We start from the raw sequence: 57,671 nt of genomic DNA, 5'->3' as shown, positions 1-57,671 counted from the left end.
TGTCAACGAAGACCTCTTTACCATCGACCTGATCAAAAGTATGCAGGCACGTGTCATAATTGCTGCCCGCAACTATCTTGGCAGTATCAACCACGCGATGCTTACCGCCAGGATGCTGCAACATGCCGGCATTCCCGTGGCTGGATGGGTATTTGGGGGCGACTGGCATAGTAATGAGGAAGACATCATCCGCTGGTCCGGCATACCCCGGATAGGCAGAATTGCAGAAGCCGGAACTGTCGGAAAGGCATTTATTTATGAACAGGCACAGTTGTTGACGCCTGCACTCAACCAACTGATCTGATGACAACGAAAAAGGATATACGAAAACAATTCCTGGAGCAAAGACTGAATCTGGACGAAAACACCGCCACCGCGCTGAACGCCGGTCTGTTGTCGAATATCCGGCAGCTCAACTTCTCCGGTATCCGTTATATCCACGTTTTTCTGCCCATACTTGAAAAGAAGGAAGCTGACACCTGGCCGATTATTGACTATATCAGGGCAGAATACCCTGCCATTCAATGGATCCTGTCGCGCTCCGACATGCAGAACGGTCAGATGACCCATTACCTTTGGACAGCAAATACCCACCTGGTTAAAAATAAATACGGTATTTCCGAACCGGAAAACGGAGAGCAGGTATCCCCGGAACTGGCTGACCTGGTTTTTGTGCCGATGCTGGCTTTCGACCAGAACGGCCAGCGGGTAGGTTATGGAAAGGGTATGTACGACGCCTTCCTGAAAGCCTGCCGCCCGGATGTAATCACAGTTGGACTGTCACTATTCGGACCCGTTCCGGCCATACCAGACACTGATCCCTGGGATATACCGCTACAAACCGTGGTAACACCGGATCAAATTTATCATCTGCAAAAAAATAAATAACGTGCTCAAATATTTTGCTGTTTTGCTCTATCCTTTTTCCCTGCTCTACGGACTTGTCATGTGGATACGGAACCGTTTCTATGATAAAGGCCTGCTGACAGCCGTGGAGTTTGACCTTCCTACTATTGCCTGTGGCAATCTGTCTGTAGGAGGCACGGGCAAAACACCGCATGTAGAATACCTGATCCGCCTCCTGAAGCAACACTTCCAGGTGGCTACCCTCAGCCGGGGCTATAACCGCCGCACCAGTGGCTATATCCTGGCAGATCAGCACAGTACTGCCGCTGATATCGGCGATGAACCGATGCAGTTTCATGATAAATATCCCGATATACACGTAGCCGTAGGAGAGGAAAGGATGCTGGCCATCCCGCAGCTGCTGATGGATGAACCGGGTACCCAGGTGATATTGCTGGACGATGCCTTCCAGCACCGCTCCATTAAACCCGGGATGAATATTATGATCACAGAATACAACCGGAGATTTACGAAAGATCATGTGGTGCCGTTCGGGCGACTGAGAGAAGGGCGTGCCGGTTATGCCCGGGCAAATTGTATCATTGTGTCCAAGTGCCCGCCAGATATGTCAGTGGCAGAAAAGACCGCGATAGAAAAAGAAATTAACCCTTTGCCGCATCAGCAGGTCTTTTTTACTACCTTGCAGTACGGGACCATGTATGACCTGACCACCCACGAACCTGTAAATACGGCCGCTACCACCACAGTTTTGCTGGCATGTGGTATAGCCAGGCCGGAACCATTGCTGCAGAAACTAAGGAATTCCTTTAAAGAAGTGTTCCTGCTCCCTTTCCCGGACCATTACTACTATTCCGGAAAAGATATTGAGAAAATCAAAAAAGAGCTGGGTGATTTACCAGGTGAAAACAAAATAGTAGTAACCACCGAAAAAGATGCTGTCAGATTACATCTTCTTAAAAAAGAACTGGCAGAACAAAACCTGCAGATGGCTGTTATGCCTGTTGAAATTGCATTTCTCTTCGGTGGAACAGAAACATTTAATAATTATATTTTTGATTACGTAGGCAGGTATTTTCCTGTACAACCAATCAATGAAGAACTACCCTAAAACATGAGTAAAAAGAAGAAAGATAAAAGAAACAGTAGCCAGAAGAAAACATTCAAAGGAGTGGTAGAAGTAACCCGCTCAGGAATGGCTTTCGTTATCGTACCAGGGCTTTCCCGCGATATTATGGTGAAACAGAAGAACCTGAATTCTGCCCTCGATAGTGATGAAGTACTGGTGGATGTTATCAAGCCAGCCCGCAATGAAGGACGACAGGAAGGCGTCATAACGGAAATCCTTAAACGAAATAAAACAGAATTTACCGGTACCCTCCAGGTAAGCAAGAACTTCGGCTTCCTCATCCCTGAAAAAGGGTTGTTTATGCCGGACATATACATCCCGGCTAACTCCCTCGGCGAAGCCAAATCAGGCGATAAAGCTGTAGTGAAGATCGTGGCCTGGGGCGAAAAATCACGTAAACCTGTCGGTGAGATCCTCGAAATCCTCGATGCCAGCAATACCAATGACCTGGCCATGAAGGAAATCCTCATCGAAGCCGGCTTCCCGCTCAGCTTCCCCAAAGAAGTTATGGAAGAGCTGGCACTGATCCAGGAAGATATCACGGAAACGGAGATACGAAAACGTAAAGACTGCCGTGATATCCTCACCTTTACCATCGACCCGGTGGATGCCAAAGACTTTGATGACGCCATCTCCATACGCTCCCTGAAAAATGGTTTGTATGAGGTAGGCGTGCACATTGCAGATGTCAGCCACTACGTTAAACCAGGAACGGCACTGGACAAAGAAGCGGAAAGACGCGCCACCTCTGTTTACCTGCCCGACCGCGTACTGCCGATGCTCCCGGAGAAAATCTCCAATGAGCTCTGCTCCCTGCGCCCGCATGAAGAAAAATGTACTTTCTCGGCCATCTTCCAGATGAACGAAAAAGGCGAAGTAAAGCAGCACTGGATTGGCCGTACCGTGATTTATTCGGATCACAGGTTTACCTATGAAGATGTGCAGGAAATTATTGAATCCGGCGAAGGACAGTATAAAAACGAGATCCTGCTGCTCAATAAAATGGCGCAAACCCTCCGTGCAGAACGTTTTTCAAAAGGTGCGATCAATTTCTCCTCACAGGAAGTAAGATTCAAACTGGACGAAACAGGAAAACCAATCGGTATTGTGATCAAGGAAAGCAAGCAGGCACACCAGCTGATTGAAGAGCTGATGCTGCTGGCCAACCGTACCGTGGCTACCTATGTGTCTAAAATAAAAGTTAACAAACAACCTGTTCCTTTCCCTTACAGGGTGCACGATACACCAGATCCTGAAAAGCTGAAGGTATTTGCAGGCTTCGCCTACAAATTCGGCTACCGCTTCGATCTGGGTACACCGGACAGCATTGCACGTTCCTTCAATAAAATGCTGGAAATGGTGCAGGGCAAGCCGGAGCAGCATGTACTGGAAACCCTGGGTATCCGTACCATGGCCAAAGCAGTGTATACCGTTGATAATATCGGTCACTACGGGCTTGGCTTTGAGGACTATTGCCACTTTACTTCTCCGATTCGCCGCTATCCGGATGTACTGGTACACAGAGTGGTGGCTGAATGCCTGGCCAATGATGTACATCCTGACAAGCAGATGGAGAAGGAATGCCGCCACTGTTCAGAAATGGAACGTAAAGCAATGGAAGCAGAGCGCGCAGCTAATAAATACAAACAGGTCGAATATATGCAGCAGTACATTGGCGGTACCTTTAAAGGTGTCATCAGTGGTGTTGCACATTTTGGGTTCTGGGTAGAAACCGTAGATACCAAATGTGAAGGGCTCGTAAGTATCCATAACCTCAGTAAGAAGGAAGAATACGTCTTCAACGAAAATGAATATGCGTTGATCGGTACTTCCAGCGGACGCAGGTTCAGAATAGGGGAAGAAGTAGAGATCAGAGTGGTATCTGCCAACCTGGCCAAACGCCAGCTGGATTATGAGCTGGAAGAAGAACTGCAGAGCGGAATTCCTGGCCGCAGACAGCAGCAGCCTTTTGGAAGAGAACAGCAGCAACAGCAGCAACGTTTCCAGCAGCATGGTCAGCAACAGCACCCTAAAAAGAAGAAGAAAAAAGAGAAGAAACAATATATCCCGCAGGCTGCACCAAAAGTGCAGAATGAAGCGCAGGCGCCTGACGTGCCACCTATCGATCTGCCGGTAATTTCCGAAAGCGTTATTACACCACCGGAAGTACCAGCAGTATTGCAACCGGTGATGCATGTGGAAGATATCCAGCAGGCACCTGTTTTGGAAAAAGCACCGGAACAGGCCCCACAGGAAGTCTTTATGCCAGAACCTACAGCAGATATACCTGCTCCGGCAAAGAAAACCAGGGCGAAAAAAGAGAAAGCCACACCGGTTGTTGTGGAAGAAGTGCCTGCACCAGCTCCTGTAAAAGCTGTCAAAGCGAAGAAGGAACCGGTACCCGCAGCACCTGCCGCCAAAAAAGCAAAAACTGCCAGGGAAACGCCTAAGCCGGCAGCACCTAAAAAAGCAGCTGCCAGCAAAGAGAAGGCCAAAGCTCCTGCTAAGAAAGCGGCCCCTAAAGCTGCTGCTCCTAAAAAAGTAACGAAAGCAGCGCAGCAACCTGTTGTAGCAAAGAAGGTAACGAAGGCAGCACCCGCTAAAAAAGCACCCGCTAAAAAGACCAGTGAGAAGCCCGTGAAGAAAGCAGTAGTTGCACCAAAGAAAGCAGCAGCGAAAAAAGCAGCAGCGCCTGTGGTGAAACCTAAAAAAGCAGCAGTAAAATCAGTGCCAGCTAAGAAAGCCGCTACTGCAAAAGCTGCAACTGCTAAGCCAGTGGCAAAGAAAGCAACGCCTAAAAAAGCAGCAGTAAAACCGGTAGCACCCAAAAAAGCTGCCGCCAAAAAAGCCGCTGTAACCAAAGCTGCGCCTAAGAAAGCGACTCCTAAGAAAGCAGCCCCTAAAGCAGCAGCTCCTAAAAAGGCCGCCGCAAAAAAGGTTGCTCCTAAAAAGGTGGCTAAGCCGGTAAAAAAAACAGACACAAAAAAAGCAGGTAAGAAGAAAAAATAATTTCAACTGAATAATAGCAATGCAATCGTTCCAAGAGTTAATAGCGCAGTTTACCAAGTACTTTGATCAACTACAGTTTCCGGCAGAACCCAGCAGCCTCTATAAGGCAGCCGGCCATATCCTGGAAATGGGAGGAAAGAGGATCCGTCCTGTTTTGTGCCTGATGGGCAATGAGCTGTTCGATACACTTCACCCGGACGCATTCCAGGCTGGTAGCGCCATTGAGCTCTTTCATAACTTTACCCTTATCCACGATGATATCATGGACAAGGCGCCGTTACGCAGAGGAAAACCTACCGTACATACCGTTTATGGCGACACCGCCGCGATCCTTTCCGGTGATGTGATGCTGATAAATGTATACGAGCGATTGAATAAAGTGAATACCAATTACCAGAAAAAGCTGACCACCGTTTTCAATAAAGCGGCCATAGAAGTATGTGAAGGACAGCAACTGGATATGGACTTCGAACACCTGGACCCGGAAGCAGTAGATTACCATTCATACGTAAATATGATCGGTCTGAAAACTTCCGTGCTACTGGCTGCCAGTCTGCAGATGGGGGCCATCATCGGCGGGGCCAGTGAAGGCAACCAGGAACACCTGTATGCGTTTGGTAAAAATATCGGTATCGCCTTCCAGATCCAGGACGACTTCCTGGACGCTTTCGGTGATCCGGAAAAATTTGGTAAACAACAGGGTGGCGACATCCTGGCCAATAAAAAGACCTTCCTGCTGCTGAAAGCTTTTGAGCGTAGTAATGACGCGCAGAAAGCCGAATTAAGGGAATTGCTGGATTCAGCACCTGCTGATAAGGTAGAACGGGTACTCGCTATCTTCCGCGATTGTAAATTAGATGAGTGGGCAGAGGTGGAGAAAGAGCGTTTCACAGCGCTGGCTTTTGAAAACCTGGAAAAAATTGCCGTACTCAGCAATCGTAAGGAGCCGCTGAAGGAACTCGCCAATTATCTGCTCAACAGACAGCAATAATATATTGATAATAAACAAAAAAGGGGATCTCTAACCGGTAGAGATCCCCTTTTTTATGACTGTATTGCCCGTCGCGGAATTTTTTATTACTTTTTCCCATATATTCGCGCCTTTAATATTTAATAAAAGCATAACTGTAATATCCTTGCCGATGTCCAATTCGCTGTTTCGAAAAAAATCGCTTAATACCATATTGAAAGATGCTAATGAAGGTTTGGGGGACGGACACGAAACAGGTGGACTTCATAAGGTGCTGGGTGTAAAAGACCTGACCGCAATGGGTATTGCTGCCGTTATCGGCGCCGGTATTTTCTCCACAATCGGAAAGGCCTCCTTTGAAGGCGGTCCGGCCGTATCCCTTCTTTTTGTTATCACTGCCATTACCTGTGGCTTTTCTGCATTATGCTATGCAGAATTTGCATCAAGAGTACCTGTTTCCGGTAGTGCCTATACTTATTCTTACGTAACATTTGGTGAGCTGGCAGCCTGGGTGATAGGCTGGGCGCTGATCCTGGAATATGCGATCGGTAATATCGCCGTGGCCATTTCCTGGAGCGGCTATTTTAATAACCTCCTGCATGGCTTCGGGATAGCTTTCCCGGATTGGCTGGTCAATAACTATGACGGCGCTTCTCCGGAAGTTTTTGCACATGCACCACGGATTGCGGGTCTGCCGCTGATACTGAACCTGCCTGCCTTCCTGGTGGTGGTGATCATTACTTACCTGGCCTATGTAGGTATCCGGGAAAGTAAACGTAGCGCCAATGCTATGGTGGCACTGAAAATTCTGGTGATCCTTTTTGTTATCGCTGTCGGATTTTTTTATGTAGATAAAGGCAACTGGACGCCTTTTATGCCGAATGGTTTTTCTGGTGTATTAAAAGGGGTGTCTGCCGTATTCTTTGCTTATATCGGGTTTGATGCGGTTAGTACAACGGCCGAAGAATGTGCGAACCCGCAGCGGGACTTACCGAAAGGAATGATCTATTCCCTGATCATCTGTACGGTATTATATATCCTGGTTGCTTTTGTACTTACCGGAATGGTGCCGTACAGTAAACTGGATGTATCTGATCCGCTGGCTTTCGTATTCGATAGTGTACACCTTCCGTGGATCAGTTACCTGATCAGTGCCAGTGCTGTGGTGGCTACTGCCAGCGTATTGCTGGTATTCCAGATCGGACAGCCACGCATCTGGATGAGCATGAGCCGCGATGGCCTGCTGCCTAAAAAGTTTGCAAAGATCCATCCGAAGTTTAAAACACCTTCCTTCGCTACTATTATCACGGGTATCATTGTTGGTATTCCCGCATTATTCCTTAACCTGACCATCGTAACAGACCTGACCAGTATTGGTACCCTGTTCGCCTTTATCCTGGTTTGTGGTGGCGTACTGATGCTGCCGCCGCAGGAAAAAACCAGCGAAAAACGCTTCAGGATGCCATATATCAGCAGCCGCTATATTGTACCGGCACTGATTGTTGTACTGATAGTGCTTTTCCATGAAGCAATCGGCGAAAGAGTGTCACTGGCCGGTGGCTGGAATGTGTGGAAGCATAATATCCCGTTCTTCCTCTTTATCATTGTTACCTGCATCACAGTTGCGCTTTCTGTTATTAAAAAACTCTCGCTGATCCCGGTGCTGGGTATGCTGAGCTGCTTTTACCTGATGACAGAGATCGAGCTGAAAAACTGGATCGTTTTCTCGATCTGGCTGATAATAGGTTTAACAATTTATTTCGGTTACAGCTACTTCCACAGTAAGCTCCGGAAGCAATAATCTTCGTAACTTCAGTGTAGCTCTTTGAACCATAAAATTCAATTTTATGAGCACACTACAACAACTCGAGAAATGGGGCAATACACATCACCCCAAATGGCTTGATTTTGTCCGTATTGCATTAGGTTGTTTCCTGATGTACGTGGGTGTCATCTTTGTGCAAAACAGGGACGCCCTGAGTGCTGTAATTAAATACAGTCCTACACTGGCAGTCTTTTCATTTTTTATTGCGCATTACATTGTATTTGCGCATACTGTAGGTGGTTTGTTCCTCGCTATGGGGCTTTACACCCGTTTATCGGCATGGTTAAATGTACCGATCTTATTAGGGGCGGTACTGTTTGTACATTCACGTACAGACCTGTTCCAGGTTTATCCTGTGCTGGGCCTTTCTCTCCTCGTACTGGTATTGTTGCTGGTATTTGCAGTAATGGGCGGCGGCCGGATTTCTGCGGATGATTATATGCGCCGGCATCCGGAACCTAAGCACAGCCGGCACTACTCAGGCGGTGTCAGGGATTAACCTGTAACGCGCTAAAAATCAGGGTGTTTGTTAACCCTTACTACCACAGGCAGGCGCCTGCGTTAAATTTTTTTTCCTCTTATCAATCCTACTCTTTCAGTCTTTTGCGTCTCTGCGCAAAAAAAATTAGCTTTGCGTCAAGAATGCATTTATGAAATACGAAATAGGAGACAAGGTCCTGCTGTTAAGTTCCAAAGAGGAAGGTACAGTGGTAGACATTGTGAATGATAACATGGTAATGATTGATGTAAAAGGAACTGCTTTTCCGGTATACCTGGACCAGATAGATTTTCCTTACTTCCATCGTTTTACCAAAGAGAAGCTGGTGAAACCCAAGCCCAAATTGATTCCAGGCGATGAAATCAAAGTAGACCGCCGTAAATACGAAGACCTGAAAACGGATAAAGGCATGTTCCTGTCTGTATTACCCGTTTATCAGCATGATGGCTTTGATGAAACAGTGAAGCTCATGAAGTTTCACCTGTTTAATGATTCGCCGCATGCCATGCGCTTTTACTTCCAGGTATGGCTGGGCAATCAGATGGACCTCGAAATCAAGAATGAAATCCATCCTTACAATCACTTCTACCTGACAGACCTGATGTTTGAATCGCTGAACGATAATCCGCGTTTCGAGTTTACTTTCGTGCTGAAGGATCCACAGCCCAATCTGGCTACCAGCGTGAAGAAAACATGGAAGATCAAGCCTAAGCAGATGTTTGTACAGTTGGAAGAACTGCGTACCAAAGCAGAAGCAACGCTGACCATTCCATTGTTCGAAAAGTATCCTGACAAGGAACCGGAGCCGGCACCGGCGCCAATTCCGGCAGCTACAGAAACAGCGAAAGGTAAAAAGGCGAACATCAAACCTGTCGGTTCTGGCAGTATGGCCAGCCTGCTCAGTAAAATACAACTGCAGCCGGAAACCACACTGGAGCCTAAGCATGAGGTAGATCTTCATATCGAGAAACTGGAAAAGAACTGGAAAGGCCTGAGCAACATAGCGATCCTGGCCATTCAGCTGAATGCCTTCCAGCGTTATCTCGACCTGGCTATCTCCCATAAACTACACCATATGATCGTAATACATGGGGTAGGTACAGGTAAGCTGAGAGATGAAATACACGGTGTTCTCCGACAGACGCCGGAAGTAGCAAACTTTGTAAATCAGTACCATGGCCGATATGGTTATGGTGCTACTGAGATAAATTTTCGCTAGCTGATAACAGCCATGGTAAAGGGATTGAGAAGGTAATTCTTTTCAATCCCTTTTCTGTTGCAGGTTTCCGAAATATTTTACGTAATTTTGTCAACTAACTACAAACCGTGCTATCGTCTTTCCGACATGAGCGGAAAGAAGGAAAGTCTGGACAGCGCAGAGCAACGCACCACCTAACGGGTGGGGCTATTTCTTTGAAATAGAACAGCAAGTGCCACAGAAAATTTCCGCCTCTACTTGTAGAGGTAAGGGTGAAAATGTGGGGTAAGAGCCCACGGTGCAGGCAGGTAACTGTTTGTGCGGGTAAACCTTGCGTGCTGAAATGCCATGTATACGGTCTATTAAGGGTTGCTCGCCCGATGACCGAGGGTAGGCAGATACAGGCGTTGTGTGAACATCGTCGTAGATAAATGGTAGCAGGTCTCCGGCAACGGGGATTACAGAATCCGGCTTACAGGTTTGTAGTTTTTTTTCTTCTCTACTGCTTTGGAATTACAGAAAAACCTCATAACTTCTCCCTAATTTAATCTCCCTATTATGAACGAAAAAGATGAACGCACCTGGGCTTCCCTGATGCATGTTGCTGGTCCGGTGGGTTACCTGTTTGGTGGCTGGGCTACCAATCTGGTACTGGTACTGGTTCTATGGCTTGTCAAGCGCAACGACTCCAAATTTGTGGACGAACAAGGCAAGGAAGCGTTGAATTTTCAGCTGACGCTTAGTATCCTTTCTTTTTGCCTGATGATTATTCTTGGTATTATTACAGGTATCTGGGCTTTTGGAAATGCTATTATTTTCGGTGACGGGTTCCATATTTTTACCTTTGGATTAGGTATGGGTGGTGTTTATTCCCTGCTGAAACTCATCAATATCATCTTCTCTGTTTTAGCGGCGGTGGAAGCCAATAAAGGTGTTCATTACCGCTATCCGATCTCCATGAGATTTGTAAAATAAAATAATCATCCAGCTAAAATAAAACCGGGGCTAAACAGGATATTCCTGATTAGCCCCGGTTCGTTTATAGAAGTACTGCTTAGTTCTTGCTTATAGCCTTCATTTTGGCCTTGTGCTGCTTTTTGGGTGCAACCCTGTCGCCTTTAATTGTAGCGGCTAATTTGATCGCTTCGTAGGCATTTACAACGCCACCTGAAACGGAGAGGTCGCTGAAAGGAACCTGTACACCGGACTCACCTGGTTTGTTGACCATGGTGCTGCCATCAGGTAACGGGGTAGCGCTTTTTTCCAGTACATATTTCAGCTGTTTGGCGCTGAGATCAGGGTAGTAGGAGAGCACGAGTGCTGCTACACCGGTCACTACAGGGGCTGCCATACTGGTACCGCTGGCGCTTCTGTATTTGTTGCCGCCGGGAGCGGTAGACAGGATGTCTACACCAGGTGCAAACAGGTCTACGCTTTCTTTACCGTAGTTGGAGAAGCTGGCTACTTTATCTCTGCCACGGCCGGTACCGGAAGCACCTACCGTTACGAAGTTGCTTGCTTTACCACCGGTGAGATAGTATGGATTAGGGAAATTGGCTACGCTGTCTACATTTACACCATCGTTGCCGGCGGCATGGATCAGCAGTACGCCTTTGGATTCTGCATATTTCACTGCATCGTCTACCCAGTCTTTATGCGGGGAAAAAGGTTTACCAAAGCTCATGTTGATGATCTGTGCGCCATTGTCTACCGCATAACGGATAGCCAGTGCCACGTCTTTATCGCGTTCATCGCCATCGGGAACAGCTTTCACCGCCATGATGCGAACATTATCAGCGATACCGTCGATACCGACACCGTTGTTGCGCTGTGCACCGATGATACCGGAAACGTGTGTGCCATGAAACCCGAAGGTACCCATTACATCGTTGTTACCGTATTTGCGGTCGTTGATATCATCCCATTTATCGCCTACAATTCTTTCCCTGTTTGCGTTTGGCTGTATGTCAGTTGCTTCGGCTTTACGTTTTGTGTCAGCAACATATTCATCAAATTCGGATTTGAATTCGTTGAAGGAGGCAGGTACTTCATCACCGGCATTTTTGAGGATGCGGGAAATGAAATTACGTGCCAGCAGTACATCCTGACTGGTTGTCTGAATGCTGTCCAGCTGACCGAGAGTGAAATCGTCTGTATGGAGATAATCCTTCAGGATGGTTTCACACTTGTTGAGGTTTTGCTGGAGCATAGACATGGTTTTGTACGTATGCTTGTTCTGCATGGCAGGCTTTTCGATTTTATCCTGCAGTTTCTGCCACTCAGCGTATTCTTTGGAACTGTGGTCCAGTGCGGAGTCCGGGTTACCGTATTTTGTTTTGATGCGGTAGTATTCGCGGGAAGCTTCTTCAGAGTCTTCTTTGAGGCTGCTGCCATCTTTGCCACCGAGGAAATTCCATCCGTGAATATCATCGATGTAGCCGTTGCCGTCGTCATCCTTGCCGTTGTTGGGGATTTCTCCTTTGTTGACCCAGAGTACAGACTTGAGATCTTCATGGAGTGTATCTATACCTGAATCGATTACGGCTACGATTACAGGTGTACTTTTCTTGCCTTTCAGCAATTCCTTATAGGCTTTTTCAACGCCGGTACCGTAAACACTGTCGGTATCGAAGCTTAACAGTTGCCAGTTTTTGGGCACGGAGGGGTTACTTTGTGCCTGGGTGGTAGAATTGAATGTAGTTAACATTGCCACACAACCTGCCACGACAGCTATCTCACGACTAAACAATTTCATGTTCAACATTTTCCCGATATATGAGTAAAAATAAACTAGATAGGTTAAAGATATGGAAAAAGCGGTATAACATTAAATTTTAGTGATAAACGCGTTGTCAGGTAGTTGACTGGTTATAATCTGTTAGGAAATAAGCGGGTACAGGCGTGTATTAAAATGGGATTATAAAATTTCTTTTGCTTTTAAACCTTGTAAATCATGCGTTGAATCACATTATTTACCGTTGTAGCACAAACGTTGAATATGAATATTCAAAAATTAGTTTCATATTTATGGTCTGAAGAGTATATGATAGCATCTCTTGCTATCAGATATTTTTCTCATAAGCATGGTTTCCGTTTAACGAAAAGCGGGGTTTTCCAGCCTCGCTAGTTTTTTTGAAAATCCATGCAAACGTCGATGTATGTAGAGATGCGATTAATTTGCGACGTTAAAAATAATTGTCAACCGCTTTTAAAGATCTGATCGGGCAGTAACCTCCTGAAGTGAAATTAAAAGCTCCGGCGCAAGGCGTCGGAGCTGGAAAAATCAAGAGAAATTTCTTTATTCTTTACAGGTCAAATTTGATTCCCTGGGCCAGTGGCAGGCTGGAGGAATAATTGATCGTATTTGTTTGTCTGCGCATATATCCTTTCCATGCATCAGAGCCGCTTTCACGGCCACCGCCTGTTTCTTTTTCTCCACCGAAGGCACCACCGATTTCAGCACCGGAAGTACCGATGTTTACGTTGGCGATTCCGCAGTCGGAGCCGGCGGCAGAAAGGAATTGCTCTGCTTCCCTGAGGTTCAGCGTCATGATAGCGGAGGAAAGACCTTGTGGTACATCATTCTGCATGGCGATGGCTTCTGTCAGGGTCTGGTATTTCATGACATAAAGAATCGGTGCAAATGTTTCATGTTGTACGATGTCGAAGAAGTTTTCCACTTCAGCGATGCATGGCTGTACATAGCAACCGGATTCATAGCCTTTGCCTTCCAGTACGCCGCCGTCTACCAGGAATTTACCACCCTGCTGTTTGATAGCTTCAATACTTTTCAGATAGGCTGCCACAGCGTCTTTGTCGATCAGTGGGCCTACGTGGTTATTCTCATCTAACGGGTCACCGATCCTGAGTTGTTCGTATGCGAGTACGAGGCGTTGGGTAAATGCATCGTATACTTTTTCGTGTATGATGAGACGTCTGGTAGATGTACAACGTTGTCCGGCGGTTCCTACAGCGCCAAATACCGCACCTATCAGCGACATGTCGAGGTCTGCATTTTCGGAAATAATGATGGCGTTGTTGCCACCCAGTTCGAGGATGCTACGTCCGAGGCGTGCGGCCACGGTGGCTGCAACCGCTTTACCCATACGGGTGGAGCCGGTAGCAGATACGAGTGGAACGCGGGTATCGGCAGACAGCCATTCGCCGGCATCGCGTGCGCCGGTGAGCAGGCAGCATACGCCTTCAGGTACGTTGTTGGCTGCAAATACGGTAGCGACTATACGTTGACAGGCGATTGCCGTGACAGGTGTTTTTTCGGATGGCTTCCAGATGCATACGTTTCCGCAAACCCATGCGAGCATGGCGTTCCAGCTCCATACAGCTACCGGAAAGTTGAAAGCGGAAATAATGCCGGTGATACCGAGCGGATGCCATTGTTCGTACATGCGGTGGCCCGGACGTTCGGAGTGCATGGTGAGGCCATGTAACTGGCGACTGAGTCCTACAGCGAAATCGCAGATATCGATCATTTCCTGAACTTCGCCAAGGCCTTCCTGCAGGCTTTTTCCCATCTCATAGGAGACGAGGCGTCCGAGGTCGTGTTTATATTTACGGAGTGCTTCCCCGATTTGTCTGACGATCTCGCCGCGGCGTGGCGCGGGCCACTGGCGCCATGTTTTGAATGCTTCGTGCGCAGTCACCACGATGGCATCATAATCTTCCTTGCTGGCAGATTTTACGGTAGCAATAACGTTATTGTCTACCGGAGACCAGGACGTGATATCCGGGCCGCCGCCGGGAAGCCAGTGTTGTCCTGTACTTACGCCGCTTTGTTTTCCGCTGATACCAAATTCTTTCAGCATATTTTCCATAGTAATATTTTGTTGATGAACGATAGGTTCGGTACGGTTTATTGAAAAATACTCAGGAGCTTTTTTTAGTCTGTTCCGTATAGGTGCTTTCGAAGATCTTATCGGCATTGCCTGTTTCGAAGCCTTCCCTGCGGTGTTCGCGTTTGATGGCGGAGCCAGGGAGGTCACGGAATTCGGGTAGCACTTTTCGTTCGGCAAATTCCACATAAGATCCGGCGATTTTCTGGTGTTCGCCATTTGCGAAATCAGCCTCGATCATACGGGCTACGGTAGCGCTTTGCAGCAGGTTACCGTCGGGACTGGTTTTTATTTTTCCGCCGGCATCGTTGAGTACAAAGCCATTTCTTTCCAGGAAGGTATTGAATTCCGCGATGGTATTATATCCTTTCGGAAGATTATGTACACTTACCGTAAAATGGTTCAGGTAATAGCGGTTATAGATCACCCAGGCAGCATATTCGCTTTCCGCAGCAAGTGTTTTAAAGTCTTCCAGTGTAGGGGTACGCCATAATCCGCTATGCAGAAATGTATCAACAGTTTTACTATCGTCCAGGTTCAGTGCGTCTACAGGATCACTTTTTACTTCGGCCGTGTAGCTGCGGATGATCTCCTGTGCTTCAGGGCTGAGGTCATTTACACGGAGTTCGCTGATAAAGATGCGTGGATATTGCGGAGCAGGGGGCGCATACCACCATGCATCCAGTTTTTTACCTGCGAAGTGGAAATGATCTTTTTTCTGGTAGCCATAATGCAGGAAGATTTTTTCCAGCGACTGTACTCCCAGCTGGGGCACGCCCATGGTGCGGAAAGCTATATGATCGTTTTCTATATCACCGGCCGATTGAATGAGTCCTTCCCTGATCATGGCGTCGATAACGCCGGCTACATCCGGTACACGTTCCATGTAGCGGCCCATAAGGCCCTGTAAAATCTCGCTAAGCATATCTGTTGTATTAATTCTGATTATAGTAGGCAGCGAACCTGTTATTGATCAAATCGCCGAAAAGGACATCTTCCTGACGAACGAAGCCCTGTGCGGGTAATAATCCTTTGGTGTGCAGGTCGATCACTGCGCAGGCTGCACCTGCGGTGGTCAGCTGTATGGCGGTAAAATCCTTGCCTTTGATGGCCTGGTTATAGATTTTACGTGAATAGGAGCGTTGAACGGAACGCCCGTTTACGGTACCGGATACAGACACGAACACCAGCACTACGTCCTGCGGGGTGAAAGGTATGCTATCCTCCATAATTTCTTTCAAAACGGCTCTTTTTTTATTCAATTTTAACTCATTGAGTAAAATCTTCATAAGATGGCAGTGGCCCGGGTACCTGACGGTTTTATAGTCGAGGTTATAGACTTTCCCATCGAGTATTTCTGCCAGTGCGGAGAGTCCGCCGGAGGTATTAAAAGCTTCATATTCTATACCATCCAGGGCGAATTTTTCGTAGCCTTCCATGGGCATTACTTCCTTGCGTACGCCTTCATGAATAGCATCGCAGGGGTTGCAGTATTCGTTAATGAGACCGTCTGTACTCCAGGTGAGGTTGTACATGAGGCTGTTGGTAGGAAACTGGGGAAGGGCACCTACGCGGAGGCGAACGCTTTCGAGGGCGTCAAACTGTTTGGCGATATCGTAGGCAGCGATGCTGATAAAGCCTGGGGCCAGGCCGCATTGCGGCATGAAGCTGACGCCTGCGTTGGCGGCGATTTCTCTGATGGCGTTGGTAGTGGCCACATCTTCTGTAAGGTCGAAGTAGTGGGTATTTGTTTTTGCCGCTGCGGTGGCAATCTTCACGTTGAGGAAGTAGGGGCAGGCGCTCAATACAATATCCTGCGCTACCAGGGCTTGTTCCAGGGCAGTTTGGTCATTAACGTCGAGTAACAATGGAGAAACGCCGGGTGATGCGTGTTTTTCAAGCATCTGTGGGTTGCTGTCTGCCATGGTAACCTGGTAGTCGCCGGATGTTTGTAAAAGAAATGCTGCGGTTTCGCCGATCTTGCCGGCACCGATAATGGTGATCTTTTTCATAATATCAAATGGAATTGGTTTACAGATAAAGATCAGTATAACGTGTACGACTATACGAAAATATACGCACAGGTTTATTATGCAGGTATCTTCCTACCAAAACATAATATACTATGTGGTCAGTAGCGCAGGACTACTAACAATAATGTATATACGTAAACATCTTACAGTAATAAAAACTGTAAAAAATTATACTGATAATAAATAAAATGGGAGATTGGGAGATATGTACCCCTGGCCGATCAAGGCACGTGGGAGCAGGTGCTCCGCAGATAGGAGAGTAAGGAAAGCTGTATGTTTAACAGGTAGTTCATATCTATCTGGCGAATATAGGAAATTATTTCGTTTTACGAATTATATCAGGATATTTTTTTGGGGAGATAGGGTTTATATTGGGGAGTATAAAGGAGGGTATATCAATAATAATCATGTATTTAATCGCTGAAATATTTTGATAAACATGATTTTTCTATGCGATTAATTTGCAACTGATACCTTCGGTATCAGTTGGTTTTGTTGCGCGCTCCGCGCGCTGGCTGCGCCCTACGCAATTATAGACTGATATACCCTCGCTGTTTGTTTTAGTATTGTTCGTTATCGTTAGGGAAATCCCTGCCTTTCACATCTTTAATGTAAGATTGGGTAGCATTGTAGATTTCGCTGTACAGGTCGAGGTAACGACGGAGGAAGCGGGGTTTGAAATCTTTGTTGATACCAAAGATATCATGCATTACCAGCACCTGGCCATCTACATATTTACCGGCACCGATACCGATGATAGGAATCTGCAGTTCTTCTGCTACGCGCTTGGCGAGGAGTGCAGGGATCTTTTCCAGCACGATGGCGAAACAGCCAGCTTCCTGCAGTAATTTAGCATCACTGATCAGCTTTGCCGCTTCGGCTTCTTCGGTAGCTCTTACCGCGTATGTACCAAATTTGTAGATAGACTGAGGTGTGAGTCCGAGGTGCCCCATCACTGGTACGCCTGCGGAGATAATGCGTTTTACCGATTCAATGATTTCCTCACCGCCTTCTATTTTAATACCGTGTGCACCAGTTTCTTTCATGATGCGGATGGTAGAATTGAGCGCTTCCTTGGAGTTACCCTGATAGGAACCAAAAGGAAGGTCTACCACTACAAAACAGCGTTTGGCTGCCCTGACAACAGAAGAGGCATGGTAGATCATCTGGTCCAGTGTAATAGGCAAAGTGGTTTCATGACCAGCCATTACGTTGGAAGCGGAATCTCCTACCAGGAGCATATCGATACCTGCATCATCTAATACGCGGGCCATCGAATAATCGTAGCAGGTGAGCATGGAAATACGTTCACCATCTACCTTCATCTTCTGCAATACATGCGTGGTTACACGCTTGATTTCTTTATTCACAGACATAAGCAGTATGTATTTGCTTACGCAAAGGTGGGGATATAATAAATAAAATGGAAATGTTTTTTATAGCTGGACAGTTGCTGCGGCTATTTCAGCATGGAGTGCGTGGATCAATCCATCGGCCAACCCGATTTTAGGTACGAAAATCTCCGGTGTATCCGCCCATCGCATCACATTGACATATATCTGTAATGCGGGTACGATAACGTCTGCACGGTCTTCTCTGAGATTGTAGATATGTATCCTTTCTTCAACAGAAAAGCTGCTGAATTCCTTGTGGTATTCCTTGAGGGTTTCCAGTGAAAGCGGTTTGCCTTCCTTGCGTTTGGAGAGCGAAAAAACCTTGTTGATGTTTCCGCCGGAGCCGATGGCTACTACAGGACCGGCGCCACGGAGATTGTTCTTCAGGAAGTCCTTCATCTGCTGCCAGGAACTGTCGGGCACCTGGTTATGCAGCAGGCGGATTGTCCCTATGTTAAAGGATTCCTTAAATATCAGCTGTTTTTTGCTGAAGAAGGTCAGCTCTGTACTACCGCCACCTACATCGATGTAGAGGTAGGATTTGGAGCTGTCCAGGTTTTCGGCAACATGGTTTTCGTAGATGTAGGATGCTTCTTCCTGTCCGCTGATGATCTTGATGTCAATACCGGTCTGTTCTCTTACTGCGGTCAGAATGGCCATGCCGTTCTGTGCGTCACGCATGGCAGAGGTAGCACAGGCTTTGAGGTATTTTACTTCGTAGACATCGAGCAGGAGTTTGTAGGCGCGGATAGTATCTATCAGGCAGGTGGCTCTTTTTTCAGAGATCATCTGTGTGGCAAACACATCAAAGCCAAGGCGCAGCGGTACCCGCACCAAATTGACTTTGGTAAAGTCCATCTTCCCGGTGTTGTTGGGAGATGCTTCCGAAATAAGCAGTCTGGCAGCATTTGAACCGATGTCTATCGCAGCTAACTTCATCTACACGAATTGATTAAGTCGCAAAAGTACGCAATTCCGAATAATGATCCAGTACCTTCACTGAAATATCAACATTTATTAACAGAACAATACCAGTAAAGGATTACTGGTATTGTTTTTCGAGTAAATATTTTAACGTTTCCACCTGTGAGCGGACTTTTTTCTCTCCGCTACGTTTGTATTCATTTTTCTGTTCATTGTCGAGTATCCGGGCTTTCACGTTACCACTCAGTTGTATCTGCAGGATATCTTTCAGCTCCTTCTGAATGGAAGGGTCGGTGATATATACGGCTGCTTCCACGCGGTGGTCCAGGTTCCGGATCATCCAGTCGCAGGAGGCAATGATCACCTTTTCCTGTCCGCCGTGATGGAAAACGAACACCCTGGCATGTTCCAGGTATTCATCCACGATACTTACGGCATGGATATCTTTCTTCCATTTCTTGTTCTCCGTATAGGCGCAACAGATACCTCTGATGATCATCTTCACATCAACACCGGCTTTGGCTGCATCGTACAGTTTACCGATCAGCACCTCATCGGAGAGGGAGTTCATTTTAATGATGATGCTGGCTTTTTTCTTATTGCGTGCGTTCTTGATTTCCCTGTCGATCAGGCGCAGGAAGGTAGCGCGCATATTGAGCGGACTAACCGGCAGCGTCTTACATCCTTCAAGGACTTTGATATCATGTTTCGGATTTTCCAGGTAGCTGAAAATACGGTTGATATCAGCCATGATAGCCCTGTTAGCGGTAAGCAGACAGTGGTCACCGTAGATACGTGCCGTTTTTTCGTTGAGATTACCGGTGCTGACAAAACCACACTGAATGGTTTTATTACCGATACGTTTTTTGATCACGCAGAGTTTGGCGTGAACTTTCATATTCGGTACACCCAGCAATACTTTTACGCCTTCTTCCTCCAGTTTTGATTTCCAGTCGAGGTTAGCCGCTTCATCAAAGCGGGCGCGCAGTTCCAGCACCACCGTTACCTGTTTACCGTTACGTACGGCATTGACGAGTGCGTTGATGATCTTGGAGTTTCTGGCCAGGCGGTAAGCCGTTATTTTAATGGAAGAAACGTTCGGATCGATGGCCGCTTCGCGCAGGAGGTCGATGATGGTATCAAAGGAATGGTACGGGAAATGCAGCATTACATCCTGACGTTGTACCACATGCATTACGCTGGAGGCGTTGAGGAACAGCGGATGGATAAACGATTTGCGGTGCAGGTGTGGCGGGAAAATCGATTCCGGAAAATCCATAAAGTCCTTGAAATTATGGATACGTGCACCGGGGATCAGGTTGTCTTTGCCACTGAGGCCAAGGCGGCGGATCAGGTATTCCAGCAGCAGCGGATCGATATCTTTATCATATACAAACCTTACCGGTTTGCCTTTTCTTCTGTCTTTCAGCCCTTTCTCTATCTGGTGGATGATACTGTCGGCGATATCGTTATCGATGTCCAGTTCAGCATCTCTCGTCACTTTAATAATATGGGAAGAGAATTTATCAAATCCGAAGTAGGAGAAGATATTTGGCAGGCAGAATCTTACTACATCTTCCAGCAGAATAATATTATGCTCTCCTTGTTTGGAAGGCAGAATGATAAACCTTGGCAGTACAGATGTCGGAATTTCTATCAGGGCAAATTTCTGGCCGATAGAGTTGTCGTGTTTGGCCAGTACGCAGCCGAGGTAGATAGATTTATCGCGGAGGTTCGGAAACTGCTGGATGCTCTCAATCATCAGCGGGATGATATTGGTACGTACCTGCTCGTTGAAGTAGTTGAGAACGAATCTTTGCTGTTCTTTATTGAGTTGTTTTTCTGTGCGCAGGAAGATCTGTTCTTCTTCCATCACCTGGTTGATATCTTTCCATATCCTGTCAAACTCGCGCTGTTGCTCGATTACGATGGATTGGATATTATCAATGATTTTACCGGGGTTTTCTTCGAGGTGCATTTTTGCAGACTTCCCGAAAGAGAGCATTCTTTTCAGGGTGGCTACGCGGACACGGAAGAACTCATCGAGGTTATTGGAAAATATGCCGAGGAACCGGATTCTTTCGTACAGGGGAACTGTTTTATCAGCGGCCTCCTGTAGTACTCTTGCATTGAATGCCAGCCAGCTGACATCTCTGGCGATCAATTTCCGTTTAGGTTCCGGGGCCTTTTTGCGGGCGGGTTTTTTCTGTAGTATTTGTTGATTGGGCATTGTTAAAGTTTCCAGGTTCTCACCAAACGGCAAACGCATACGCTCTGTTTTACATTCAAAAATTTCACATTAAAAGAATGTGCGATGATACGGTATTAGGACAATAGTGTGTATTAAATTAAAGTTAATGAAAAACTTGTTAAGAATGAGCAGAAAAGCGCATAAAGAAGGCTGATCGGTAAGTAATGATGTTACATGCTTACTGATCAGCCTTTTAAAAAAGTTGTGCTTACTGGTCAGACAGTGGCCTGTGCTGTCTTTACGGGCGTTGGCGTATCAGAGGAAGCTGTATTTCTCCATTTACGGTTCCAGTACAGCCAGGTAAGCGTAAAGAGGAATAGCGGGATCACCTGGAACCGGAAGCGCATATTTTCACCCAATTCGAGCAGGTTACCTGCCATGGCAAGGTAGAGAATGTTGAACACGCAGTAAATCAGGGCGATATCCTGCCAGTCCCATTTTTCTTTTCCTGCTAATACGCGGATCATCTTCCTGGACAAAATATAGGCAATGGCTGTAAATACCAGCAGGTAGGCCAGGAACAGGATGGCGTTGGTCAGAAAAACATAATCTTTATAAATCCGGATGTAGCCCAGGTTAAAGAGATTTTCGTATCCCATGATTTTGCTTCTGTTCTTTTGAAAGGCAAAATAATTGGTAGCCGGGGAGAAGTAGAGGGCGGTAGAGGTCTTTATCAGCGACAGGTAAGGCTTTGGGTTGGCTTTCAGACAGGCCATGGAAGCTTCCTGGAATTTATCCGAGATCCAGATGTACTGGAGATGATTGAAATTACATTCGCTGGAGGCCTTGCACCATTCCTGGAGGGCAGGTATATTTTTATATTTATTGTTTACCGGGAGCCATGGGCCGTATTCTTCGAGGCAGCGGAAGGGGCCTACGTCGGCCAGGCGACGTACGGTATCGTTGGCGATGGAAGGCGGCAGCTGTCTGTTCAGTGGCAGCATGATGCGGGCGATATTCATGCCCATCCAGGTGGAGGCCGTGAAGTGGCCGAACATCACTTTATTTTTAGCATACCAGCCTGTCACCATGAGCACCGGGAAAATGGCAGCCAGCACTGTTCTTTTACGTAGATGAGGTTTGCTGAAGATGGTCAGTCCGATGGCAATCAATACCAGCCATACGAGGTGGAACATGCTGATGGTAAGGCAGATGACAGACAGGAGCAGGAATAACGAGAACCCCCATACGAATTTTTCCGTGCGCAGATATTTTATCAGGAAGAAGAGCGACCAGGAAAGGAATATCATGCCCAGATAGGTATAGAAGTACCAGGATTCGTATAGCAGAAAAGCTGGTGTTATCGAGAAATAGGCGCTGATGGCGAATGACAGCCAGCGTTTATTAGTCAGATTATAAAGAGAAGCATATAGCAAAATTGTTTGGGCATAGCCGAAGAGAAACCACAGGAGTTCCATTACACCTTCGTAGTGATGGGGGAACCAAATGATGAGGAGGCTGCAAAGGCCGTTGAAGAGCGGCGGCTGGCTATGCAGGTACCATAGACTTTCCCATGGCCGGTTTACCAGGAGGTCCTTGTTTAGAAGGTGCCAGGTTTCCAGTACCGGGATGGCGGTAAAATCGAAGTGGTAAATGTATTTAATAATGAGTTTACTGACTAATGCGATGAGTGTCAGCAATAAAATAGTTGGGACATGTTTCCGGGGTAAGAGCTGTGTCATAATAGGCACGGGTACGGGATTAAGTAATAGTTTAAGACAGCATTTTGCGGTGAAAATGCTGCAACAAAATACTACAAAAAAATAAAAGACCCGATTATTTATCGCCGGAAGCTGCCGGAGAATTTTTCAGTGCGCGGTTTCTGTTGTATACAGGAAGGGCTACCAGGCTGAAGAATCCGAGTACGATCACGAGGATGGTTTGTACTACCCAGATCAGTGTACCGAAGGCGAAGCCGATTTCGTAAGGTATTTTATACAGCTCAAGGATGGAGCCTACGAGGCCGTAATAGATACCGATACCGCCAGGCATAACGATCATGCCTACACTACCGATAACGAGAACGGCGAGTGCCGCGCTGATACCGAGTCCGGCTGTTTCGCTCATACAATAGAAGGCGATATACACCTGGGAGCCGTAGCAAGCCCAGATGAGGATGGATTGGATAATGAAAGACCATTTATTTTCCATTTTACCTACAGAGAGGATGCCTTCGAGCATGCCTTTGGCGAAGGCTTTGATGGTGATAAATGCTTTGGTACGGGAGAAGCGGCGTACCTGCCAGATGGCGAGCAGGATGACAGCGATGAGGATGGCGAGTCCGATACCTATCTGCACCATATTGGCGCCGGCGATTTTCTCCTGGAATTTGACAACAATAAATTTCTGGAAGTAGGCACCGAGGATATCGAACTGTGTGAATACGGTGATAACGGTGAGGAGAATGAGGCAGAGGAGGTCTACCGCTCTTTCTGCGATCATGGTACCCACCAGTTTATCGGCAGGTATTTTTTCGTATTGTGTGAGGATGCCGCAACGGGTGACTTCACCTACACGTGGGAGTGCGAGGTTGACGAGGTATCCGGTCATCACGGCGAAGAAGGTATTGAGTGTGGTGGGGGTGTGGCCCAATGGTTTCATGAGTAATTTCCATCGGGTGGCCCTGAACCAGTGGCTGGCAATACCGATGATGACAGCGGGTATAGCCAGCCAGTAGTTTGCTTTTTTGAGCGCAGTTTTCATCTGCGTCCATTGTTCGGGCGTAAAATTGCGTGTAAACAGCCATATGAGTAGCACCCCTATACCGAAAAAGCAGATAAACTTAATAAGGTTTTTGAGCGATTTTGGCATATGCTAAAGTGTTTAGGGAGTTACGGGTTTTTATAGCTGAAACGGACAATTATAATTTATTTCCTTCCTTAGGGAAGATGGCGATCGGCGTATATTTTTTAGCTTCTTCGAAGTCCATGGTGGCGTATGATATAATGATCACGATATCACCAGGGGCTACGAGACGGGCAGCGGGGCCGTTCATGCATATGACGCCGGAACCGCGTTTACCTTTAATGACGTAGGTTTCGAGTCTTTCACCGTTGTTAACGTTGAGCACCTGTACCTTTTCGTATTCGATGAGTCCCGCTGCGTCCATCAGATCTTCATCGATGGTGATGCTACCAACATATTGCAGGTTAGCTTCTGTAACCACTGCGCGGTGGATCTTACACTTTAATATTTCGATTTGCATAATACTGTGAGCTTCGTGTGATTAGAAGCGTCTGCAAAGCTATGTAAAATAATGTTTCGGGCCAAGGCGGTGGTGCCTGTATGCGGCAAAGTAGGTTAATGGGCTGCGGTGGGGCTGCGGTGGTGGAAAAGTAACTGGCAGATAAAGAAAGAGGAAGGGCTTTGCAGGCCTTCCTCTTTCGGATATTGGTGTCATGATATGGCAGCCGTTACAAGATAATAATGCGTTGCGGCCGGCATAAAATGAAACGTTAAAGTTTTCCCTGGATGACGATATTATCGATTAATCTGACCCCATCGAGCCAGGCGGCGATGGCGGCTACAACCACCATGTCGTCGGTGGCGGGCTGATCGAGTGGAACGAGCATATCATCTCTGAGGGCCAGTATATCCACGTATTCCGGGTCGAATCCTTCCGCTTTGAGGTGATCTGTGGCTTCATGGGCGCTTTCCATGAAGAGAAGACCTTTGCCGAAGCTGTTTTTGATGGCGGAGAGTTCCTGGAAGATGGTAGTAGCTTTTTTGCGTGCGGCGTGGGAGAGGCGTACGTTCCTGCTGCTCATGGCAAGTCCGTCCGGTTCTCTTTCCGTTGGGCATACAATTAATTCTGTGGTGGACTGGATGATTTTGAGTAACTTACGAACTATGAGACATTGTTGCAGGTCTTTCTGGCCCATGAAGAGTTTGGAGGGCTGAACAATATCGAGTAGTTTATGAACGATGCGGCCAACGCCCTGGAAGTGTCCGGGTCTGAATTTACCTTCGAGAATGGTTTCCAGATCACCGAAATCGTAGTGAATATCGCCGGCGAGTCCTTCGGGATACATTTCGTCTACGGCAGGGAGAAAGACAATATCCATTGAAACATCATTTAATTTTTTAATATCAGCTTCAATAGTTATGGGATATTTTTCGTAGTCTTTAGGATCGTTGAACTGGGTTGGATTGACAAAGATGGAGCAAACGACCACATCCGTGTTTTGCTTAGCGGCCTGAATAAGTGACAGGTGTCCGTTGTGGAGTGCGCCCATAGTAGGCACAAAACCAATTGTTTTGCCACTTTTTCTAACGAGGTCCAGGTGCTTCTTCAGGTCAATACTGCGCTTAAATTGATACATAAAACATTGTTAAAAAGGATGTTAAAACTGACAGATTGGCCAATATTCCGTAAAAAATCCGTAATTTTGCAAGCCAAATTAAAAATTACTGCATTAATAATCAGCGTTAAATGTCCACAAAGAAAAGAATTCTTTTTATTGCCCAAGAGATGTCGCCCTACCTGGAATTGAGTGAATATGCGGCGATGGTCAATAAAATGGCAATTAAGTCCAATGAGGCCGGACTGGAAGTGAGAGTGATCATGCCGAGATTTGGGAGTATTAATGAGAGGAGACATCGCTTACACGAAGTGGTAAGGTTGTCTGGTATCAACATTGTGATTGATGGGGATGATTACCCGTTGATTATCAAGGTTGCATCATTACCGAATGCCAGATTGCAGGTCTACTTCCTGGATAACGAGGACTATTTCAAGCGTAAAACAGTATTTGAAGATGAGAACGATCAGTTCTTTGATGACAATGCTGCACGTGCTGTATTCTTCTGTAAGGGAGCACTGGAAACGGTGAAGAAATTCGGATGGCCTCCGGACATCATTCATTGTAGTGGTTGGATGACCTCCCTGATTCCTATGTATCTGAAAACTGCATATAAGAAGGAACCGGTTTTTGCGAACAGCAAGATCGTTTATTCCATGCTTCCTAATACCTTCAAGGAAAAGCTGGGCACAACCTTTGTAAAGAAGGCGACTATCAGCAACCAGATCAAGGAGAAGGATATGGAATTGTATAAAGAAGGGACGAACACTGCCCTTAACAGGGGTGCTGCTAAATATGCAGACGCTGTTGTGCTGGCGGCCGACAAACTGGAAAAGAAAGTAGTTGATGAAGTGAAAGCGGAGAAAGGTAAGATCATTTTGCCTTTCAAGAAAGATAATGAAGATCTGAGTGATTACCTGGGACTGTACAACCAGTTGCTTGGTAAATAGTTATTATGAAACGAATGTTCGGCAACTCAACACAAAAACACCATAAAGCGTGAAGATTAAACTCAGGAACCTAGGCTACGTAGCTGCCATTGTATCTGTATTGTATGCATCCACCGGTTGTAATGAAGCAACCCTTTTAGGTAAAAACCTCATTCCTCCCGGTGACCTGGTAAATGCCCAGGACACGACTATCACTGGTATAATTACCCGGAATGTCCTTAAATACGACTCTTCCGTGATAAATGGATATACCAACTATGATAAAATCCTCGGTTCGATAACGGCCGATCCTGTGTTTGGAAAGACCCATGCCTTTGTCTTTATGCAGGTAGGGTTGCCAACGAGCAATTTTGCTTTTTCAGGCGATTCCCAGACACTGGACTCTGTAGTTTTGTGCCTGAGTTATCTTGGTTATAAAGGAGATTCCACCACACCACAAACCTTTAAGGTTTACCGTATGATGGAAGAAAACTTTAAAATTGATTCTAACTATGCTTATAATAAGCCATTGGCTTATTCTCCGGTTATGCTGGGCTCTGCAACGGTAACGCCGTTGTCTGTACGTGATTCTGTAGACATCTACGGAAACAAGCAGACCGCCCAGATCAGGATCAAATTAAGCAACGCTTTTGGGAATGAGTTACTGCAACAGACGAAGGAAGGGGCATTTGCCAGCGATTCTGCATTCAGAGCATATCTGAAAGGCTTTGCCATCGTTCCGGATACCTTGCAGGGTAATCATAAAAACATGATGTTTGTGGATATGAGCAACAGCAATACCAAACTGAATGTGTTCTATAAAAGCAATAAGCAGGATTCACTCTATGCTACATTTGCCTTTAACACCAGTACCTGCGGCCATTCCAACTTCTTCCTGAGAAACTATAACGGCTCTGAAGCAGCGAACTATATTAATACTACCACCGCTGGCGGAGATAGCATTATGTTCCTGCAAACCGCGCCGGGACTGACTACCAACCTGACTATCCCAGGGCTGGAAAACTTCCCGAACGTGATTATCAATTCAGCAGAACTGGTTATTACACAAATAACTGTTGGAGAAAGTGATCAAAATAATATTTATTCTGCTCCATCTGCTTTAACTTTGTTGCAGTATACAAACGGAGATTCCACCAAACTCCCGATTGATGCGGGTGGTACAGCCGCATATTACGGCGGTACCAAACAAATAGTGACTAACTTTGGAGGTGTAATGATTGCACAGTACAAATTCACCCTTAATCACTATCTGCAACAGCTCATTAAAAAGAATGAAACTAACAACGGATTCAAACTGAAAGGTGCTTCCTCTCTGGTAATGGATGTAGACCGCGTGAAAGCTGGCGGCGGCAGTCATTCCCAGTACAGTGTGAAACTACGCGTTATTTATACTAAACCATAAAACTGCTAATCAAACTTTTTTATGCCTTATTTATTTACATCTGAATCTGTTTCAGAAGGCCACCCTGATAAAGTTGCGGACCAGATTTCTGACGCATTAATTGACAATTTTTTAGCTTACGATGCCAAATCTAAGGTCGCTTGTGAAACCCTCGTGACAACTGGACAGGTAGTATTGGCAGGTGAGGTGAAATCTGAAGCTTATCTGGATGTACAGGACATCGCCCGTGAAGTGATTCGCAAAATTGGTTACACCAAAAGCGAATACATGTTTGAAGCTAATTCTTGTGGTATCCTCTCAGCTATCCATGAGCAGTCTCCGGACATCAACCAGGGTGTAGACCGTAAGTCTCCCGAAGAACAAGGTGCCGGCGACCAGGGTATGATGTTTGGTTATGCTACCCGTGAAACTGACAACTACATGCCACTGGCACTCGACCTCGCACACAAACTCCTCCTGGAACTGGCGGTGCTGCGTCGTGAAAATAAAGATATTACCTACCTGCGCCCGGATGCTAAATCCCAGGTAACGATCGAATACTCTGACGATAACAAACCTCAGCGTATAGACACCATCGTTATTTCTACCCAGCACGATGATTTCGCTGCTGACGAAGAAATGCTGGCGAAGATCAAAGCTGACATGATCAATATCCTGATCCCTCGCGTTAAAGCGCAGCTGAAACCTGAACTGCAAGGTCTGTTCGATGGCTTCGATATCCAACACCATATCAACCCAACCGGTAAATTCGTAATCGGTGGTCCTCACGGTGATACCGGTCTGACAGGCCGTAAAATCATCGTAGATACCTATGGTGGTAAAGGTGCCCACGGTGGTGGTGCATTCTCTGGTAAAGATCCTTCCAAAGTAGACCGCTCTGCAGCTTATGCTACCCGTCACATCGCTAAAAACCTGGTTGCTGCCGGTGTTTGTGATGAAGTACTGGTACAGGTATCTTACGCTATCGGTGTGGCTAAACCTTGTGGTCTTTACGTAAATACTTACGGTACTGCAAAAGTTAACCTGACAGATGGTGAAATCGCTAAGAAAGTAGAAGAAATCTTCGACCTGCGTCCTTATGCAATCGAACAACGTCTGAAACTGCGTAACCCTATCTACAGCGAAACTGCTGCTTATGGTCACATGGGCCGCGCGCCACAGGTAGTTACCAAAGTATTCAACAAAGGTAAAAAGAACGAAAAATCAGTTGAAGTGGAACTCTTTACATGGGAGAAACTCGACTACGTTGAAAAAGTGAAAGCTGCTTTCAACTTATAATATTTCCCTTCAGGAAAATAAGAACGGTCTCTATTATATAGAGACCGTTTTTTATTTTATCCAATAAGCATCATTAAGCGAAGCGCCCACCGCCCCGAAGGGGCGCAAAAAAACAAACCGTCTCTACTAAGTAGAGACGGTTTCAAATATGCTATATCTTCAATAGAGGTGGGTGAATCTACCTCATGTAAGCAAAGGGAGATTACTTCTCTGCAATCTTCCTATACATTCCATAACCAACATTAACTGTGCCTGGCAGCTGAGCCTGGAAAGCCTCCAGGTTTCGTTTTAATGCCGGCGCATCTGCACTGTCCAGCGCAAAGAAACGTACAGTAGGGTCTGCACAAACCACATTGTCCTGTATCGTCCAGCTGCCTGTTTCAGCCCAGCTATGGTACAACGCATTATCATACCAGTCTGGATAGATGATCGCAATCTTTACATTCTCCCGCTTTAACAGTTCTTTCAGGTATGTTGCATTATAATGTCCTGTTAATTTACTTTTTGCAATTTCGTTATTTCCAAGGCCCCAGATATCTACGATGCGACTATCTGACAGGAAGCTAACGGCACCTACATCATTGGCAGCTACCGGCACGCCAGGATAGTATTGCTGTAAAAATCTTCCCATCTGTACCTGCTGATCATAGATGTTACGGCAGGCACGGTAAGTACTTCTGTAGCCAGCCATGGCACGCACCAGCAGCGGACTGGCAACAAAAAAGAGGAGTATTACCATTACCAGCCGTTGTGGCCAGATGCTGCTGCTGTAAAGACCCGTAACACCAGGCCAGAGGCACCATAACAGCAAGGCAATATTGATGATAGCGAGTCCTATGAGGTAGGCTTCATACCTGAACATCCAGCCTACAGCTGCCAGCGCCAGGTGAAGGGCGCCGCCGATACTCAGTATGATGCCCATGTTTACCGCCTGTCTGGCAGTATTGGATACCTTCGTTTTTACCAGCACCACCAGCAGTGGCACGATAATGAGTATACGAAGCAGGGAAGTACCGGAGATAGAGGATTGACCGGTATAGGCTTTGTCGGCCTGGAAGAGCCCCATGATAGTGCTGTTGCCATACATCAGCCGGTAGATGAAGATTTCCTGCAAGGCATGTCCCAATGCGCCTGGCCCTGCCGGGCCACCGCTGCTTTTTAATAATACGGAATTGGGCAATATATAGCCGCCGTAAGCAACAGAGATCACAGCAAAGATGACTACCGGTAACGCAGCTACGAAACCGGTGGTGAAGGCAGCTATTATCTTCCTGTAAAATAAAAGTAAAAGGCAGGCCGCTCCCAGGATAAAGAGTCCTTCAAAGCGGGTGGCTACCATTAAAGCCCCCCAAAGGCTTACCAGCAGGAGCTTGCGTGTGTTGATGTACTCCGCGGAAATCATCTCCACAACTCCCTGTATAAATAATAAGGCAAACCAGAAATGGAGGAGATGCTCCATGCCGGTGAGTATGATGACTGTAAAAGGAAAGAGGACAATCAGGCTGAATAGTACGATGGTTTCCCCGATAGCAGGGAGCCCGTATTTCAGTAGTATACGGTGCACTGTATATAGCACACCATAGGCGGCGATTATATTAATCCATAATCCTGCGAGGTAACTGTTAACGCCTATACGAAAAAGTGAGGCCAGCAAAACTGTATATAATGGGGAGGAAGAAGCGGAACCGAAGGCATCGGGGGTGATGCCCCAAACGCCGTGCAGGCCGAGGTTTTTGGCTACAGCCATGTGAATGAACGCATCGTCGAGCGAATAACAGAAATGTCCGCCGGTTAAGGCAGCAATGCGGTACCAGGAGTAAAGCAATAATACCGTCAGGAAAGTCCAGGCTATATATAAAGGTTGATGCTTCTTCATGATATTGAATTATTTTACCAGTTGAACTGCTTGTTCCAGCGGCATATTGATAATGGATTCCAGCTCTATTTTAGACTGGTTATAGCTGCGGGTAAGGATGACATTCTGCACCTGTTCGGCGTTGTAGGCCTTATAGGCTTTGTTATAGTCTTCCAGGGAAGTTTCACCGGCAGCAAACTTTTTTTCGAGGGTCTGGAATGTGCTGAGTGCATCTTCCAGCAGTGGCAATTCCAGTTCGAATAATTTTTTGTTGGCAACAAAAGTTTCGTAGGCGGTAAGCACTTTGGCGCGGGAGTTCCGGAGGTCTGTTTCTCTTTCTGTTTCCAGCATTTTACGCTGCAGCCTGGCGATCTTTACCATCTTTGGTGTGGTGACGAAATCTCCCAGGGCAAAGGATAAACCGACGTTATAGGTAGGGTAGTAGTTATTCTGATTGACATTGGCCTTAGGGTCGTTGGGGTTGTAATAGACCGTTTGTCTGTTGAAGCTGTTCTCGTTGATATTGGTAAAGAAAGCAACGTGATTGAGCCATTGTGCCCTTGCATTTGCTACCTGGTAATCGCCGATTTTTTCTTTTGTATCAACGAGGTCCTGTGCAGGGGTTTTGCTTGCCAGCTGGATCAGCACCTGGCGGAATTTCATTTCAAGACCGGGGTTTTTCTGGATTGTATTAAGGTCCAGGGAATCTTTTTGCTGGGCCTGTGACAACAGCACAAAACAGAGGGGTAGCGTTAACAGTAGCAGTTTTTTCATACTTGCTTATTTATAAAAATTACAGATATTTTGATTTGATGACAATGCCGGTGAGGGCATTGATAAAGAAGGCTGATTCCATCAGACCACCACTTTCCTGTGCATACATGGAGATCACCATTTCGAATGTCATGGCCGCAATGGCGATGGCCAGCAGTTTATCTATCTCATTGGTAAATCTGAAATAGTTACCTATGCAGGTGCTCATCTGCAGAAAATAAAAAAACATTACTACTATCAGCATAGGCCAACCCAGTTCCAGTGCGGTACGGAGGAAGCCACTGTCTGGCGGAAAGCCTGCCAGCGGATGCCCGGGATTATAGGCACGTCCTTCACCGCCACAGGTAAATAATCCACCACCTATGGGATGCGTATGTATATAAGGCTGAATGCTGTGACGGTTGATTTCACGTACATTCAGCGATGCATCATCTGTACCAACGAAGGCACTACGTACACGGTTAATCGTAGCGTTGCCATAGAAGGGGCCGAAGAGTATGGCGCCACCTATGACAGTACATACCATGGCGGTTATCAGCGTATTTCGTTTATGCAGGTTTACCAGCAGGAAGAGGAATAATCCGGCGGGAATGATCACATAACCTGTGCGGGTACCCGAATAGCCGAGGGCCATCAGGTGGAATAGCAGTGCCATCCCAATAAATAGTTTCTTCTGGAAATTGATAACGCTCAGACTAGCTGTGAGCAATATGATACAGAGTACGGAGCCGCAGGCCATCAGTACACCGAATACCGCCGGATCCGTCATAGTAGAGAAGATGCGTAAGTGCCCCTGTATCATCGTGGTGGCCAGCTTTTCCGGCGATGACATCACAATAGCCCATTCCCAGGGCATTAATCCGAACCATTCCTGAATACAACCATATATAGCGGAAATGGTAGATAATCCCAGCCAGAATTTGAAGAAGAATTGTACATCTTCCTTCTTTTTCATGACCACTGTAGTAAGCACGGCAAACATAAGGTAACGCAGCAGCAGCCTGAAAAAGATGATCACGGTATCCTTGTTGGAGCCGTTGGGGTTTAGTCCTTCCATCATACTGTACGCAAACTGTATGTACATGATCAGCAGCAGCGGCTCTTTGAGGTAGTTGACAGGGTTGTTACCTTTACGGTTTTTCTGCAGCATGGTGCCTATCAGCGAACATATCAGCATGAAGTCGATGGCTGCACCTACCTGAATCTCTTGTCCGTAGAGCCTTTCAAACCATCTTACTGTAATTACGGTAGACAGCGTAATATAAAAGCCTACTTTGGCATTATTAAAGCACAGGAATGCCAGTGCACTGCCGAAAATGGCAAACAGCACCAGTATCCCCGATTTGAAATCATTCGAGGTAATGTAGGGGATCATGGGTACTGCCAATAACAGTAACATCCCTACGAAAATGTTCCACTTATTTTCTTTTATCGCTTCCAGCATCAGAGGAATACTATTTTTACAAAGAGTGACATCATGACCAGTGCCAGGAAAATATTAATCAGCAACTGATGAAAATTTGCACTCATGGGTTTATTTTCTTGCTTCATACGTTTGCTTTTTTTACTTTGAACGGGCCCTTAAACAACCATCCCAGTCTGTATTTCAGCATGGTTTTATATACCAGCACCGATAGCGGAATAGCTCCTGCGATCAGCAGCAGCAATAAAACCGGTACGTTGTGAATCCCGCATTTTATGAGCATACTGCGAAGTACAGCCGCCAGCATGACATGCAGGAGGTAGATATATAAAGAATAAGTACCGATGATTTTGAATACGCCCAGTACATTGAACTTTGCCAGCCATGCAGATAATAAAATCATAAACAGGCTTCCGACAAGGGCAATTACCGCATAAAGGAACAGGTTCAGCTGTTGATGGAGCAGGAAATACCACTGGGAGTAAGCAAATACCGGTAACAGCAGCAAGAGGTATTTCCCCTGTGCCAGTTGCTGTTGCGCATTGTCATTCAGTAACGACGGCGCTACGGCAACGCCTATACTAAAAAAGATATAATGCAGCATGACGTCGTAGCAGGTGCTTACCGGAACGGCCCATGGCGCGAGTCCGAGGAACACCAGGCCCAGTAATAGCTGCTGCGTAGTGTTGAACCTGGCAATACTGTGGTTAAACAGGTACAATGCTGTTACGTTAAATAATGCAAACAGGTACCACAGCTGATCTAACGACCTGGGCTGTATGAAAATCTCAGCATAACTCCACAGGCTCCTGTCGGCATTGGCGAAGCGGCTGAATACGATCTGTAAAGTAATCTGTATCGCAGCCCATATGATATAGGGATATAACAGGTTATTGGTACGGTCTGCCAGCAGGCCGGCAGGGCCGCGTTTTTTTAGCCCTGCCTGGAAAAACAGGCCAGACAACAGGAAGAACAGTGGCATTCTGAAACTGAACAGCATATTATTGCCGTCGATGATCCATTGGGCCACGGGCAGGCCGGTATGCTGAAGTCCGTACAGCATATGACGATATACCACCAGTATGATAGCGATGCCTTTAGCATAGTCTACCCACTGATAGCGTGCAACGCCCAGCTGACGGCCATTTTCCATATGTAGCGTTGTTGCCTGCATGTTATAGTTCCAGGTAATCTTCCTTCACTTTATTTAGTACGGCACCAATACATTTATCGCCCAGGTCCTGGAGGAAGGCAATAGATTCCTTATCGGTCTGTTTCAGTACTGCGTGGGAGGAGAACACCGCGATAACACCCTGTACATAGTTGACAAGTTCTTTACTATCGGTGTAATCATTCAGCGGCGCACCTTCCAGCAGGATGAAATCGTAGTATGCTGACAGTTCAGGCAGGTAATTCAACAGGTGGTTTTCCGGGAGAATTTCCGACGGCGTATAGTCGCCACCTTTACATCCGATAACTTCCACGCCTTCTGAAGGGTAGAGGGTAACAATGTCACGGATCTTGTCGATACTGAATTGTTCGCGGGGGATAGAAAAGGTCTCCAGCGTAGGCTTTGCGTCCAGCTGTACGGTAAGGTCGTTGTTACAGAAGTTGGTGTCGATGATCAGCACCTTCTTATTGCTCAGACTAAGGCTATAGGCGAGCGCCTGGGTGAGCGTTGTTTTTCCCTGCTGGGCTTCTGTACTGGTAAACAGGAAGATTTGTTTACCGCTATGTTCCACTTCGTAGCGTAATTTCCTGAGCAGTTCCCGGAAAGTATTCTGCCGTTGTTTTTTATCTGCGGAGTTGCCGGAATCTTTTTTCTGGAGGATATTAAGAATAGAATACCTGCGAAGATCTGTCTGATTAATAGAGCTGATCAGCTTCAGGGCCACGCTTCTTTCAAAGATAGACGGTGATTTCAGCGAAGTGTCAATGAATTCCAGGAAAAGAATGGCCAGTGTTGTCAGGAAGAAAACGGAGATGCCGGAGAGTCCCATTACCACCAGTCTTTTAGACGATTCCGGTTTGATGGCCGGTTGTCCGATAAGGCTTTGTTTAAACCCATCCTGTGGGGCAGAGCGGTTATCAATGGCAGCGTTGAGTTTTTCCTTCAGTTTATTATAATCTTCCTGGGCCATGGTTACCTCTTGCTGTAAAGAGCCTACCGTGGCTTCTTTGCTGGCATAGGAGCCGAGTGTGCCACGGAGAGAGGCAATCCTGGATTCCAGGTTTGCAATGTTCATATTGGTGGCTTTGATCTGTGCCTGCAGACTACCTTTTTTCTGTTGTAGTTCATCGGCATTGGTAACATTTTTACCGGAAGTAACAGTCATCTGTTCCACTTTAGACTGAAGCTGGCTACGCAGGCCTTTGATCTTTGCTTCCAGTGCTTCGTCTGTAGACCCGGTTTTAACATAGTCTTCATTCAGGTCAGTGATCTGCCGTTTTAGAGAAATAATATCACCGTTGGCGCTGGTATTATAGACTGTTTTGCCACCTGCGGCCATAGACAACTGGTTGTTGATATTATCCAGCGAAGCCTGAAGGGTGTTCATGTTGGAGCGTTCGTCGAAGAGTGTTTTTTCGAATCCTTTGATCTGTTGCAGTTCGGAGCCGCTGGCAGCGTCTACGTTGAGGAGTTTTTCGGATGCCTTGTAGGAGCGGAGCGCTTCAACTTTGGTGTCCAGTTCTTTCTTTTTCTGCTCTACCAGGGCAGCGAAAGTTTCAACGTTTTCAACGGTTTGCTCGCTGCGCTGACTTCTGTAATAGCGGATAAATTCGGCATACAGCTTATTAACGATATAGGCAGAGAGTTCGGGGTGTTCTGAACGGAAGGTAAGGTCGATATAATCGGTACGGTTCATACGTGCCGCGATGAGTTGCCCTTTGAGGGATTCGTAATCGTAGCCGTATATTTTCAGTACTTCCTGTAATTCCCTTTCGTCCGGGCGGTATGCGCTGAGCATTTGCATGGAGTCATGCTTCTGCTGGCAGAGCATTAATAATTTCTGTTTGTCGGCATTTTTGTAAGCGGGGTTATTTAGCTGCGCTTCCTTTAAGATGCGAAATGCATTGTTACGATTACCGCCCATATCATGTAGCAGCAGGTCATAAGACAACAGGGAGATAACAATTGGGGAAGTGATGGTGGTAATTAAGCTTTCAAATTTCTGATCTACCTCAAACATATTTACGTGATCATCGCGAAGACGTATCTGGTCGGTATAGGTAAGACCAGTGGCCATCTGCGCGGAGGAAACGTAGAGTTTCGGTTTGTTCATGGTAAAGAAGAAAGCTGCTACCACAGCAAGAATAGAGCTGATGATGATCAGCCATTTTTTTTTCAGTAGTGCCTTCAGAAAATAGATTACGTCCATAATAGTTTGACTTTACTCATTCATTTATCCGGCAAAAAGAGATACCGTTGTTACAGCATCTCTTTTTACCGGGATTGAATGATTTATTTTATTGTTTGATCGCGCGTATGACGGTCGACTTACGCTGATCATCGGTTAACCTGATGAGGTAATATCCTGGTACAGTTATTTTACCTCCTGTGTATACTCTGAGTGTTGAGCTTCCTTCCGGTACGTTAGACAGCATTTCTCTGTACATGAGGTGACCGGTCAGGTCAAATATTTCCATGTAAACAGTAGAACTGCGTTTCATGGTCATATTGATATTGATCTGTTCACCGAATGGATTCGGGAAGGCTGTTACATTACTGAATACATCGGAAGCATTTGTTGCTGCTGATTTAGTGATAGCATCCGGACTATAGGCTACCACATTCTGGTTCAGCGTTTGGAGAGAACCAGGTATTGATGGCAGTAAAGTTGGTGAGTAACCCTGAATTACCAGTGCACCCATTAATCCGAATAATGCCTGCGGTCCTGTTTCTACATCCAGTTTAATTTCACCGTTCTGGTCTGGCACTACATTGTAGATCGTAGCTGTGGCTTTGGTATTCTGGTTCGCGTTGAGCCAGGTTACCTGTTTGCCGTTGGCGATGAACCTGGTATCTGCAGGGTTGTTGTCTGCCGCGCTGTTGAAGACGGTCAGGTTATAAGCCAGTCCCTGGCTCAGCCCTGTTATCTTCATCGATGCTCTGGCACCTGCGAAGAGTACGAAGTCTTCTGCCAGCACTGCATCTGGATATACACCGCTGTTATTACCTGTATTCATACCTGCAAGGCCGTATACACCGGTAAAGTTCTGGGTGATGTTGATGCCTATTCCTGTAGGGTTACCATTGTCATCTCTCAGGTTGCTGATCAGGTTGCCCAGCGATGGACGTTTGAGCGTATTGTTCCATGGTGCCGGTGCAACGGATGTTTCACCGAAGTTGACATAAACATTTAACGCATAGGTAGTAGTAGTGGCAGTAGCGCTGAAATCGCTGTAAGTGGTGCCTTTTGCTGCCCTGATGTGATAGATGTATTGCGTATTTGGCTGTACGTTGGTGTCTGTAAAGGTGGTCACATTTGCACCCGGACTGGTCAGCAACTGGTCAACTCCGCCGCTGCCGGTTTTCCTGTAGATCTGGAAGCCGGTTTCATTGTAGCTGCGGTCTGCCCAGGTCAGCGTTACTGATTTGCTGTCGTTTGCAATGGCGCGCAGACTTCCAGGGCTCATCACAGCTACCGTTGGAGAATAGGCTTCTACTACGATGGCGTTCAGGCGGGCTACCACTGCACTGTTTGATTTGCTGATGCTGATGGTTACCTGACCGTTAGACGGTGTAATATTATTTACCTGTACGGTTTTAGCGATGTTGTAGGCCGCATTGGATGTCACGGTATTACCATTAATAGTAAAGATGGTAGTGGCATCGAATCCGAAGCTCTGGCTGTTGAAGAATACGAAGTTATACCGGAGGGTATTGTCCAGACCACCAATTACTATCGTTTGAGTACCTGTGTTGAGATACCAGCCTTTGTAGAGAACAGTATCCGGGTAGACGCCCACGTTTTGACCTGTATTCATACCCTTATAATCTGTCCAGCCATCCCATCCGGTTTGAAGCAGTAAGGACATGCCGTTGGCCACATTGTTTTCATCTACCACAGCAGGGGTATTAGGAATACCAATACCATTATTGACAGAAGGATAACCAGGAATGTTATTCCAAGGAGCAGGCGCTGGTTTATCTGCCGACATGTTGAAGAATGTCCGGGTGGTATTACGGTCAGAAACAAACAGCTGGAATGATTTGCTGCTGCTGCCGCCGAAATTATCGTTTGCTGTTATCGTGATGGTATAGGAACCGGTATTATCAGCCGTAGGGGCGAAGTTTAATACGCCGGTACCATTACCGTTATCCGTAAAGGTGCCGAAGGAAGGCAGGCCTGCAACAGCCAGTGTCAGTTGTTTGCCCGGATCAGAGGTAGCACTTACGTTTACGGACTGTGTTGCCAGTGATTTCATCTTCACATCAGCAATATTTGCCAGCACAGGTTTTTTGTTTGGCAGGGAAATGCTGATAATATTTGAGAAGAGAGAACCACCTGCATCATTATATGCACGTACTTTATAGTAGTATTTATGGTTACCCAATGCAGTAGTATCACTATAGCTGGTGGCATCCTGCGGAGCGGTGTCCAGCAAAGTGAAGGTAATACTGTCGTTGCTACGGAAGATCTGGTACTTTAACTCATTATAAGCCACATCAACCCATTGCAGCACGGCAGTATCGTTCACTACCTGACCGGTCAGGTTTTTAGGTGCAGCTGGTGCGTTACCGTCATCGAAGAAGTAATCCAGTTCCACAGAACTGATATAACCGATTGAAGACCATGACGGACGGTAGGCGTATGCGGTGATGGTTCCATCAGCGTTTGCTTTGAGGTTCGTCAGGTTGGCCAGTTTTGTGGTGTTGTTGAACTCATTGATCGAATCCAGCTGGTTACCCGCTTTGAAATAGGTGACGTCAGTAGGCTTATTACCATCCCAGACACTTCCGGCGTAGAATCGGATATTATATTGTTTTACAGTATCCAGGCCGGTGAAAACAACCGGAATGGTATCAGGTATACCAAACAGGCCCATGTATAGATAATCTTTCATTACAGCATCCGGTACTACGCCGCTGTTATTGCCAGTGGTTGGACCTACAGCAACAATACCCATATATGGAGTGATGAAATTAATACCCATGGATGTTACTTCACCTTTATCATTTTTCAGATTAGGGTTCTGTGCGTTCAGGAAGGTCATGTTCCATGGAGCAGGAGAGGCGCCCAGGTTGGTGACGTCCAGGAATATTTTTCCGCTTGGATTTACTTTGTTCACTACCAGGTTGAAGGTCTGGTAATCGGTACCACCTTTATTATCGGTGATCTGCACTTTCACGGTATAGGTTCCTGCATCTGTAAAGCCAGGATGAATGGTAGCGGTACAGTTCAGCCCATTTCCATTCAGGGTGATGAAGGAAGGCATGTTGACGCCTGTCCAGGTGTAGGTATCACCTGCGTCTTTATCGGTGGCATGAAGCGTTAGCTGCTGGGTGCCGCCTTCATTCAGGGTTACCGGCGCTATACTATCCAATACCGGCGGGTAGTTGCTGTTGACAATAAGATTAAAGCGTGTAGTGTCGCTGGCACCGTAAGTATCGGTTACGATTACCGCCAGGTTGAGGTAAGCACCCATCTGAGTAGAATCCACGGCTACATTGAGGTAAGGGCCGTTAGGACCGTTTACCAGGGTAATGAATGCAGGCATGTTTCTGAAGGAGTAGGAAAGCTGGTCTCCATCCGGGTCAGAAGCACTGATCGGAATCTGGATCGGATTATCGTACCGGATCGTTCTGCTGGCGATTGGAACGATAACCGGTGGATTATTAGGCGTTGTTGCATTGGCCGTGTTAGACCATGCGGAAGGCCCGGTGATATTAACTGCACGGATCTGATAGTAGTAGGTAGAGTTGGAGAATACACTGGAATCAAGGTAGGTACCTTGTCCGCCTGAATTGGCAACAGTATCCAGTGTAGCCAGGAATTTAAAGTTGCTGTTATTATTTATAGAACGATACAGTTCAAATTTATCTTCGTTGTTGGCATTATCCTTCCAGGTCAGCTTTACATTTTTTCCGCTGTTGGTGGCTGTCAGCTGCGATGGTGCAGCCGGAGCAGCAGGTAACGGAGCGGTATAGGTAGTGTTGAGACGGAAGGTTTGGTTATACAGTGCTGTAACTTCTGTGTCTACCAGTGCCTGATCAAAAATCATCACATTATCGATCAAACCTTTGAAGGAGGTGATACTGCTGTTGTCATTGAAGGCATTGTTAGTTGCTGAAGTGCCGCTGTAGGTGCCAAGTAATGCATTTTCAGTAGCAGCACCAATTGTATTGCTGGTGAAGCCACTGTTAGTACCAGTGGCACTGGTTGCCAGTGAATTGTTTACATATAATTTCAATCTGTTGCTGCCGCCTTTTCCATATACGAGTACCACATGGACCCAGTTGTTAGCCGTGAGCGCCTGAGTAGAGGTTGTCACAAAAATCCTGGTTCCGGAGGCGGCAATTGCACCTTCCACTTTGTTGCCATTCAACCGGATACCCATACCATTTGTAGCGTTACCGATATCCAGCACATATTGTTTACCGGAAACAGCTGTTGGCTTGATCCACATGGAAATAGTGCGTGCACTGATCGTATCCCGGAGCAAACCATTGGCAGTGGTATTGCCGATAGTAACATTGGAAGATGTAGCACCGGTAAAGCTCGCAGATTGGCTGCCGCCTACACCGTCAGCAGACCATGTGACACCGCTGGCAGTTCCATTGATACCGAAGTAGCTGCTGTCTGCTGCATTGCCGTTGAGTTTATACCATGCCCTTAAAGGGTAGCTGTTAAGCTGTGATGAAGTTCCGTTGACGTTTACTGCAGCCACACGGTAGTAGTAAGGAGTGGCAGGAGCTACACTGTTATCCGTAAAGGAAGTAGCTGCCGCTGCGGTTCTGCCTACAATACTGAAGTTATTACTGTTCTGGGTAGAGGTACGGTATACTTCAAACCCGGTTTCGTCGGTACTGTTGTCCTTCCAGTTGATGGTAACACTTTTATAGCCATTGGCAACTGCACCAATGTTGGTAGGTGCTGCAGATACGCTTCCTACAGGAATGGAGTCTATGAAGTACGAAGAATCTATATTAGTAAAGCTACCGATATTGATGGCAGAACTCTTCCATAGCAACTTCATTTCCTGTCCACCACCTGCCTGGAAAAATACTAACGTAAACGGATATATGCCTGCTGTTAGGCTCATGGAAGAACTGGATACCTGGGTGCTTCCGTGAAGTCCGTCGTTGTTAATGGTAGCAGTTCCGCTATAGTTATACCCAATGTTGAAGAAGAACTTACTTCCGTCATCTGAGCTGGTCTGAAAAGTATAAGTACCAGCCTTAGGAATTCTGATATAGCCTGTCCAGCGCATGGCATAGTTCACCGTGCTCGGCGCTACTCCAAGGTCAATGCCGGCACTGGAACCCGAGAGATCTGGTGTGAGGGTGCCATAGTCCGGCAGTTTGGAAATTGTACTTGGCATGACATAATAATCCCATCTGAGTCCGCTGATTTTGGCAGTAACACTGATTTGTGCACTTGGTACGGAGCTGTTCCCTGCGATATCTCTGGCGATCACATAAATGCTGTATTGCTGATTGGCAGTAAGGCCAAATAATACGGCGTTTCGTGTAGCCGAATCAGTAGTATATGTCTTAACGCCATTTACATATACATCATAACCGGCAATACCTACATCATCTGTTGAGGCATTCCATGCAATAGGGATGGTAGTTGGCCTGGTGGCGCCGTTTACCCGGAGGTTGGTAGGGGCTGTCGGCGGGTTGGTATCTGCAACCGTAGATCCTTTTACCTCTGCTGAAACAGGACCGGCGGCATTATTATTCACCGGACGGACAACATAATAATAGTAGGTATTTGGTACCAGGCCATTATCCATGTAGGTGGTTGTATCTGCAGGAACTTTGGCGACCAGCGTATAAGGTCCGCCAGATGCTGTTCCACGGTATACTTCAAAGAAGGTTTCGTTGTATTGCGGATTGTCTTTCTGTATCCAGTCGAGGCGGAGCTGAGTTTTGGATACAGGCGTTGCCGTTAGTGCACGGATACCATCCGGTGCACCAGGGCCGCTGGCATTGATGATATTGAAAGGAGCCGTAGGGTTGCTGGAGCAGCCATAGAGCTCAGTTACAATGGCGGTATAGGCGCCGGAGGTGCTGGTAGTAAACACACTGTCAGTAGATACTACAGTACCGGCGGCATTCATCCATTTATATTGAATGTATCCCTGTGGCAAACGTAATGATACGGTTGTTTTGCCGTCAGGAGCGGGAATTACATTGGAAGCTAATCCTACGGTGGTAATCGGAGGCGTTACAGTAGGTGCTTTTATTTTGATCACCAGCGGTGTTGGCGACCATTCGGACCAGGTAGTACCGCTATCTCTGGATACACGTACGGCATAGGTTCCCAGGGAGGTAACGTTGATCTGGTTACCGGTAGCGGTATCAATCACGACGCCGTTGCGGCTCCATTGATAATTGGTGAAACCTCTGGCAATACCAACGGTAAGGTTGATCGGATCGCCGTCGCAGAATTCGGACCTGCCACCCAACGGCCAAGGCGTCAGTATATGTGCCCTGTTCATTGTAGGGAAGAAATCAGGTTCTGCCCAGGCATGGTACCAGGTATCATGTGCTACGCCCTGATAAAGGGTATAACGGATGTTACCACCTGCATTATTAATAGCATTGTACAACTGTGTACCATCCCACTCGGTAGGGCCACCATCCAATTGTCCCTGGAACAGCCATACCGGTGTAAATTTATATTTGTCTACGACGCCCATTAATCCGGATGCCGCACTACTCATTGGTAATGCAGATGCGACATAGGTAGGGTAGGTGAGCATGAAATCCCAGGTGCCACCACCACCGGAAGAAAGTCCATTATCGATAATACGGTTGAGGTCAACTTTGTTATTGGCGGCCATATAATCGAGGATTTCCTTTACCCTGCTGAATTCCCAGGTAGTCCAGTAACCACTGGCGCTCTGCGGATAGAGGAGGAAACCGTCGAAGGTGCCGGCAGATACGGCATTGGAGAAAATATATCCCCCATGGTATAGTTGGTATTCATTGTCTTGAATAGGACCGGCTTCTCCTTTACCATGGAAGAAAAGAAATACGGGATATTTTTTCCCGTCGGCCACGCCTTTTTTATAAGATTTGGGGAATTGCACACGAAAGGCTAAACCTTTGTATATGTAGGCTTTCAGCGAATCTGAATGCCAGCCATAGGGCATATCGTTATGCCTGTCGGTGCTGATCCATTTTCCGACCTGACCATCCGCTGGCTGGGCTGGGAGTGTACCCGTGTAACGAACAATCGGATCGGTGGGGTCAATGACGCTTTGTGCATTTGCCACTCCAATAAAAAGCAGCATTACACAAAACAATAGTTGTAGAAATTTTTGCATAGCATTCATGTTTATGAACAGGGACAGTGAATTGCGACTGTAACCAAAATTTTATCATGTATGACAACGCATAGCGATGTGAAATACATGACGCACATGAATTTCAGAGGAGATGGCAAAAATTGATGCAGGAATGGACTATAAATCCAATACCAGAGTTGGCTTTAACGAAGGATAAGGTGAATTATAAGAGGTTGTATTACTGGGGTACCTTAGCATGGAAACAATCACTGTTGTGTTGAATTTTCATTGCTGGTATATCCGGTATCGGCCGCTAATTTAGTATGACAACTTTAAATGATACACTTTTTTAGGTAAACGTCCCTTTTTTGTTAGGGAACGTATTAATTGAGCGGTTGAATGTAATCACCTGATTACAACCTGTTACATACTCACTGAACGCTGGGCGCGTTCCCATACGGCCGACTGCTTACCTCGTACATAGCGTGTGAACCCGTTATATACTGCAATATTCATGAATACAAAATAAAATGGTATATAAAAGTATTTGATCTTCATTTCATGTTGCGCCATCAGAAATCCCGTATAGGCGGCACCGTAGAAAAACAACTGTAAGCCGAATAAAATGAAATACGTATAGCCTCCACCGTTAAATACAATAATTAAATTACTGAGCAGCAATAACAGCAGACAAAGCGGCGCCAGCGTCCAGCGGAGTACCCGGTGCGAAACATACTGCCACGTAATCCTGGGGTAACGGAAAATGTTGAGCAGCGCCGCCAGCCGGGCCATAGACTGAAACCCACCTGCAGCGATACGCACTTTCCGCTTATATTCTTCCTGCAATGAAGAAGAAGGTGATTCCATGGCATAAGCCTTCGGCTCATATAATACTTTATAACCGCGTTTGTTGATATTAAAAGAGATGATGAAATCATCCAGGATGGTATCTTCAGGAATAGCATGGTAAAGACTGGTGCGAACAGCCAGCAGTTCACCGGCTGCACCCATTACGCTGTAAAGCTCTGCATCCCACTGTTTCAGCTTCGATTCATATTTCCAGTACATCCCTTCTCCATGGCCTTCTGTGCCACTGTCTTTATTTGCGATTACCTTTTTCTCACCGGCTACCGCACCGGTACTGTCGTGGGCAAAATGCTTTACCAGCTCGCGTACGGCTGCCGGATTCAATAAAGTGTTGGCATCTGAAAAAATTACGACCTCGGTATCAACGGTTGTCATCGCACGGTTGATAGCAGCTGTTTTACCGTTACGCTGCGGCTGAAACAACAGTTCAATGCCTTCGTATTTGCTGATAATGGCATTGGTGTTGTCTGTGCTGCCATCGGTAACAAAAACAATCTTCATTTTATCACGCGGGTAATCCAACTCCAGGGTATTGGCAATCTTCAGGTGAATGAATGCACTCTCATTATAAGCGGCCACCATAAAGGTTACCCGCGGTTCATACGTGCTATCGGTAGCTAAAGGTTTTATAAACAAACGCTTTACCCGCAGTACCAGGTACAGGAGGATACCATAGCCCAGGTAACTGTAAAAGATAATTACCAGGCTAAGCAGACAAATGGCTTTCCAGCTATTCATATTCTATTTACTATCTGAATAAAAAATAAGTTTCCAATGATAACAGCCCGATACACATACCTACCGCAAAACGAAAGAGTTTGGCATAGTTGATCCTGTCGTAGGGCACCAGTACCAGTAACAGAAAAGGTGCTGCCTGTGCCACATACCTGGAGCTGAACAGATGTGTTACTGCGAAGCTGGTGGCCAGCATCAGCATGCCACAGCAGAGTAAAAAGCAAAACACAGGATTTTCCCTGTTCTCCCATAAACGGTAAAGGGAACAGCCGACAAAATAAAAAGCAATCGTACCCAGCAGGGGAGAGATCAGGTAGGGGTATATATCTGACACTGCTGCCGGCAATATACGACCCAGTACTTCACTCATCGGCGCGAAGGTATAATCCAGTACCATCAGGTTCAGTATCAGCAATAATATATAGGTGACACCACAAGATAATAATATGCGTTTGTTAAAAATGAACCAGCGCGGCGCGATAATAATCGTCACCATTGCCCCGTAGGCGAACGATAGTATGCCATGCCATATGCTGAACCCGCCGGTGGCAATAACGGCCTGTTTTGGGGGCATTAAGCCCTTCCAGACGATGAACAGCGGTAGTGCTATCGCTAACGCACAAACGGAGAAGACCAGAAAGACCATCCAGCGCATCCGGCTTTTAGGGCTATCTATTAATATAGCTGCTGCTGCCGGGATCATGATAAGAAAAGGAGATCGCCCTATGATGGCTATTCCGCAGGAGATACCTGCAAAAATTGCAAATAGTATGCTTTTGCTGTTGTTCCGGGGAGATGATTGTACTGCTGTTATAAAGCACCAGGCAGATAACAGGGAGAAGAGGACGGGGGGGATCTCTGTGAGTGCCATACCCGATACCTGCCAGATCATCGGTACGGCTATTATATTAAGGGCTGCCAGCCAGGTATCTGACAAGGGGAGCTGGTAAAGATTGCGGATAATACGTGTAAGCATCCACGTTATAATACCTAAAAATACGGTATTGACTAAACGAATACCTGGTGTCTGCCAGTGTGTTATAAAATATAAAGGATAATGTATGAGCTGATAGAGCGGACCCGGGGCCTGATCATTCATATCAAGCAGGAATTTTCTTGAAAGCCCTTCAGCATCAAATAAATAGAGGTTACGTACGAACAGGGGCTCATCGAACAGGGGGGCCTGGTGATGGAGTATCGTAATCAGCAACAGTAGCAGGTATCCACCGATACCAAGGATAAATAGTAGTCTTCTTTCCATGTACGCGATTCAGGGATTTGGGATTGCAGTTGGCATAACCGTACTCATTTTGGGAGTGTAAAAGTATCAATCAATATCAGTATTTCAAAATGTATGGCTTTATAATATTATTAATGTCAGCATTTAAATTGCACTTACGTTCAAATTTTATGCATTCACCGGAAAAAAAATACTTTTTACCAAAAAAATACTTCGTAAATTATAAAGAAACATAATTTTACGCTCAATCTGAATCGCCTGGTTGTGGCACAATATTTTACAACCTATGACCCTGAGATGCCTCAACGTATCTTTGTAAATATCCTCCAGAAGAACCACCTGATCATCTGATATTTTCGACCACATCCCATAAAAAGCCTTCTCATGGTTTTGATGCCGCATTGGCGCTATCCATGCTAATATTTAAAAAAAATAAACCAGAAGGTGGAATGAAAAAGAAAGTATTAATAATAGACGATAGTTTACCGATAAGGTTTCTGCTGGAAGCAATCTTCAGCAAAAATTATCATGTTGTTTCAGCGCAGGATGGTTTAGTGGCAATGTCCTGGCTCTCCAAAGGCAATACCCCGGATCTTATCATCACCGATCTCCAGATGCCAAATATCGACGGTCATGAACTGATTCAGTTCCTGGCGTCCAGCAACTTATATAGAGATATCCCTGTGGTAGTGCTGTCTGCATGTAATGATGCGGATACTACTGCTACCGTTAATCAGCACCATAACGTACATGCATTTTTTAGCAAACCTTTCGATCCTATCCAACTGTCAGCATCTGTATCTGATATTCTGAATGATCAATTGGTAGCTGCCGGCTGATATGCCGCATTGTTTAACGCCAAATAATTAATAATGGGAACGACTACACCTGAATTAACTCCTGCTATGCCATTGAAACCAGCGCATGAGAAAACGGAAACTGCTGTGATTCGTCAATTGAGCCCCGAAAAAATTGTCATCTTTGTGGGTAATACCTACCTGGATGTCAGAGATACCCCCGGCAATTATAAATTCCTGGTTGTACAGGATATAAATGCCGCACAGGCCTCTATTTCAGAGGTGCTGAACGTATTCCGTAAAATCCCTGCTGTCATCATTTACCGCTTTAACAGTAAATATGAACAGGAGTGCGAACAATGGGAACAGTACTTTCAGGATAACCAGGTACTGCGCTCTATTCCCTTCTTTATGTATTCAGAGCAGGTTTCAGAGCAACTGAAATCTTTTGCCAGGAAATACCGCTTCATCGATGAGGTAATCACCCGCGACTGCCTCATGCACACACTCGATAAAAAAATAACGTTTGTTAGCAAGTTCAAATACCTGAGTGTCATCACGCGCCAGGAAAGTACTTCTCCCGATAAAAATCTTACCCGGCCCAAACGCACTCCGGGCGCTGTTATCAAACGACTGACGGATATCCTCCTGGCCAGCATGGCACTCATTGTGGCGTCGCCCTTTTTGCTGGTCATCGCAGCAGCGATCAGAATGGAGTCTAAAGGCCCGATATTCTACGCCGCCAAAAGAGCCGGTAAAAACTACCGCATCTTTAAATTCTATAAGTTCAGAACGATGGTGCCAGACGCAGATAAAAAATTGCAACAGCTGTCGCACCTCAACCAATATAGTAACGAACAGGGTGGTACTGTATTTTATAAAGTTACCAACGACCCGCGTATCACAAAGCTGGGTGCCTTCCTCCGTAATACCAGCCTGGACGAGATCCCGCAATTGCTCAATGTAATTAAGGGAGATATGTCGCTGGTAGGTAACCGCCCGCTGCCACTCTATGAAGCTGCTGCACTTACCACAGACGAGTGGTCGCAACGCTTCAATGCACCTGCCGGTATCACAGGACTCTGGCAGATCAGCAAAAGAGGAAATAAGGATATGTCAACAGAAGAAAGAATTGGTCTGGATATCAACTATGCCAACAAACATACGTTTGGCTATGATATGTGGATCATGATGAATACCCCATTTGCACTTGTGCAAAAAGAAAATGTATAGTAATGCTTGTTGTAGAAATTGTTGTGTTTTTGTTCCCGGCGCTGTGTGTATTGTATAATCTTTATTTCTGCCTTGCTGCCAGCCTGGAGAAAAAAAAGAAAGTAGACGACTGGAGCCAGGAAGCGTATGGCCGGATTGCAGTGCTGGTGCCCGCCTACAAGGAAGATGCCATCATCCTTGCCACGGTGGCCAACTACGAAAAGCTACGCTATCCGCGATCGTCTTTTGATATAGTAGTAATAGCAGATTCGTTGCAACCCGCTACCCTGGAGGCACTGGCAGTTACCAGTGCCATCGTGGTTCCGGTGAGCTTCGAAAAAAGTACCAAGGTGCGTGCACTGAATGCGGCGTTCCAACAGCTGGATAACAGCTATGATATGGCCCTCATCTGTGATGCAGATAACCTCCTGGATGCTGATTTTCTGTTAAAGATCAATTACGCATTCCGGCAGGGGCATATGGCTGTACAGGCCAGGCGCGTAGCTAAAAATATCGATACGCCCTTTGCTATCCTGGATACGGCGAATGAAATTATTTCCAATCACCTGTATCGTAAAGGCAGCTGCGCCCTGGGATTGTCGTCGTCGCTGATAGGCTCCGGCATGGCTTTTCAGTATCAGCTGATAAAAACTGCGATGCAGGAAATCGATGCTACCGGCGGATTTGATAAAGTGTTGCAGCTGCTGATGGCCGATGGAACCGTTTTTAAAAAGGTCGGTTTAAAACCACAACCCATATACTACCTGGAAGAAGCACTGGTATTTGATGAAAAGGTGGACAATGCTGCAGCATTTACCAACCAGCGCCGACGCTGGCTCTCCAGTCAGTATAAGTATCTTTTTAAATACTGGCACAAAGGATGGTATGCGCTCAAAACCGGCAACATGGACTATTTCAACCTGTTCGTCTGCCAGAACATGATGCCGCCAAGGATGCTGCTGCTGACCTTTGTAACGTTAATGCCTGTACTATATTTCTTTTTACAGCATTACCTGTTTATCCCTTACTGGTACTGGCTGATACTATGGGCCACCAATGCATTGACTTTGTTGCTGCCCATACCCAGACTCTTTTATGCGAAGTATTTCCTGAAAGGGCTGGTGAGTCTGCCAAGAGCTATAGGTATCATGCTGGCACTGACGTTTAAACTGAAAGGTGCGGACAATACCTTTATCCATACCAGTCATTCTAAAACAACTGTAGACAACCCATTACTGGATGCCGAATAACGTACATACACCACTGGTTTCCATCGTTACCGTTAACTATAACAACAGTGCGGTAACAGTTGCATTGCTGGAATCCATCGCTTCCAACGATTATAAAAACCTGGAAGTGATCGTGGTGGATAATGCATCTGCCGAAGATCCGACAGACTCATTCACCAATGCATACCCGGCGGTGAAAGTGATACGAAGTGCTACCAATAAAGGGTTTGCAGGTGGAAATAATATTGGCATACAGGCCGCAAAAGGTGATTTCCTGTTTCTCGTGAATAATGATACTGCCTTTACGCCCGGGCTGATACCCGGACTGCTGGCCATTTTTGAGCAACATGCAGATGTTGGTATTGTTAGTCCGAAATTCCATTACTTCTTTCATCCGGGTATTATAGAATATGCCGGGTACAGACAGGTAGATGTTTTCACCGGCAGAAACAGTATGATCGGCTGTAAGGAAGAAGATAGGGGCCAGTACAATACCGGCGGCACCACCGCCTATGCGCATGGTGGCGCCATGATGATGAAACGCGCCGTACTGGAGGAAGTAGGACTGATGCCGGAAATATATTTTCTCTACTATGAAGAATTTGACTGGTGCGAGATGTTCAGACGTAAAGGCTATCGCATTTACTATGAGCCGGCATCACTCATCTACCATAAAGAATCTATGACCACAGGAAAAAACAGTGTGCTCAAAACATACTATCTCACCCGCAACCGCATCCTGTTTATGCGCCGCAACGTAAGATGGTACCAGCTGGCCCTGTTCCTGCTGTTCTTTGCCTTTGTGACCATCCCTAAGAATACGCTCCGATATGTGCTGAAACGCGAAAAGGACCATCTGCGCGCTTTCTGGAAAGGGGTGATCTGGAATATTAAAAACTTAAATCTAAATAAGGAATCATGTGCGGTATAGCTGGTTTTGTAGATTTTTCACGGCAGACAGGTACACAAATCCTGCAGAATATGACGGACGCACTCCTACACCGCGGTCCTGATGATGCAGGCTATGAAGTATTTCTGCCTAAAGTTGCCACCGTTGGCCTTGGCCAGCGCAGACTATCGATCCTCGACCTTTCTGCATCCGGCCATCAGCCCATGCATTTCGGCTCCTATACATTAATTTTCAACGGTGAAATTTATAACTACCGCGAGATCCGGCAGGAGCTGCTGGCATTGGGCTATAAATTTTATTCCGGTTCAGATACAGAAGTACTGCTGAAAGGCTTTCACTGCTGGCAGGAAAAAGTGCTGGACAAATGTATCGGCATGTTTGCCTTTGCCCTGTATGATGAACAAAGAGAAGAGTTGTTGTTGGGGAGAGACAGAGCAGGTGTAAAGCCATTGTATTATGCCTGGGATAATAACATCCTGTTGTTCGCATCTGAGCTGAAAAGCTTTCATCATCATCCCTGTTTTAAAAACGATATTGATACCAATAGTTTATCCCTGTTCCTGCAATACAGCTATATTCCTGCTCCCTATACCATTTTTAAAAATACCTGGAAACTGTTGCCTGGGCACCTGCTGAAGTTACAGCTGGCCACCCGCACCGTTACCACACATGAGTACTGGAATGTTTTGGATGCCTACCGCCAGCCACTGACAGGACTTTCAGAAGCAGAGATCATCGATGAAACAGAGAAGCTCATGCAAAGTGCCTACCGTTACCGCATGGTGTCGGATGTGCCGGTAGGTGTTTTTCTGAGTGGTGGCTATGATAGCTCCAGCGTAGCCGCTATCCTGCAGGCGGATAGTACCAGTAAAATAAAAACCTTTACCATCGGCTATAAAGAGGCCCAATGGGATGAGTCAAAAGAAGCGGCAGCCATCGCCAGACATCTGGGAACAGACCATAACGAATGGATCATCGGCCCGAACGATGCAGCAGAAATCCTGCACAACCTGCCGGAAGTATATGATGAGCCTTTCGCGGATAACAGCACCGTACCTACGACGCTGGTAAGCCGCCTGGCAAGTAAACAGGTGAAAGTGGCCCTCAGTGCTGATGGCGGTGATGAGATATTCGCCGGCTACAGTAAATTTGCGCAATCCCTGAAGTATACCAACGGCATCCCTGCACCGGTGCAGTTCCTGCTGAGCAAAACAATGGACCTGATCAACCCGGAACGTATACCGTATTTCAATAAACAATATAATTTTTCCACGCGATACGAAAAGATGAAGCTGATATGGCAAAGCGGCAAACCCGAAGCGGCCATGAAATATATCAGCCAGCACCTGACAGATAGAGAACTGAAACAATACCTGCAGCAAACCCCGGATAGATACAAAACTGCCTTTGATCTGAACGGTGAACTACAAACTGTTAATGACCCTTTAAACAAGCTGCTGGCCATGGATTACAAAACTTTCCTGGTCGATAATAATCTCACAAAGGTAGACCGCGCAACAATGTCGGTCAGCATAGAAGGAAGAGAACCTATGCTGGATCACCGGCTGGTGGAATTTTTAGCGAAGGTTCCACAATCCCTTAAAAGAAAAGATGGTGTTAACAAATATATACTGAAGACTATCGTTCACCGATACATTCCTGCATCCCTGATGGACAGGCCTAAAAAGCCTTTCATTGCACCTTTGCAGGTATGGTTCAGGGACGCTTTGAGTGAACAGATGCGATATTATCTCTCGCCTGAAAAATTAGCGCAGTCCGGTTTGTTAAACGCTGCTAGTATACAACCATTGTTAAACTGCTATTTAAAAGGCGAAAAGGTAAACCATCAGAAGCTCTGGAATATGTTGGTATTTCAGCTGTGGTTTAGCCGCTGGATCGCCCCGCTGTAACTAAGATGATGCATTCAAACAGGAAAATCAGGGTATTGCAGACTATCCACCAGGGTAGAGTAGGTGGAGGAGAAAGACATGTGCTGGATCTTGTAAGTACCATTGATACCTCCAGATTCGAACCTATTGTTTTGTCCTTTACGGAAGGTCCGATGGTGGATACCCTTCGGATGATGCAAATCCCCGTATTTGTAATAGCTACCGAACGTCCATTCGATTTTCGTGTATGGGGAGCCGTGAAAAAATTATTAAAAGAACAACGTATTGACATGGTCCATGTACATGGTTCCAGGGCCAATACCAATATTTTATGGATCGCACGGTCTATGGGATTACCGGTGATTTATACCGTCCATGGCTGGTCTTTCCATAACGAACTGCCATTCTGGAACCGCAAGGCAAGGATATTTGCCGAAAGGCTGATCACCCGCCGTACCGGTATCAACATCACTGTTTCCGAATCTAACCGGCAAACAGGTATGCAGGTGATCCAGGGCTTCCGCTCGGTGGTAATCCGTAATGGTGTCAACCTGAACAGCTTTACGCCGGATATAGACGGCGGCCACGTCAGGGAAAGCTATGGCTTTAAGGCGACTGATATTGTTGTCGGATTTATTGTCAGAATGACTATTCAAAAAGATCCGCTCGGTATGGTGAGGGCCTTCGCTGCGGCACATGCTATCCAGCCGGCACTTAAATTACTCATGGTAGGGGAAGGGCCGTTGAAATCTGAGGTGATGGAACTGGCTGCCAGACTGGGTCTGGACCATGCTGTCGTATTTGATGATTTCAGGCAGGACATCCCCCGCATATTAAAAGCAATAGATATTTATTGTCTGCCTTCCTTGTGGGAAGGCTTCCCGATAGGCGTTCTGGAAGCCATGGCAATGGGGAAAGCCATCATTGCCTCTGATGTAGACGGTACCCGCGAAGCATTGGAGGATAATGTCAGCGGTATACTGATACCACCCAGGAATACAGCGGTGCTCAGTGCTACCTTGTTAAAGCTGGCCAATGATCCCGCATTACGTTGCCGCCTTGCCAATGCTGCCTTACAGCGTGCCAGAGCAGAACACAGCATCACTGCCATGACCACCAAAATAGAAGAGGTATACAGTAATGTATTTTATAAGCTGGTTAGTCATTGAATTCATTATACCGAATTACACCCATGAAAATTAGAAATCCGCATTCCAGATTTGATATCAATACTAAAAAGACAGACCGTGTGCTGGAAGTGGGAGGTGGCCATAATCCACACCCACGCTCGAATGTAGTGGTAGATAAATATGCAGATGACAACACGCACAGAAGCGGCGATATCAAAGTACTCCGTAATCAGGAGTTTATCAGTGCCGATGGTGAACACCTGCCTTTTGAAGATAAATCATTCGATTATGTGATCTGTAACCATGTACTGGAACATGTGGATGATCCGCATGCCTTCCTGCAGGAGCAGTTCCGCGTCGCTAAAAGAGGATACATAGAAGTGCCGTCATTACTGGGTGAACATCTCTACCCGAAAAAATCTCATAGATGGGTACTCCTGGAAATTGACAATAAACTGGTAATGGTAGATAAAGCCAATATCAGTTTCCCGCAGCAATTTGATTTCGGGGAACTCTTCCAGGCCTATCTGCCAAAGAATTCCATCGGTTATAAAATCATGGAACGTACACATGCCAACCTGCATACCGTAAGGATAGAGTGGGAGGGCAGTTTCGACTATATCATTAATCCGCAGGAAGAAGAATTGTTAAAGTATTTCCGTGAGCCATGGAGTGAGCATATGGTTTATCAGCATTTCCCGCAGCGATCTATGGGTGCGGAGCTGATAGCGGCTGGCAGAGCCTTTGGCGATATCTGTAGAAGTATCGTGAAATCGAAAATATTAAAAAGGAATTAAGCAATCGTCATATCTAGCCCAATAGAGCGTGTATCAAAAGTGATTCATTAGGGCAGCAGCCCTCCGCGCGCAGCGCGGAACCACCCAACTGATACCGAAGGTATCAGTTGCAAAAATCAAATGCAGGTGGTATAATGAAATAGCTTATGATATACGCTCATTTTTTATTCCTGTTAGCATAAAGCTATTTCACCGCATCTTCCAGCATCGCATCTACCTTGCTCAATATATTCGGATGGATGTTCATATCAAATTTTCTCGCGAAAAACTTGCCGGAGGCAATCATGTTAGGCAGGTCAGCCGGGCCCAGAACCTTTGGTGATGCCTGTCTGGCAGACCAATCAATATATCTTAAGTTATCCCTTACTACTTTCCTGCTCCATTCCGGATGGTTCATAATAATGGTATGGAAAATAAATTCATCCGAACCCCAGGTATAACGGAAATAATTGACAAAGGAGGGTTGCTGCTCCAGGAATTCTTTGCAGAAACGTAAGCACTCCTCACTAAGACTCCACCATTGGGAGCCACCTGTAAAAGTAAAATTCATCGGGCATTTCCTGGAAGGGGTCAGGCGATTGATCCAGCGGGTGAGGAAATATTTTCCTTTGAACTGAATATCTTCAAAGTGGTAGCGGTCCAGCTTGGAGATAGTGGCTGCTACTTCTTTTTCGGGCATGATATCCAGGAATTCGTTGCCCTGATGAATGGTGAAGAAATCTACAATTTCGTTGATGGGGCGCAGCGGGTAATCGAGTCCGCTCAGCAGGGAAATATTGAGGTACTTGCGACGGCTGCTCAGGGCTACTTCCAGGCTGTTGAGCGTAGCCTTTACCATGCTGAAGCCTGCCCAGTGTACTTTAATACGGCCAGGGATAAAATATACCTGTGGCAGGTGTGCTGCTTCTGCGAATGCGAGCATATCGGCCCTGGCATCAAGATGAACGTAACAGTCTACCCTGGGGTGCGACAAGCGGCGCAGCAGCTGTAACAGTTGTTCGGGGTTTTTGTGGGCGAGAATAATAAAAGCAATACGCATGACTTAATTTATTTTTTTAACCAGTTGTAGTTTGGCAGGTAATTTCTCCAGGAGCAGGGAGCAGGAAGCCCAGCCTTCTTTTAGTATATCCTTCACCGATAGCTGCAGTTGTTTTTTCAGGAAATAGTAGCCAAAGGCTACTCCTGCCAGCAGGTTCAGGAAGGAAACAGCAGCAACTGCCCGGAGGTCCATAAACAGCCAGATGAAGACGAGATCGCCCACCACGTTAATGCTGACCTTGAGCAGGTTTTTGTAAAAGTTGAGCTGAGGTTTGTTGATCATGTCCAGGGTAACACCAATAAACCGGTCGATCGGATAAAGAATAGCGGAGAAGAGAAATATCAGTACGATGGGAGTGGCGCCCAGGTAATTCTTTTTAGCCAGAATAATAATCAGTGGTTGTACGAAAATAATCAGACCAATAATAAATGGTAAGATGAGGAAAGTAACTGCGCCGGTATAGCGGCAGAAAGCTTTGGAGACCTCCCGCCAGTCGTTGCGGTTAACGGCAGCCGATAAGGTTGGCTGGGCAGTGGCTACAAAGCTGCGTAATATGATCTCTATCACTTCCATGAATTTCTGCGGTATGCTGTAAATAGCTACGGCAGCAGGATTGATCATGGTGCGGATGAAGAAGTTATCGGAATAGGGGATGAAACCCGATGTGACCATGCTGCCTACTATCAGTCGCCCATATACGAAAAGCGCCTTCACCTGTTCCTTCTTCCGGAACCAGAGGCTGTGTATGGAAGTCCATCGTTGCAGCATACAGTACAGGCTGGCAATCCCTAACGCAAACGCATATGCGTAGAGTATCAGTGTGATCCTGGCATTTCCCGTGTAGTGCAGTATTACGAGCAGCAGGAGGAAGCTGCTGTTTTGCAGCAGCCGTATATGAACGATCTTATCAAACTGGTGCCTGGCCTGCAACAGCCAGCTGGCGAAGTTGAAAGGAAGAGAGAGGACCAGCAGTAAACCCAGGTGCAGCAGGAAAAACTGCCAGGTGGCATTGAAGTAATGCCAGCCAATGGCCAGCACCCCGGCATTCAATAACAGGAAGATGATGGTCAATGCCAGCGCTACATACCAGGCTGCCCCGCATACCGATCTGGCAGTGGCTTCGTCGGTGCCGGCATAGAACTTAATCAGCCCCGATTGCAGCAGGGCCGTCCGGATCTGGTCCAGTACATTATAGGTAGCAATAAACATGACCCATTCCCCAAAGGCTGATTCAGGGAGAATACGCACCAGGATGGCAAAGGATAAAACATTAAAGAAGGCAGAAATCACATTCCCCAGTAACGACTGAATATGATTATTCCTGAAAACTGACAACAGCCTGAAACCCATAAAAGCATTTATGTTTCAGATCCGGCAATACCCGGTAATACAGGCATCACAGATCCACGATAATAAATAATTACATGGCTTTTAGCAGGATATAGTCGGAGAAGGTTAAGGTGGACGTTTAACAAACTTTATGTGATCATGAAAGTATATCACATTGTTCCCGTGAGGTTACCATCCACAATTTCGTCACAAGATAATACTTTTTTTTATAAATAGATGATTTTAAAATCTAATAATATTATTTGATAATATGTTGATCATCTGTATGATAAACATATTAAAATTTTATGCTTTATTTTTTGTTGGTATATATATGAAAAAAAATTACTATTTGTTGAGATAATTGTTTTTATTTTGTACCACGTAAAATGATAGCGGAACGCTTAAATCAATACATATCAGGGAAAAACTTTACCATTCTTTACTATGGACAACCTCAATAATTTCAATAAGAGATTGAAAATTGTGACGGGGATATGGATACTAACGATAGTACTTTGCGCAACAACAAAGCTGTTTGCGCAACAGGGCACGCTCACCCCCCGTGTTACAGGATTCAGGAACCCCGCTGGCCTGCTGGAATCTTTACCGCAGGATTACGCTACCTCCAATACTAAATATCCACTTTTAATATTCTGTCACGGACTGGATGAAGAGGGGAACGGCACCACCGACATTATGAAGGTGATCGTCAACGGCCCCCCAAAACTGATCAGCAAAGGACAGTTCCCGGCCACCTTCAACGTCAATGGCAATACTTTCTCATTTGTGGTGCTTTGCCCGCAATTTAATGGCATCGCCTCCATTAATGATATCGACTCCCTCATCGACTACGCGAAGGCGCATTACCGCCTCGATACCAATAAAATTTATCTCACAGGACTGAGTCGCGGCGGCGGCGAAACCTGGGGATATGCCACGGCACAAAATTACGCGGCTAACAGACTGGCTGCCATCGTGCCCATCGCCGGCGCCTACGATCCCGGCCCCCTCAGATCCCCGCTTCCTGCCACTGCTGTCATAGCAGCTTCCAATAACCTGCCCATCTGGGCCCTGCACAACTCAGGCGACGGTACCGTGCCC

The 57,671-nt window shown here is 46.3% G+C and carries 41 protein-coding genes and 1 other RNA gene (2 of these 42 cut by a window edge); 21 read left to right on the top strand and 21 right to left on the bottom strand.

Annotated elements, in window-relative coordinates; translation table 11 throughout:
* From bioD to F3J22_RS22945, 10 genes are all read left to right on the top strand, one after another.
* Positions 1-304, top strand: the end of a protein-coding gene (gene bioD / locus F3J22_RS22990) for a dethiobiotin synthase (protein WP_167020266.1). Its footprint begins 335 nt before the window's first position; the window shows 304 of its 639 coding nt (coding positions 336-639); its start codon lies off the left edge, out of view; it ends in the stop codon at positions 302-304.
* Entirely contained in the window at positions 304-888 is a 585-nt protein-coding gene (locus F3J22_RS22985) for a 5-formyltetrahydrofolate cyclo-ligase (protein ID WP_167020265.1), read from the top strand. The genes bioD and F3J22_RS22985 overlap by 1 nt, the downstream gene beginning before the upstream one ends.
* 1 nt (position 889) lies before the next feature.
* On the top strand, positions 890-1,975 hold the full coding sequence (lpxK, locus tag F3J22_RS22980; protein ID WP_167020264.1) for a tetraacyldisaccharide 4'-kinase: 1,086 nt from the start codon (positions 890-892) through the stop codon (positions 1,973-1,975).
* Positions 1,976-1,978: 3 nt separating this feature from the next.
* Entirely contained in the window at positions 1,979-5,002 is a 3,024-nt protein-coding gene (gene rnr / locus F3J22_RS22975) for a ribonuclease R (RefSeq protein ID WP_205195539.1), read from the top strand.
* Positions 5,003-5,021: 19 nt separating this feature from the next.
* Positions 5,022-5,993 (top strand): polyprenyl synthetase family protein, encoded by a 972-nt coding sequence (locus F3J22_RS22970; protein ID WP_167020263.1) that lies wholly within the window; start codon positions 5,022-5,024, stop codon positions 5,991-5,993.
* Positions 5,994-6,186: 193 nt separating this feature from the next.
* Positions 6,187-7,773 carry an amino acid permease gene (locus F3J22_RS22965; RefSeq protein WP_240155150.1) on the top strand — a complete coding sequence of 529 codons (1,587 nt, stop codon included), beginning with the start codon at positions 6,187-6,189 and terminating at the stop codon, positions 7,771-7,773.
* A gap of 46 nt (positions 7,774-7,819) precedes the next feature.
* Complete coding sequence (locus tag F3J22_RS22960; protein WP_167020261.1) at positions 7,820-8,296, top strand: DoxX family protein; 477 nt, start codon at positions 7,820-7,822, stop codon at positions 8,294-8,296.
* 151 nt (positions 8,297-8,447) lie between these two features.
* The gene (locus tag F3J22_RS22955) at positions 8,448-9,515 is read left to right on the top strand and encodes a Smr/MutS family protein (RefSeq protein ID WP_167020260.1); all 1,068 of its coding nucleotides are present in this window, start codon (positions 8,448-8,450) and stop codon (positions 9,513-9,515) included.
* Positions 9,516-9,612: 97 nt separating this feature from the next.
* An RNA gene (gene rnpB / locus F3J22_RS22950) (RNase P RNA component class A) lies at positions 9,613-9,985 on the top strand.
* Positions 9,986-10,052: 67 nt separating this feature from the next.
* Positions 10,053-10,469 carry a DUF4870 domain-containing protein gene (locus F3J22_RS22945; RefSeq protein ID WP_167020259.1) on the top strand — a complete coding sequence of 139 codons (417 nt, stop codon included), beginning with the start codon at positions 10,053-10,055 and terminating at the stop codon, positions 10,467-10,469.
* A gap of 79 nt (positions 10,470-10,548) precedes the next feature.
* On the opposite strand, the gene F3J22_RS22940 is transcribed toward F3J22_RS22945, so the two are convergent.
* The 11 genes from F3J22_RS22940 to panC form a co-directional block, all read right to left on the bottom strand.
* A complete protein-coding gene (locus F3J22_RS22940; protein WP_205195531.1) occupies positions 10,549-12,249 on the bottom strand; it encodes a S8 family peptidase in 1,701 nt (566 codons plus the stop codon).
* A gap of 550 nt (positions 12,250-12,799) precedes the next feature.
* Positions 12,800-14,326 (bottom strand): aldehyde dehydrogenase family protein, encoded by a 1,527-nt coding sequence (locus tag F3J22_RS22935; RefSeq protein WP_167020257.1) that lies wholly within the window; start codon positions 14,324-14,326, stop codon positions 12,800-12,802.
* A gap of 52 nt (positions 14,327-14,378) precedes the next feature.
* A complete protein-coding gene (locus tag F3J22_RS22930; protein WP_167020256.1) occupies positions 14,379-15,269 on the bottom strand; it encodes a DUF1338 domain-containing protein in 891 nt (296 codons plus the stop codon).
* Positions 15,270-15,279: 10 nt separating this feature from the next.
* The gene (locus tag F3J22_RS22925; RefSeq protein WP_167020255.1) at positions 15,280-16,356 is read right to left on the bottom strand and encodes a saccharopine dehydrogenase family protein; all 1,077 of its coding nucleotides are present in this window, start codon (positions 16,354-16,356) and stop codon (positions 15,280-15,282) included.
* 581 nt (positions 16,357-16,937) lie between these two features.
* Positions 16,938-17,753: a 3-methyl-2-oxobutanoate hydroxymethyltransferase gene (gene panB / locus F3J22_RS22920; protein WP_167020254.1), complete on the bottom strand. Its 816-nt coding sequence runs from the start codon at positions 17,751-17,753 to the stop codon at positions 16,938-16,940.
* 60 nt (positions 17,754-17,813) lie between these two features.
* Entirely contained in the window at positions 17,814-18,710 is an 897-nt protein-coding gene (locus F3J22_RS22915; protein WP_167020253.1) for an exopolyphosphatase, read from the bottom strand.
* A gap of 103 nt (positions 18,711-18,813) precedes the next feature.
* Positions 18,814-20,964 carry a polyphosphate kinase 1 gene (ppk1, locus tag F3J22_RS22910; protein WP_167020252.1) on the bottom strand — a complete coding sequence of 717 codons (2,151 nt, stop codon included), beginning with the start codon at positions 20,962-20,964 and terminating at the stop codon, positions 18,814-18,816.
* A 197-nt stretch (positions 20,965-21,161) separates the two neighbouring features.
* On the bottom strand, positions 21,162-22,628 hold the full coding sequence (locus F3J22_RS22905; RefSeq protein ID WP_167020251.1) for a hypothetical protein: 1,467 nt from the start codon (positions 22,626-22,628) through the stop codon (positions 21,162-21,164).
* A 94-nt stretch (positions 22,629-22,722) separates the two neighbouring features.
* The gene (locus tag F3J22_RS22900; RefSeq protein ID WP_167020250.1) at positions 22,723-23,757 is read right to left on the bottom strand and encodes a lysylphosphatidylglycerol synthase transmembrane domain-containing protein; all 1,035 of its coding nucleotides are present in this window, start codon (positions 23,755-23,757) and stop codon (positions 22,723-22,725) included.
* 49 nt (positions 23,758-23,806) lie between these two features.
* A complete protein-coding gene (gene panD / locus F3J22_RS22895) occupies positions 23,807-24,151 on the bottom strand; it encodes an aspartate 1-decarboxylase (RefSeq protein WP_133811105.1) in 345 nt (114 codons plus the stop codon).
* A 250-nt stretch (positions 24,152-24,401) separates the two neighbouring features.
* Positions 24,402-25,268: a pantoate--beta-alanine ligase gene (gene panC / locus F3J22_RS22890; RefSeq protein WP_167020249.1), complete on the bottom strand. Its 867-nt coding sequence runs from the start codon at positions 25,266-25,268 to the stop codon at positions 24,402-24,404.
* A gap of 110 nt (positions 25,269-25,378) precedes the next feature.
* Here panC and F3J22_RS22885 point away from each other — a divergent pair, with 110 nt between their 5' ends.
* From F3J22_RS22885 to metK, 3 genes are read left to right on the top strand one after another with little or no spacing between them, the layout of a single operon-like run.
* Positions 25,379-26,197 carry a glycogen/starch synthase gene (locus F3J22_RS22885; protein ID WP_167020248.1) on the top strand — a complete coding sequence of 273 codons (819 nt, stop codon included), beginning with the start codon at positions 25,379-25,381 and terminating at the stop codon, positions 26,195-26,197.
* A 49-nt stretch (positions 26,198-26,246) separates the two neighbouring features.
* A complete protein-coding gene (locus F3J22_RS22880; RefSeq protein ID WP_167020247.1) occupies positions 26,247-27,599 on the top strand; it encodes a DUF4270 family protein in 1,353 nt (450 codons plus the stop codon).
* A gap of 21 nt (positions 27,600-27,620) precedes the next feature.
* Positions 27,621-28,877 carry a methionine adenosyltransferase gene (metK, locus tag F3J22_RS22875; RefSeq protein ID WP_167020246.1) on the top strand — a complete coding sequence of 419 codons (1,257 nt, stop codon included), beginning with the start codon at positions 27,621-27,623 and terminating at the stop codon, positions 28,875-28,877.
* Positions 28,878-29,079: 202 nt separating this feature from the next.
* Here the strand turns inward: metK and F3J22_RS22870 are convergent, their stop codons facing one another.
* The 8 genes from F3J22_RS22870 to F3J22_RS22835 form a co-directional block, all read right to left on the bottom strand.
* Complete coding sequence (locus tag F3J22_RS22870) at positions 29,080-30,753, bottom strand: hypothetical protein (RefSeq protein ID WP_167020245.1); 1,674 nt, start codon at positions 30,751-30,753, stop codon at positions 29,080-29,082.
* A 9-nt stretch (positions 30,754-30,762) separates the two neighbouring features.
* Positions 30,763-31,506 carry a TolC family protein gene (locus F3J22_RS22865; protein WP_167020244.1) on the bottom strand — a complete coding sequence of 248 codons (744 nt, stop codon included), beginning with the start codon at positions 31,504-31,506 and terminating at the stop codon, positions 30,763-30,765.
* Between the two features lie 19 nt (positions 31,507-31,525).
* Complete coding sequence (locus tag F3J22_RS22860) at positions 31,526-32,950, bottom strand: O-antigen ligase family protein (protein ID WP_167020243.1); 1,425 nt, start codon at positions 32,948-32,950, stop codon at positions 31,526-31,528.
* Positions 32,951-33,053: 103 nt separating this feature from the next.
* Positions 33,054-34,103, bottom strand: a complete 1,050-nt coding sequence (locus tag F3J22_RS22855) for an acyltransferase family protein (RefSeq protein ID WP_167020242.1) — start codon at positions 34,101-34,103, stop codon at positions 33,054-33,056.
* Between the two features lies 1 nt (position 34,104).
* Positions 34,105-36,309: a hypothetical protein gene (locus F3J22_RS22850; RefSeq protein ID WP_167020241.1), complete on the bottom strand. Its 2,205-nt coding sequence runs from the start codon at positions 36,307-36,309 to the stop codon at positions 34,105-34,107.
* An 88-nt stretch (positions 36,310-36,397) separates the two neighbouring features.
* Positions 36,398-43,432, bottom strand: coding sequence for a fibronectin type III domain-containing protein (locus F3J22_RS22845; RefSeq protein WP_167020240.1), 7,035 nt, complete (start codon positions 43,430-43,432; stop codon positions 36,398-36,400).
* Positions 43,433-43,816: 384 nt separating this feature from the next.
* Entirely contained in the window at positions 43,817-44,998 is a 1,182-nt protein-coding gene (locus tag F3J22_RS22840) for a glycosyltransferase family 2 protein (protein ID WP_167020239.1), read from the bottom strand.
* A 10-nt stretch (positions 44,999-45,008) separates the two neighbouring features.
* Entirely contained in the window at positions 45,009-46,256 is a 1,248-nt protein-coding gene (locus F3J22_RS22835; protein WP_167020238.1) for a glycosyltransferase family 39 protein, read from the bottom strand.
* Between the two features lie 428 nt (positions 46,257-46,684).
* Between F3J22_RS22835 and F3J22_RS22830 the strand changes: the two genes are divergently transcribed.
* From F3J22_RS22830 to F3J22_RS22800, 7 genes are read left to right on the top strand one after another with little or no spacing between them, the layout of a single operon-like run.
* Complete coding sequence (locus F3J22_RS22830) at positions 46,685-47,074, top strand: response regulator (RefSeq protein WP_167020237.1); 390 nt, start codon at positions 46,685-46,687, stop codon at positions 47,072-47,074.
* A 33-nt stretch (positions 47,075-47,107) separates the two neighbouring features.
* Positions 47,108-48,265, top strand: coding sequence for a sugar transferase (locus tag F3J22_RS22825; RefSeq protein WP_240155149.1), 1,158 nt, complete (start codon positions 47,108-47,110; stop codon positions 48,263-48,265).
* 2 nt (positions 48,266-48,267) lie between these two features.
* The gene (locus tag F3J22_RS22820; protein WP_167020236.1) at positions 48,268-49,494 is read left to right on the top strand and encodes a glycosyltransferase family 2 protein; all 1,227 of its coding nucleotides are present in this window, start codon (positions 48,268-48,270) and stop codon (positions 49,492-49,494) included.
* A complete protein-coding gene (locus F3J22_RS22815) occupies positions 49,484-50,404 on the top strand; it encodes a glycosyltransferase family 2 protein (RefSeq protein ID WP_167020235.1) in 921 nt (306 codons plus the stop codon). Before F3J22_RS22820 ends, F3J22_RS22815 begins: the two co-directional genes overlap by 11 nt.
* Before the next feature lie 50 nt (positions 50,405-50,454).
* Positions 50,455-52,293 carry an asparagine synthase (glutamine-hydrolyzing) gene (gene asnB, locus F3J22_RS22810; RefSeq protein ID WP_240155148.1) on the top strand — a complete coding sequence of 613 codons (1,839 nt, stop codon included), beginning with the start codon at positions 50,455-50,457 and terminating at the stop codon, positions 52,291-52,293.
* A gap of 5 nt (positions 52,294-52,298) precedes the next feature.
* A complete protein-coding gene (locus F3J22_RS22805; protein WP_240155147.1) occupies positions 52,299-53,441 on the top strand; it encodes a glycosyltransferase family 4 protein in 1,143 nt (380 codons plus the stop codon).
* A gap of 23 nt (positions 53,442-53,464) precedes the next feature.
* Positions 53,465-54,199, top strand: a complete 735-nt coding sequence (locus tag F3J22_RS22800; RefSeq protein ID WP_167020233.1) for a class I SAM-dependent methyltransferase — start codon at positions 53,465-53,467, stop codon at positions 54,197-54,199.
* Between the two features lie 184 nt (positions 54,200-54,383).
* Here F3J22_RS22800 and F3J22_RS22795 read toward each other — a convergent pair whose 3' ends face one another.
* Both F3J22_RS22795 and F3J22_RS22790 read right to left on the bottom strand, forming a co-directional pair.
* Positions 54,384-55,238, bottom strand: a complete 855-nt coding sequence (locus tag F3J22_RS22795; RefSeq protein WP_167020232.1) for a beta-1,6-N-acetylglucosaminyltransferase — start codon at positions 55,236-55,238, stop codon at positions 54,384-54,386.
* Between the two features lie 3 nt (positions 55,239-55,241).
* Positions 55,242-56,588, bottom strand: coding sequence for a lipopolysaccharide biosynthesis protein (locus F3J22_RS22790; protein WP_167020231.1), 1,347 nt, complete (start codon positions 56,586-56,588; stop codon positions 55,242-55,244).
* Positions 56,589-57,014: 426 nt separating this feature from the next.
* Here F3J22_RS22790 and F3J22_RS22785 point away from each other — a divergent pair, with 426 nt between their 5' ends.
* Positions 57,015-57,671: the beginning of a PKD domain-containing protein gene (locus tag F3J22_RS22785; RefSeq protein ID WP_167020230.1), read on the top strand. The gene runs 2,394 nt beyond the window's last position; 657 of the gene's 3,051 nt are visible here — the first part of the coding sequence; it begins with the start codon at positions 57,015-57,017; the stop codon falls past the right edge of the window.

This window comes from Chitinophaga sp. Cy-1792 (assembly GCF_011752935.1).
Classification (GTDB): domain Bacteria; phylum Bacteroidota; class Bacteroidia; order Chitinophagales; family Chitinophagaceae; genus Chitinophaga.
The sequence above is the reverse complement of the archived record's forward strand: the minus strand, read 5'-3'. Positions and strand labels throughout refer to the sequence as shown.

Bases quoted from the DNA above. Each gene is read 5' to 3' on its own strand.
- F3J22_RS22985 (WP_167020265.1), top strand. From the start codon at position 304: ATGACAACGAAAAAGGATATACGAAAACAATTCCTGGAGCAAAGACTG.
- rnr (WP_205195539.1), top strand. From the start codon at position 1,979: ATGAGTAAAAAGAAGAAAGATAAAAGAAACAGTAGCCAGAAGAAAACA.
- F3J22_RS22970 (WP_167020263.1), top strand. From the start codon at position 5,022: ATGCAATCGTTCCAAGAGTTAATAGCGCAGTTTACCAAGTACTTTGAT.
- F3J22_RS22960 (WP_167020261.1), top strand. From the start codon at position 7,820: ATGAGCACACTACAACAACTCGAGAAATGGGGCAATACACATCACCCC.
- F3J22_RS22955 (WP_167020260.1), top strand. From the start codon at position 8,448: ATGAAATACGAAATAGGAGACAAGGTCCTGCTGTTAAGTTCCAAAGAG.
- F3J22_RS22945 (WP_167020259.1), top strand. From the start codon at position 10,053: ATGAACGAAAAAGATGAACGCACCTGGGCTTCCCTGATGCATGTTGCT.
- F3J22_RS22940 (WP_205195531.1), bottom strand. From the start codon at position 12,249: ATGAAATTGTTTAGTCGTGAGATAGCTGTCGTGGCAGGTTGTGTGGCA.
- F3J22_RS22935 (WP_167020257.1), bottom strand. From the start codon at position 14,326: ATGGAAAATATGCTGAAAGAATTTGGTATCAGCGGAAAACAAAGCGGC.
- F3J22_RS22930 (WP_167020256.1), bottom strand. From the start codon at position 15,269: ATGCTTAGCGAGATTTTACAGGGCCTTATGGGCCGCTACATGGAACGT.
- F3J22_RS22925 (WP_167020255.1), bottom strand. From the start codon at position 16,356: ATGAAAAAGATCACCATTATCGGTGCCGGCAAGATCGGCGAAACCGCA.
- panB (WP_167020254.1), bottom strand. From the start codon at position 17,753: ATGTCTGTGAATAAAGAAATCAAGCGTGTAACCACGCATGTATTGCAG.
- F3J22_RS22915 (WP_167020253.1), bottom strand. From the start codon at position 18,710: ATGAAGTTAGCTGCGATAGACATCGGTTCAAATGCTGCCAGACTGCTT.
- ppk1 (WP_167020252.1), bottom strand. From the start codon at position 20,964: ATGCGTTTGCCGTTTGGTGAGAACCTGGAAACTTTAACAATGCCCAAT.
- F3J22_RS22905 (WP_167020251.1), bottom strand. From the start codon at position 22,628: ATGACACAGCTCTTACCCCGGAAACATGTCCCAACTATTTTATTGCTG.
- F3J22_RS22900 (WP_167020250.1), bottom strand. From the start codon at position 23,757: ATGCCAAAATCGCTCAAAAACCTTATTAAGTTTATCTGCTTTTTCGGT.
- panD (WP_133811105.1), bottom strand. From the start codon at position 24,151: ATGCAAATCGAAATATTAAAGTGTAAGATCCACCGCGCAGTGGTTACA.
- panC (WP_167020249.1), bottom strand. From the start codon at position 25,268: ATGTATCAATTTAAGCGCAGTATTGACCTGAAGAAGCACCTGGACCTC.
- F3J22_RS22885 (WP_167020248.1), top strand. From the start codon at position 25,379: ATGTCCACAAAGAAAAGAATTCTTTTTATTGCCCAAGAGATGTCGCCC.
- metK (WP_167020246.1), top strand. From the start codon at position 27,621: ATGCCTTATTTATTTACATCTGAATCTGTTTCAGAAGGCCACCCTGAT.
- F3J22_RS22870 (WP_167020245.1), bottom strand. From the start codon at position 30,753: ATGAAGAAGCATCAACCTTTATATATAGCCTGGACTTTCCTGACGGTA.
- F3J22_RS22865 (WP_167020244.1), bottom strand. From the start codon at position 31,506: ATGAAAAAACTGCTACTGTTAACGCTACCCCTCTGTTTTGTGCTGTTG.
- F3J22_RS22860 (WP_167020243.1), bottom strand. From the start codon at position 32,950: ATGCTGGAAGCGATAAAAGAAAATAAGTGGAACATTTTCGTAGGGATG.
- F3J22_RS22855 (WP_167020242.1), bottom strand. From the start codon at position 34,103: ATGCAGGCAACAACGCTACATATGGAAAATGGCCGTCAGCTGGGCGTT.
- F3J22_RS22850 (WP_167020241.1), bottom strand. From the start codon at position 36,309: ATGGACGTAATCTATTTTCTGAAGGCACTACTGAAAAAAAAATGGCTG.
- F3J22_RS22845 (WP_167020240.1), bottom strand. From the start codon at position 43,432: ATGCAAAAATTTCTACAACTATTGTTTTGTGTAATGCTGCTTTTTATT.
- F3J22_RS22840 (WP_167020239.1), bottom strand. From the start codon at position 44,998: ATGAATAGCTGGAAAGCCATTTGTCTGCTTAGCCTGGTAATTATCTTT.
- F3J22_RS22835 (WP_167020238.1), bottom strand. From the start codon at position 46,256: ATGGAAAGAAGACTACTATTTATCCTTGGTATCGGTGGATACCTGCTA.
- F3J22_RS22830 (WP_167020237.1), top strand. From the start codon at position 46,685: ATGAAAAAGAAAGTATTAATAATAGACGATAGTTTACCGATAAGGTTT.
- F3J22_RS22825 (WP_240155149.1), top strand. From the start codon at position 47,108: ATGGGAACGACTACACCTGAATTAACTCCTGCTATGCCATTGAAACCA.
- F3J22_RS22820 (WP_167020236.1), top strand. From the start codon at position 48,268: ATGCTTGTTGTAGAAATTGTTGTGTTTTTGTTCCCGGCGCTGTGTGTA.
- F3J22_RS22815 (WP_167020235.1), top strand. From the start codon at position 49,484: ATGCCGAATAACGTACATACACCACTGGTTTCCATCGTTACCGTTAAC.
- asnB (WP_240155148.1), top strand. From the start codon at position 50,455: ATGACGGACGCACTCCTACACCGCGGTCCTGATGATGCAGGCTATGAA.
- F3J22_RS22805 (WP_240155147.1), top strand. From the start codon at position 52,299: ATGATGCATTCAAACAGGAAAATCAGGGTATTGCAGACTATCCACCAG.
- F3J22_RS22800 (WP_167020233.1), top strand. From the start codon at position 53,465: ATGAAAATTAGAAATCCGCATTCCAGATTTGATATCAATACTAAAAAG.
- F3J22_RS22795 (WP_167020232.1), bottom strand. From the start codon at position 55,238: ATGCGTATTGCTTTTATTATTCTCGCCCACAAAAACCCCGAACAACTG.
- F3J22_RS22790 (WP_167020231.1), bottom strand. From the start codon at position 56,588: ATGGGTTTCAGGCTGTTGTCAGTTTTCAGGAATAATCATATTCAGTCG.